The sequence below is a fragment of the Bacillus sp. DE0042 genome, assembly GCF_007680225.1.
In the GTDB taxonomy this organism is placed as follows: Bacteria; Bacillota; Bacilli; order Bacillales; family Bacillaceae_G; genus Bacillus_A; species Bacillus_A wiedmannii.
Genome location: NZ_VEJP01000001.1, coordinates 1,931,805 through 1,988,772, shown reverse-complemented (window position 1 = coordinate 1,988,772; position 56,968 = coordinate 1,931,805). Strand labels below are relative to the sequence as shown.

The window sequence follows — 56,968 nt, the reverse complement described above, 5'->3', positions numbered from 1 at the left end:
TTAGACGGAGCAGGTGTATTTGCACCCATTGTATTGTTATCATTATTAGCTATTTTCTTCGTCATACTTATCTCAGTATTAGAAAAGAAATTTATTAGTTGGAGGAAGTATTCATGAAATTTTTAAAACGCATCTTTGTGTTGACATTATTAGTTGCAATGATCGCTGGATGTTCTAGTAATTCAGCGTCAGATAAGAATAAAAAAGAAAAAGAAATAACGGTCATGCTTGATTGGTACCCAAATGCGGTACATAGCTTTATTTATGCGGCGATTGAAAAAGGATACTTTAAAGAAGAAGGAGTCAAGGTGAATATTAAATTCCCTTCTAATCCGACTGATCCATTAACTTTAGCAGCTGCAGGAAAAGTAACGGTTGGCTTATATTATCAGCCAGATGTTGTCATGGCAAAAGCAAATGAACAAATTCCAGTGAAATCAATTGGAGCTGTCGTACGTTCACCATTAAATCATGTTGTATCGCTGAAATCAGCAGGCATTCAATCGACAAAAGATTTAGAGGGGAAAACAGTTGGATATTCTGGAACACCTTTAAGTGAGATGTATTTAAAAACGATGGTAAAAGAAGCTGGTGGTAATCCAGATACAGTGAAAGTAGTCGATGTTGGCTTTGATCTAGTACCGGCATTAATTATGAAGAAAGTGGATGCGGTAACAGGGGCATACATTAACCATGAAGTACCTGTTATGCGTCATGAAGGTCATGAACCAGCATACTTTAATCCAGCCGATTACGGTGTACCGAATTATCATGAGCTTGTATTTGTAACAGGTGATAAAACGTTGAACAAAGATAAAGAAGCGTTACAAGCCTTCTTACGTGGTACGAAAAAAGGCTATGATTTTATGAAGAAAAATCCAGATGAAGCATTAAATATTTTATTAAATCATCAAGAAAAAGAAAACTTCCCACTTGTACCAGAAGTTGAAAAAGAGAGCATGAAAATTTTATTAGAGAAGATGGAAACGAAAGATGAACCATTCTTATCAGATTCAAAAGAGTCATGGGAGAAACAAAATAAATGGCTGAAAGATAAAGGAATGACGAAAGAAATCGTTCCGGCCGATGAGTTATTCGAAAATATTTTAAAGTAGGCGAATGAATATGAAAAATGAGCTTCATGTAATCTCAAATGGTCACATGTCATTCGAAGAGTTAGTGAATGTAGCGATGCAAATTGAAAGTGAGATTGACTATTTGCATATTCGTGAGCGTGAGAAAAGTACGAAGGATTTGTATGAAGGTGTGGAAAGTCTTTTGAAGAAAGGCTTTCCGGCATCAAAAATAGTGATAAATGATCGAATTGATATCGCTATTTTATTAAACATTCCACGCGTGCAGCTAGGATATCGAAGCGCAAATGTAAGGTCAGTGAAAGAAAAGTTTTCTTATTTGCATGTCGGCTATTCTGTACATTCTTTAGAAGAGGCGATCGATGCATTTAAGAATGGAGCGGATTCACTCGTCTATGGTCATGTATTTCCGACAGATTGTAAAAAAGGTGTACCAGCGAGAGGGCTTGAAGAGCTTTCAGACATTGCAAAGTGTTTATCCATACCGATTACAGCAATTGGCGGAATTACCACGGAAAATATCGGGGATGTTCTTACTAACGGTGTCAGTGGTATTGCTGTTATGTCTGGGATTATAAGTAGTAGTAACCCGTATAGCAAAGCGAAATCTTATAAGGAATCAATAAGAAAGTGGGCGGAAAAACATGTGTAAGAAGTATGATGTAGCGATAATTGGTGGTGGTGTAATCGGTAGTTCAGTTGCACATTTTCTAGCAGAAAGAGGACATAAAGTAGCGATTATAGAGAAGCAAAGAATTGCATCTGAAGCCTCGAAAGCAGCCGCTGGTTTACTTGGGGTTCAGGCAGAATGGGATGCATATGACCCACTATTTGAACTTGCGAGAGAAAGCCGTGCTATATTTCCACAACTTGCAGCAGTTTTACGTGAAAAAACAGGCATCGATATTGGGTATGAAGAGAAAGGCATTTATCGCATTGCCCAAAATGAAGATGAGAAGGAAAGAATTCTTCACATTATGGAGTGGCAGCAGAAAACAGGTGAAGATTCTTACTTTCTAACGGGAGATCGTTTACGAGAGAAAGAGCCGTGTCTATCTGAGTCAATTATAGGTGCTGTATATTATCCAAAAGATGGTCATGTTATTGCCCCGGAGCTTACGAAAGCATTCGCACATTCCGCATCAATTTCGGGTGCTGATATATATGAACAGACAGAAGTGTTTGATATTCGTATTGAAAATAATAAAGTGACTGGGATTGTGACGAGCGAAGGTATTATAGCATGCGAGAAAGTTGTTATTGCGGGTGGTTCATGGAGCACGAAGTTACTAGGGCATTTTCACCGCGAATGGGGTACATATCCAGTTAAAGGAGAAGTAGTAGCGGTAAGAAGTAGAAAACCACTTTTAAAGGCGCCTATTTTCCAAGAAAGATTTTACATTGCACCAAAGCGCGGCGGACGTTACGTAATTGGAGCAACGATGAAGCCTCATACGTTTAATAAAACTGTGCAACCAGAAAGTATTACTTCTATATTAGAGCGCGCGTATACAATATTGCCAGCTTTAAAAGAAGCAGAGTGGGAAAGCGCATGGGCAGGGTTAAGACCACAATCGAATCATGAAGCTCCTTATATGGGAGAGCATGAAGAAATAAAAGGTTTATACGCTTGTGCTGGGCATTATCGAAACGGTATTTTATTAAGTCCTGTTTCTGGTCAGTATATGGCTGATTTAATAGAAGGAAAGCAGGCGAATCATTTGCTAGATTCATTGCTTTCTAAAATAGTTTAGAAAGGGGATGGAAGTTTGAATTTAAAAATTAATGGTAACCAACTTGAAGTGCCAGAGAGTGTGAAAACAGTGGCTGAGCTACTTACGCATTTAGAGTTAGATAACAGAATTGTAGTAGTAGAGCGTAATAAAGATATTTTACAAAAAGATGATCATACAGATACATCTGTTTTTGATGGAGACCAAATTGAGATTGTAACTTTCGTAGGAGGCGGTTGATTATGTTAAACATTGGACCATTTTCATTTCATTCTAGACTTTTATTAGGAACAGGGAAATTCCCTGATTTTGATGTACAGCAAAAGGCAATTGATGTATCTGAGGCTGAGGTTTTAACGTTCGCAGTACGTCGTATGGATATATTTGATGCAAAGCAGCCTAATTTATTAGAGAAACTTGATGTGAAAAAATATAAGTTATTACCGAATACAGCTGGAGCAAAAAATGCTGAAGAAGCTGTTCGTATTGCAAAATTAGCAAAAGCTTCGGGGCTTTGCGATATGATCAAAGTAGAAGTTATCGGTGATGATAGAACGTTATTACCTGATCCAGTAGAAACGTTAAAGGCATCTGAAATGTTACTAGAAGAAGGATTTATCGTACTTCCGTATACATCTGATGATGTTGTATTAGCACGTAAATTACAAGAACTAGGTGTGCATGCAATTATGCCAGGAGCATCACCAATCGGTTCAGGGCTTGGTATTGTAAATCCGTTAAACTTAAGCTTCATTATTGAACAAGCGACAGTACCAGTTATCGTTGACGCTGGTATCGGTAGCCCAGCTGATGCGGCATTTGCAATGGAATTAGGAGCGGATGGCGTGTTATTAAATACTGCTGTATCGGGAGCAAAAGATCCAATAAAAATGGCACAAGCAATGAAATTAAGTATTGAAGCAGGACGATTAGGATTTGAAGCGGGGCGTATTGCACGTAAACGTTGTGCAACAGCAAGTAGTCCTTTAGAAGGAATGAGCGTAGTTGAATAATCGATATTCTCGCCAAGAATTATTTTCTCCAATTGGAGAAGAGGGGCAACGAAAGATAAGAGAAAAGCATGTACTCATTATCGGTGCAGGTGCATTAGGTAGTGCAAATGCAGAGATGTTTGTAAGAGCAGGTGTTGGAACAGTAACGATTGTTGACCGAGATTATGTCGATTGGAGTAATTTACAAAGGCAACAATTGTATGCAGAGAGCGATGTAGAGAATAACCTACCGAAGGCTGTAGCGGCAAAGAAGCGTCTAGAAGAAATTAATAGTGAAGTAAGAGTAGAAGCTCTCGTTCAAGATGTAACAGCTGAGGAATTAGAAGAACTCGTTACAAATGTTGATGTAATTATTGATGCAACTGATAATTTCGAAACGCGTTTTATTGTGAATGATATAGCACAAAAGTATTCCATTCCATGGGTTTACGGAGCATGTGTAGGGAGTTACGGCCTTTCTTACACAATTCTTCCTAGTAAAACGCCATGTTTATCTTGTCTATTACAATCGATTCCGCTTGGCGGGGCGACATGTGATACAGCGGGCATTATATCTCCTGCTGTATCTCTCGTCGTTTCTCATCAAGTAACGGAAGCTCTTAAACTGTTAGTGGAAGATTATGAATTGCTTCGAGATGGACTTGTGTCGTTTGATGTATGGAAGAATGAATATTCATGTATGAATGTGCAAAAGCTTCGTAAGCATAATTGTCCTTCGTGCGGAGAGAATGCGATATACCCGTATTTAAATAAAGAAAATACATCGAAAACAGCAGTTTTGTGCGGGAGAAATACAGTTCAAATTAGACCACCTCATAAAGAAGAAATGGATTTTGAACGATATAAAGAGCTGCTGAAAGATCGTGTGAATAATTTGAATGTAAATCCATATTTAATATCATTTTCTGTGGAGGAAAAGAGATTAGTTGCTTTTAAAGATGGCCGGGTACTTGTACATGGAACGAAAGATATAAGCGAAGCAAAAACAATTTATCATCGCTATTTTGGATAGAAAAGGATGAGTGGGATGAAAGTAAATAAAGCTTTAACAATTGCAGGATCTGATAGTGGAGGTGGTGCCGGCATTCAAGCAGATTTAAAAACCTTCCAAGAGCTTGGTGTGTATGGGATGACGGCAATTACGGCAATTACTGCTCAAAATACGCTTGGCGTTCAAGGGGTATATCCAGTTCCGTTAGAAGGTATTACGGAACAGCTGAATTCAATTGGTACGGATTTAACACCAGATGCTGTGAAACTAGGAATGTTATTTAGCAGTGAAATTATTCAAATTGTCGCAGAACATATTAATAAGTTTGGGTGGAATAATATTGTACTAGATCCTGTTATGATTGCTAAGGGCGGTGCATCATTATTACAACAGGAAGCAGTACAAGCATTAAAAGAATATTTATTACCAGTAGCAACCGTTGTAACACCGAATGTTCCTGAGGCAGAAGTGTTAACCGGGATGGAGATTCATAATGTTGAAGATAGTAAGGAAGCTGCGAAAGTACTGCATGAACTAGGTGCGAAATACGTGCTTATGAAGGGTGGACATGCAGAATATCAAGGTAATGAAGTAATTGACTTACTCTTTGATGGTGAGCAATTTATCGAATTTAGAAGTGAACGGATTCCTTCAAAGCAAACGCACGGAAGCGGGTGCACATTTGCTTCAGCGGTTACAGCAGGACTTGCGAAAGGCTACTCAATTGAAGAGGCAGTTCTAGAAGCGAAACGATTTATTAGTATAGCAATTGAAGAGCCTTTGAATATCGGAAGTGGTCATGGGCCGACGAATCATTTTGCATATAAATTGAATAAAACACAAGCATAAAGAAAGGAAAAGTCAGTTTTATAACTGGCTTTTTTTCTGTTTACTTTTTTCAAATACAGGAGTAATATATCAGCCAGAATACATTTTTTGTAATACGCTGAGTCCAAATATAAGGAGCGGAGGAACCAATTTGTGCAGTGTCACTAGGGGTGAATCTTTCAATTTTGAAAGTAGGGCTACTCTCAAAGCCCGAATCCGACAGCTAACTTCGTAAGCGTCTTGAGAGAGGACGGTGCCATGATGGATACATCACTTCATCAATCTGATTAGTATAAGGGAATATCAATCTATGTTTGAGTTCTTTTATGCTAAGGAGGATGAGGTACATGGAATTAACACTTATTTGTATTGGAGAAGAAAGCAAGGTAAATAGTTTAAGAGATTTAGTAGCATTTCAACATGAGTTAATTATTTTTACAGCAAATGAAGAGATAGCTGCTGAAGTTAGGAATTGTGGGTTTGATTGGACTTATAGCTGTAGTAAGGCACAAGATTTTACTAGTGTTTGTGAGTGTATTAAGAAGGTGATTTTACTAGGGGATGAGCTTCCAATCATTAGTTTCTTCACAGAACACATTCGCTTTTCTTTTCAAGCACCTATTACTGTTGTTACAAGGAATAAACGATATCCAGCGAGGCTCTATGAAAAAATTGGAGCTACATTTGTCGTGTTTACGAATTGTAATAATATTTCTTTTTTATTTTTTGAATAGGGCGGGGGAAAAAAGATGAAGGTGTTGTTACTAGGAGATATAGCGAATCGTTGGGCGGTATCAGTAGAGCGAGTTCAAGAATTGGTGGTGCTTGATCCTATTTTTCCAAGGGCCTATATCATATTGCCATCGAAAGACGCTTTATATTTAAAAACAGATGTTATCGAATATGAGCAGCTACATGCAGAATTGTCACAAGTTTATATTCGCGGGAGAAATTTGCGCGCATTTTTGCGTGGAGAATAAATAGTGAAAAAAAAGAGCGAATGCTAAGTGCAACAAGCTATGCACTTCATGTCATGCGCTCTTTTTATTTCGTATTTAAAAGGTTATTTTTGTGAAAAAGAAAGAAAAGACGAGAAAACAGATGAAATAATATTAATAACACTCAATGTAAGCGTTTAAATAGATGGATATTTTCTTATTTTCAGTAATTTAGCTCTTTACAAGTTAAATATAGAGGAGTATATTTACTCTCATAAATCATTCATAAAATTTCCAAAAAAACCTAAAATCGCTGAGTTCCAGAAATGGAGCGGGGGAACCAATTTTGTGCATCGTCACTTGGGGTGAATCTTTCAGTTTTGAAAGTAGGGCTACTCTTTAGGCCCGAATCCGACAGCTAACCTCGTAAGCGTTTAGAGAGGAGGTTTACTTTGTGTTGTTCATTTCGAACACTAAGTAGAGCTTAGTGTTCTTTTTTTGATAAATTAATGGTAAATTTTTACAGAAAAGAGGAATGGCTATGTTAGATGTTGTAATGATCGGGATTTTTGTTGTGTTAGTCGCATCGATGGTAAGTCTTGCAAGTTGGTCAGATAAAGTTTTGAAAGAAGGGAAGCAATCATGACGGTTGCCTTATCGGTTATTGTTGCAGCAATTACGGTGTACTTAGTGTATGCATTATTAAATCCAGAAAAGTTTTAATTAGGGGGAATCATTCATTATGATTTGGGTCGCAGTTGTTATTACCATGCTGTTGTTTATTCTTGTGGCAAAGCCAATGGGGATTTATTTAGAGAAAGCCTTTCAAGGTAGTAAAAAGTTAGATAAAGTATTCGGGCCTTTTGAAAAACTTATTTTTAAAATTACGGGTGTAAAAGAATACAATCAAACGTGGAAACAGTACGCATTGTCATTAGTTTTATTAAATGGATTTATGATTGTTGTCGTATATTTCATTTTCAGACTACAAGGAGTATTGCCATTAAATCCAGCACACATTGAAGGGATGGAGCCTACGCTTGCTTTTAATACAGCAATTAGTTTTATGGCTGATACAAACTTACAGCATTATAGCGGTGAAAATGGTTTATCTTATTTATCACAATTAATCGGAATTACATTTTTAATGTTTGCAGCACCAGCAACGACTTTAGCACTTGTAATGGCGTTTATAAGAGGGCTCGCTGGGAAGGAACTCGGTAACTTTTTCGTTGATTTTACGAGAGCACTAACGAGAGTATTTCTTCCTATCGCATTTATTGCGGCACTAGTCTTTGTCGCACTTGGCGTACCACAAACGTTAGACAGTGCAGTTACAGCACAAACAATCGATGGGGCAAAGCAAAGTATATTACGTGGGCCTGTTGCATCATTCGTGTCCATTAAGGAACTCGGAAATAACGGCGGTGGATTTTTCGGAGCAAACTCTACGCACCCTTTTGAAAATCCAGGGCAAATGAGTAATATTTTACAAATGATGCTTATGATGTTATTGCCAACAGCACTTCCATTTACGTACGGACGAATGGTAGGAAATAAAAAACAAGGTCGTATCCTTTTCGTATCACTATTCATGGTGTTTTTACTAGGATTTATAACGATTACTACATCTGAATTACATGGGAATCCAGCGTTAAATGGAATGGGCATCGAACATGTACAAGGGAGTACAGAAGGAAAAGAAGTACGATTTGGAACAGTATTTTCTTCCCTATACGCAACAGTGACGACAGCTGCTGAAACAGGAGCCGTTAATACGATGCATGATACGTTAACACCAATTGGCGGGTTAGTACCACTCGTAAATATGATGTTAAATACAGTGTATGGCGGAGTTGGGGCAGGTTTTGTGAACATTATTATGTATGCGATTATCGCAGTCTTTATATCTGGATTGATGGTTGGACGGACACCAGAGTTTTTAGGTAAGAAAATTGAAGGTAAGGAAATGAAATTAATTGCGGTAACGATACTATTTCATCCACTGCTTATTTTAGGGTTTTCAGCATTAGCTCTTTCAACAAGTTTAGGAACGGATGCCATTTCTCATTCTGGTTTCCACGGTTTAACGCAAGTGGTATATGAATATACATCGTCAGCTGCGAATAACGGATCTGGATTTGAAGGGTTAGCGGATAATACACCGTTTTGGAATATTACAACTGGCTTAGTTATGTTTTTAGGGCGCTATTTCAGTTTAATTACGATGCTAGCTGTTGCAGCTTCATTGAAAGAAAAGACGGTAGTACCAGAAACAGTCGGAACGTTCCGTACGGATAATAGTTTATTTGGCGGCATTTTCATCGGAACAATTGTAATTGTCGGTGCATTAACATTCTTCCCGATGTTAGTACTCGGCCCAATTGCAGAATTTCTTACATTGAAGTAATGGAGGGTAAATGATGAGACCGGTAGTAGTAAAAGAAAAGAGAGTAAATGATTCACAAATACATGCTGTAGAAGATGAAGTTAGACAAGCGAAAACGATGGATCGTGATATCGTGAAACATGCGATGAAACAATCCTTTGCGAAATTGAATCCGAAAGTCATGATAAAGAATCCGATTATGTTTGTTGTAGAAATTGGATTTATCATTACGTTCATTTTATCGTTTCTTCCAAGTCGTTCTAGTAGTGTACCAGGATGGTTTAATATAACAGTTTCTCTCATTCTATTATTTACAGTTTTATTTGCTAACTTTGCAGAAGCGTTAGCGGAAGGACGGGGGAAAGCGCAAGCCGATTCTTTAAAACAGTCGAAGAAAGATGTGTTTGCAAATGTTGTAAAAGAAACTGGAGACATTGTTCAAGTTTCAGCAACTGATCTGAGAAAAGATGACATTGTTATTGTAAAACAAGGAGAAATGATTCCGAGTGATGGAGAAGTCATAAAAGGATTAGCGTCTGTTGATGAATCTGCGATTACAGGGGAATCGGCTCCTGTAATAAAAGAAGCGGGCGGTGATTTTTGTTCCGTGACAGGTGGAACGATGGTCGTAAGTGATGAGATTACAATTGTCATTACGAGTAATCCTGGTGAATCATTTATTGATAAAATGATTTCGTTAGTAGAAGGAGCTGCTCGTCAAAAAACGCCGAATGAGATTGCCTTAAATACAGTATTAACGAGTTTAACGCTTATTTTCTTAATCGTTGTTGTGACGTTGCCGATTTTTACAAACTATTTAGGGTTTCAAATTGATACAGCTGTACTTGTAGCGTTGTTAGTTTGTTTAATTCCAACGACAATTGGTGGTTTATTATCAGCAATTGGTATTGCCGGGATGGACCGGGTGACAAAGTTCAATGTGTTAGCGATGTCGGGTAAAGCAGTAGAAGCTGCGGGTGATATTAATACAATCATTTTAGATAAAACAGGTACGATTACTTTCGGGAACCGAATGGCACATACATTGCTTCCTGTAGGAAATGAGACGATTGAGCAAGTAGGGAAATGGGCTGCGATTAGTTCAGTCTTAGATGAAACACCAGAAGGTCGATCAGTTATAGAATATGTAAAAACGAAATCTATATCATATAATCGAGAAATTGCAGAACAAGGTGAATTTGTTCCGTTTAAAGCAGAAACGAGAATGAGTGGTGTTGATTTACAGGACGGAACGAAAGTGAGAAAAGGTGCTGTAGGTAGCGTAATTGAATGGGTTAGGTCACAAGGTGGAACGATTCCGAAAGATGTAAATCAAAAAGCAGATTCCATTTCCAAAGAGGGCGGGACACCACTTGTAGTTGCAGTGAATAATCGTATTTACGGTTTAATTTATTTAAAGGATACAGTAAAGCCAGGTATGCGTGAGCGTTTTGAACAATTGCGCCAAATGGGGATTAAAACGGTTATGTGTACAGGTGATAACCCGTTAACAGCAGCAACGATTGCAAAAGAAGCAGGGGTAGATGAGTTTGTTGCTGAGTGTAAGCCAGAAGATAAAATTGCGGTTATTAAAGCAGAGCAAGATAAAGGGAAACTTGTAGCGATGACGGGTGATGGTACAAATGATGCGCCGGCATTAGCGCAGGCTGACGTTGGATTAGCGATGAATAGTGGTACGACAGCTGCGAAAGAAGCAGCGAATATGATTGATTTAGATTCGAACCCGACAAAAATTATTGAGGTTGTAGGGATTGGTAAGCAATTGTTAATGACGCGTGGTGCGTTAACGACGTTTAGTATTGCGAACGATATTGCAAAATATTTTGCAATCATTCCAGCAATGTTTACACTTGCGATTCCGCAAATGGAAGCATTAAACATTATGAAATTAACATCACCGCTGTCAGCGATTTTATCAGCATTAATATTTAACGCTGTTATTATTCCGTTACTTATTCCATTGGCGATGAAAGGTATCGCATATAAACCGATGGGTTCGAATGCACTATTGGGCCGAAACCTACTTATTTATGGGCTTGGTGGAGTGATTGTACCGTTCATTGGAATTAAAGTAATTGATATAATTGTCGGCTTGTTCATATAAGGAAGAGGGGAAAAAGATGGAGAAGAAACAAAGTATACTATCACCAATCATCCGTATTACTTTTACATTTTTAGTGTTGTGCGGCCTTGTATACCCGCTTATTGTAACTGGTATTGCACAAGCAGTAATGAAGGATAATGCGGATGGAAGTCTAATATATAATGATAAAAACGAAGTGATTGGTTCTACATTAATCGGTCAAAATTTCACAGATCCACGTTATTTTCATGGGCGTGTTTCTAGTATTGAATATAAAGCAGAAGCATCAGGGTCTAATAACTATGCACCATCTAATCCGGATTTAGAGAAACGAGTAGAGAAAAGTGTTGAAGAGTGGAAGAAACAAAACCCAACTGTTCCGGTAACAGAAGTGCCGATTGATCTAGTGACGAATTCAGGTTCAGGGCTAGATCCTGATATTAGTCCGCAGGCAGCTTCTGTGCAGGTGGATCGTATCTCTAAATTAACGAAAATTCCGAAAGAAACATTAGGTCAATTGATTAAAGATCAAACGGAAGGTGCTGCACTTGGCTTATTTGGAGAGAACCGCGTAAACGTTTTAAAGTTAAATTTAGAATTGCAGAAACTACTGAAATAGTAACAGTGCTACCTCAATCTAACGGATTGAGGTAGCGTTGTTTCGAAAGGAAGGTTGTGAGTGTTTTGTATGCGGATGACTATAAACCAACTTTTCAAAGGCGAACACCAGAAGAGTATTTAGAATATATTCGTCAGCAAAACCGCGGGAAGTTAAAGTTATATGTAGGAGCGGCTCCAGGAGTAGGAAAAAGTTATAAAATGCTCTTTGATGCCAGAGAGATGAAAAAGGAAGGTACGGATATTGTAATTGGTTTAATTGAAACGCACGGGAGAAAAGAGACGGAAGACGCAATTGCTGATTTAGAAAAAGTTCCTTTAAAAGAAATAGAGTATAAAGGGAAAGTATTTTATGAACTCGATGTGGAAGGAATTATAAAACGTGCACCGCAAGTCGTTGTTGTGGATGAACTTGCGCATAGCAATATTCCTGGATCTAAAAATAAGAAACGTTATATGGATGTACAGGAATTGCTAGATGCCGGTATATCCGTCTTATCAGCTTTTAATATTCAACATTTAGAAAGCGTTCATGACATTGTAGCTCAAATTACAAATGTAAAAGTAAGAGAACGTATTCCAGATTTTATTTTACAAAAAGCAAATGAAATTCAACTTGTTGATGCAACACCCGAGGTATTAAGGAAGAGATTAATAGACGGGAAGATATATAAAGAAGAAAAAATAGAGCAAAGCTTACAAAATTTCTTCACGCTTAATAATTTAGGGGCACTAAGAGAATTATCACTTCGGGAAGTTGCCGATGATATGGACGAGAAAATTAGTCAAACCGTTATAGAACCGATTGGCGTGAAAGAAAAAATTCTCGTTTGTGTACAATACAGTTCAACAGCAGAGAAGTTAATAAGACGGGGATGGCGCATGGCGGATCGGTTAAACGCTGAATTGTATGTCTTAAACGTAGAAAGGGAAAATATAGAGTCTCTTGCAGCAGGGAAAAAGCAAACGATTGAAGAGTGGAAGTCGCTAACGAATCAATTTGATGCGAGTTTTGTTTTAGAAGAGGCAAAAGGAAGAAAGCCAGCGGATGTTATTATTGAAGTCGCGAAAAGACTACAAGTAACGCAAATTTTACTCGGACAATCAGCAAGAACAAGGTGGGAAGAAATTCGAAAAGGTTCAATTGTAAATGAAATTATGAGAGAAACGAAGTATATTGATATTCATATCGTTGCAGATCAAAGAGTTTAGAATAGAGACCATCTATAGGTCTCTATTTTGCTTTTTGTACAGCCTGAAAACGTAGCATTTTCATTGCGCATAAAATGATAAATAGAAATGTAATTGCACCTAGGAAGAAAATCCAAAAGTAATTTTGATTAAATACAAGAAATCCACCTACAAGTGGCCCTGTGCTCATACCGAGATAGCGTATGAAGTTATACATACCGATGGCTGTTGCGCGTTCTTGTACGAATTCTTCCGTTAATAAAGTAGTGTGAGTTGGCATAGAAAGTCCCATACTAAAACCGTATAAAGATGTAACGATAATGATGAATGAGATATTGATGCTATATGTGAAAGAGAATAAAGTGACACATATAATATTGAAGAAACTAGTGATGAATAAAGCTTGCTTTGTTGTGAGGCATTTTTGCAAAAGCTTGTAGCAATAACTTCCTAACATAATAGAAAGGGACATCGGTACAAATATAAGACCAATTTTACTTGCAGTTAAGTGAAATGAATTTGTTAAAATGTTTGGTAAAAAAACGAGGAAGCAAAAGTAAATACAAAATTGAATGAAGCCAATAAGATTAATAGAAAATCCAGTTTTATTTTTTAAGATAAACCAGTAACTCTTTTTTGCTTGCGGTTGCTTAATTACAGTTGGTTTTGTTTCTGGAAGTAGTGAAATGTTTATAATTAATAAGAGAATGCCAAGTGTAGATAAAAATAAAAATACGTATAAATGGCCATTTATACTGCCGAGATAACCACCTATAAGAGGGCCAATTGCAGGTGCGAGAGCAAGTAACATTTGATACAGGCTCATCGCTTCTCCGCGTTCTTTTCCTTCAAATAAATCACCAATAATCGTTGCTGCAACTACAGGGATAGCTGCTATTCCTATAGCTTGAACAGCCCTGAAAAATAGAAAAAAATAAACGTTCGCCGAAAAAGCACATCCGATTGAACCAATTGTACTAATGATTAAACTAGGGATAAGGACATATTTTCTCCCTTTTGTATCAATTAAAGGTCCGTATATGAGCTGCATAATTGCAAGAACGAATGTGAATAGTGAAACTGTTAAATTTACTAGATAAAGAGAAGTGTGAAAAGAAGCTTGAATCATAGGCAAGATAGGTGTGTAAATATTTTGAGCGAAGGAACCGAGTAAGGCACTCATACAGACAACATATAAAATGAAATGTAGTTTGGATTTTTTCATCATGTTAACCTCCTTGTTATTTGGTTTCCTGGGAAACTAAATTTATTTTAACATGATTTTCTCACTTGTAAATATGAAAAAATGATTTTAAAATGGTATATAGTTAAATTGTTTCTTTGGAAACTTAGGGGGCGAACGGATTGGAACGTACAATGAAACAAATGGAAATACTTTCGGACATTCGTACACTTTTGCATAAAAAAGAAGAACATTCGAAAGGGCAAAATGAGAAGTTTCTTCGTGAGACAGGTATAAGTGGTATGTCTTTATCTGAATTACATGTGATCGAGTGTATCGGAAAAAATGCTCTGATGAATGTAACTGCTATTACGACAGAAATGGGAATGACAAAGGGTGCAATCTCTAAAATTTGTACAAAGTTGTTTCAAAAGCAATTCGTTGAGAAGATGCAAATGTTAGATAATCAAAAAGAAATTTTCTTTCGCTTAACGGAAAGCGGAAATGAAATATATAAAGCTCATGATAAATTGCATAAACAAGCTGAAGAAAAGTGGCTGCTACTGTTAGATGGATATACGGAAGAAGAGCAAAATTTTATTCAAAGGTTTATAAAGGATGTCTCCAAACATCTGGAAATATAATTGGAAGAAAAAACTCCTTTATTTCAAGCCTTTTGAATATAATTTCTAAAAAAACTCATATATAATAGAGAAAGATACTTAACATAGTGAATAATTAAAGAGTCAATATATAAAGAGGAGAGAATAACATGCTTGAAAATACGGGATTAGTATTAGAAGGCGGCGGTATGCGTGGTGTATATACGGGCGGGATATTAGAATATTTTATGGAACAAGATTTATATTTTCCATATGTAATTGGTGTATCAGCCGGTGCTTGTCATGCAGCGTCGTATCTTTCCAGACAAAGAAATAGAAATAAAACAGTAAATATTGATTATGCATCACACCCACAATATTTATCGTATAAAAATTTATGGAGAAAACGCCAATTGTTTGATATGGAGTTCATTTTTCATGAAATTCCAGAAAAACATGTCCCGTTTGACTTTGAAACATATTTTAATAGTCCAGAGCGTTTCCTTGTAGGTACAACAGATTGTGAAACAGGACAGTCTGTTTATTTTGAAAAAGAGGGAACGAATGATGATGCACTAAATTTATTACAAGCATCTAGTTCATTACCTTTCATTGCACCTGTAGTAAATTACCGTGGTAAGCAGTTATTAGATGGCGGGATTTCGGATCCGATTCCAGTTCGTAAAGCGCAAGAAGATGGATTTAAAAAATCAGTCGTTATTTTAACGAGAAATCAAGGTTATGCTAAGAAAAAATCAAAGTTTGGATGGGTGGCAGCGAAAGCTTATAAAAAATATCCGAAACTTGTTAATACGATGTTGAATCGTTATGAAGTATATAATGAAACACTTCACTACATTGAAAAAGAAGAGCAAGCTGGGAACTTATTTGTTATTCGTCCAGAAGTACAGCTTCAAGTAGATCGTATGGAAAAAGATACGGCAAAACTACAAAATCTATATGAGCAAGGCTATGAAGATGCAAAGAGACAGTTTGCAAATTTACAGTCGTTTTTACAAAAATAAGTATTAGGCTGTGGAGAAGAGTTTCTCCGCAGCCTTTTTATATTGCTTTTAAAAAGATGTATAAATGTTTAAGTGTTTAAAGAGTTTGTAAAACATCTGGTTTTCTTATTGAGGAGCATTCGATTGAACGATACTATGACGATGTAGCACCACTAAATTATTCATTTAAGAGGTGATTGTTAATGAAGGGAAAAGTTTTTACAATTACAACTTTCGTGTTATTAGCAACAGTGATCTCAACCAGTGCCTTCTACTCAACTTTAAGCGTTAATAAAAGTGATAATCTATTATCTTATAGAGCCCAAACTACTACGAATCAAAATGCATCCCGCTGTTCAGTAGCGATTTCTTTTATTAATTCAAATGGGATTTATACATATATTGAAAGTGCCTCGGATAAATTAGGATCCCATGAATTTGGGAGAGCTAATGATAGCGGCATTTTTAGGGATTACAGCGATAGTGAACGGTCTTTTACTTCTTGCATTGAAAGTAGCTCGTTTGATTGTTGCAAAAGGAAAGTAGCGCATCGAATTTCGATGCGCTACTTTTTTATGTATAAAAAAATCCCTCTTTATGAGGGATTTTAATGTGGTAAGAAAATTAATTGATAAGCGAACAAGATTCCGAATACATACACAAGTGGGTGAACAGAACGGAATTTACCTTTTGCCACTTTCATAAGTGGGTATGAAATAAATCCAAGTGCGATACCTGTTGCGATACTTGATGTAAGTGGCATGCTTAAGATTACTAAGAATGCTGGGAATGCTTCATCAAATGCGTCCCAATCGATGTGGCGAACTGATCCCATCATAAGACTACCAACGATAATTAATGATGGTGCAGTAATAGCTGATACGCCAGAAACAGCACTTACTAATGGTCCGAAGAATGCTGCTAGTGCGAATAGAACAGCTACTGTAACAGTCGTTAAACCAGTACGACCACCAGCTGCAACACCAGCAGATGATTCAATGTAAGCTGTTGATGGTGTTGTTCCGAACATAGAACCGATTGTTGCTGAGAATGAGTCAGATAGAAGAGCTCGTCCAGCTTTTGGAAGCTTTCCGTCTTTCATAAATCCACCTTGTTGAGCTACGCCAAGTAATGTACCTGTTGTATCGAATAATGTAACAAGGAAGAATGAAAATACAACGCCGTACAATCCGTAGTTAATTACATCAGATACAGCAGTAATTGGATTTGAAACGATAATTCCTTCTGGTAATCCAGGCATTGATGTAACACCGTTTGAGAATGTTAATTGTCCTGTGAAGAAAGCGATAATACCAGTTAATAGCATTCCGATAAATAGTGCACCATTTACATTTAAAGACATAAGGACAATTGTAATTCCAAGTCCAGCTAATGCTAGTAGAACTGGAGCAGAGTGAAGATCACCAAGTCCAACTAAGTTTGCTTCATTTTTTGTAACGATACCTGTTAAACGTAAACCGATAAAGGCAATGAAAAGGCCGATACCAGCAGTAATTGCATGTTTTAAGTTTTCAGGAATTGCTTCCATTAATTTTGTACGGAAAGAAGTGAATGATAACAAAATTAAGATCATACCTGCTACGAATACAGCAGAGAATGCAATTGCGAAAGTCATGCCTTCATGAGCTTTTACAACAGAATAAGAGAAGTAAGCATTTAATCCCATACCTGGTGCAATTGCGATTGGTAAGTTTGTAAAGATCGCCATAAATAATGTTCCGACAACAGCAGCGATAATTGTTGCTGTAAATGCTTGTTCAAATGGAACACCTGCATCCCCAAGGATAACAGGGTTTACCACAATGATATATGCCATTGTTAAGAAGGTAATAATACCTGCCATAATTTCAGTTTTAATAGAAGTTTTATGTTTTGAAAGGTTAAACATATAAACATCCTTTCTGTTTACGAATAATTTTCACAACAGTTATATATAATATTCGTTTTTTAACTATTTTGCAATAGTTTTGCTTAAAAAGTTTACAACAATTCATATTTTGTGTCTTAAATTCGAATATTAATCGTAACATGATGTGTGAATTTCAGTTTTTATTGTGCGCATTATAAGGAAAAGGAGTTGAAAGAAGCTATGCCACAGCAAAAAAACTTTGTAACAATGCCTGCGCAACATCAAAATAAACAGCCTGGTCTTGAATCGTTAATGAATCCACTTCCGCAGTTTGAAGATCCAAATTATAAAGGAAGTGAAAAGTTAAAAGGAAAGAATGTATTAATTACAGGTGGAGATAGCGGAATTGGACGAGCTGTTTCCATTGCTTTTGCAAAAGAAGGTGCAAATATTGCGATTGCGTATTTAGATGAGGAGGGAGATGCAAATGAGACGAAACAATATGTTGAGAAAGAAGGTGTAAAGTGTGTATTGTTGCCAGGTGATTTAAGTAATGAACAGCATTGTAAAGATATTGTACAAGAGACTGTCCGGCAGCTAGGTAGTTTACATGTTTTAGTAAATAATGTCGCGCAGCAATATCCGCAGCAAGGACTAGAATATATTACAGCAGAACAGCTAGAAAAGACTTTTCGTATTAACATTTTTTCTTATTTTCACGTTACGAAAGCAGCACTTTCTCATTTAAAGCAAGGGGATGTCATTATAAATACGGCGTCTATCGTTGCGTATGAAGGAAATGAAACTTTAATTGATTATTCCGCAACGAAAGGAGCAATCGTAGCTTTTACAAGATCACTTTCTCAATCGTTAGTGCAAAAAGGGATTCGTGTAAATGGTGTTGCGCCAGGACCAATTTGGACACCACTTATCCCATCGAGCTTTGATGAGAAGAAAGTCTCTCAGTTCGGGAGCAATGTTCCGATGCAAAGACCTGGTCAACCATATGAACTAGCGCCAGCATACGTATACTTAGCGTCTGGGGATTCATCCTATGTTACCGGGCAAATGATACATGTAAATGGGGGCGTTATTGTAAATGGATAGTTTTCATTTATAAGAGCAAAGTAAAGTTAATTCCACTTATTATAGTGAGCGCTAGGGGGGATTATAGATGAAAAAGTTATGTTTCGTCATACTATTATTTTTCATCCTACCGGTTAGTGCTTTTGCTGATACAGATCATTTAATATTAGTGAATCTTACGACAAACCAGTTGTCTTTTTTTGAAAATGGAAATTATACAAAAACATTCCCCGTAACAACTGGAAGAGATCGTACGCCTACGCCTGAAGGTAATTTTTGTATTATAACTAAATATAAAAATAAAGAATACCATCGGAAAAAAATAGCTGGGGGTGCACCGAATAACCCTCTTGGTACGAGATGGCTTGGGCTAGATAAGAATGAATATGCGATTCATGGGACAAATCGGGAATGGACGATTGGAAGTAGGGAATCAAATGGCTGTATTCGCATGCATGACAGGGATATACAGTGGTTATATGACCGAGTCCAATTACAGACAAAAGTAATCATTTCTCGTTTTCATACGAGTCCCGAATATGAAGCGAATAAGCTTGGTTACCGCGTTGTAAGTTGGAGTGGTCGTAAAATAGAAGAAGAACAAATTGGTATACTTACGTTAGTAGACCGTGCCGATATATATTGGCAAGAACCAAATGGGCAGTTAACGAAAGTGAAAACAGTATTGCCGAACGAAAGATATGCAGTGTACTCAAAACGAAAAGATGGAGTATATTATATAGGAAACAATTTGTATATTGTGGATGAAACAGGAGAAAAAATTCGTTATGAGCAAATTCCTACTTCGACTTTAAGTAATATATATAAACGGAAATATAATATTCCGTAATGGCTACCGTATTATAGACGGTAGCTTATTTCTACTTCGAGTTTAACTGCAACTATTGTATTTTGCTGAATATAATACAGTACAGATAGGGGGGCGGTTACATTATGAAAAGTGAATTTGCTTTTAAAATTTTCTTAGTAACGACCTGTTTATTTATCGTGTATTTGTATGCGTTTCTCGTTTTTTCTTTTTATGTTCCATATGTTGATTTAATATTGTTCTTCGGATTTATTTGGGCATTTGTGAAAGCAAGAGAAGGAGAGAAGAGTATATATCGGCGCATTACCTTATGTGGGACAGTTGTTCTCGTTATTTTGTACTTTTTTATCATGCATGATTTTTGGAGAGGAATGTAAAAAAGCATACGAGTAATCGTATGCTTTTTTTGTTTAATATTTTGGCTTAAAAGTATGACAACAAGTTTCTACACTCGTTGCCACAGAACTTTCTAGCGTCTCGTTTGTTAAAACTGCGCCTGTATATGAATCATTTGTATTCGAACTAGATTCTTGTGCATCTGGTTGAACAATGATTGCACTTGCTTGACAAAAGTTACCTTGTCCCCAAAATGAGCAATTGGAAACAGAACATTTCACTTCTGGCATAAAACCCCCTCCTTATACATTAGTTTGGGATTTTACGCCCATTTCATGTGTAGAAGGAGTTTCCTTTTCTCGTTATTTTTTCGTTTGCTCAAGCCATTCTTTTAATTTGTCTTCCGGTTGTTCACCACTAATACGGCTTACTTCTTTGCCATCTTTAAAGTGAATGATTGTTGGAGTTCCTTTAATTTTATATTCATCCCAAGGAACATCTAGTTTTTCAATATCCATAACTTTCATATCAACGTTCAAGTCTTTAGCCATTGGTACTACGACAGGAGATAGCTTTTGACAATGAACGCAAGATGTTTGATAAAAGTATACTGTTTCTTCTTTGTTCTCTTTTAAATTCTTTTGAAGATCTGAAAGAGAGATTTTGTTTGTATAGTAGTCAGGGCCATTTGTCTTACTATCAGTAGCATTATCAATTTTTTGGCTAGTAGCGTTTTTTTCTTCCATTTGTGTGACAGCGAAAATTGCTGCAAACAAGGCGATAATAATACCACCAAATATAAGCATTTTTTTCATTTTTTCATCTCCTTATTTGTTTTTTATTACAATAAAACTACAAACAGCGATTGTAATAAAGCCGATAAGTGCTAAAAACGGGATTGTAATAAAACCAAACCAGTTTATGAATTCTCCGGTGCAAGGTACACGTCCGCAAGCTGCTCCAGCAGCTGAAAATGCTGCGACTTTTTGAATTGCGTAGTGATATAAAGAAATACAAGCACCAATACTTGCAATTGGTAAAGAATAACTTGCGATGCGATAATCTTTCTTTGCTACAGCTATACCAAGCCATAAAACGAATGGATACATAAAAATACGTTGATACCAACAAAGTACACAAGGCTCAAATTTCATGATTTCAGAAAAATAAAGACTTCCTAGTGTAGCGATAAAAGAAGCTCCCCACGCGGTAAGTAAAGCATATTCTTGCTTTTTTTCTCGTCCCATATTTTATACCTCTCTTATAATAGTTACATACTAAATTATAGTATGAAGTGGCACAGAAAAGAAAGAAAAAATATGTTTATCAATAAAAGTTTTATAAGGAAAAACTTTTATTGATATCGATATTTAAAAAAGCGCCATTCTCCTGAAGAGAATAGCGCTATATTTTACATTTGAATTTGCTCTACTTCTTCTATATGTGACTTTTGGGATGCATGGTCAATATATTGAAATAGGAGCTGCAATTGTTTATCAACTTCTGGCATTTCTTTACTGTATTGATAAGCGTGTAAAAAATGTTCAATACGCTTAGAAAATAGTTGATCGTTCGTTTGAACCATAAGAACGAGTAATTTATCCCAATTACAGCTATACGTGTAATAGAGAGCTTTGTCATAGTCGTTATATGTTTGCACTGTGTACCCTCCTTACTGAGGAGTTATATATAGTGTGTGACAAGTAAGGAGAAATACACTTGAAAGAATTTGTTAAGAAAAAAAGTGAATGAAAAGAAAAAACGAGGTGTATCCTCGTTTTTAAGCTTTTGGCATTGGCGTAGGTGTTGGTTTTCCGTATCCTTCTTTATACTTATTGTCAATATAGTTGCGAATTTCCAGCGTTGATTTTCCTTTTTGTTTCATGGAAGCAGATTCAACTGCGATTTCTAGGCAATTGACACAAGTCGTTGCGTGGGAATCCCAAACAACTTCACCATTCTTTTTAATTTCACGAATAAAGCAGTTTTTATTATTTTTATGTCCTACACTCTCACCACAACCGCAGTAACATGGAATCCAATCTAATAGCTCTGCATTTTGCCCAGCGACAGTGTAGATATCTTTCATTTGTGGATCAAGCTTGTCTAGGAAGGTAGGAAGTGTGTCGACTCCTTTTGTTTTTTCTTGAATGTCAGCTTGCTGAGTATGCGATGCGTGGTCATGCTCTTCTTTTGATTCAGATGATTTCTTTTCATTTGTACTAGTGCTTCCGCAACCAGCAAGAATTAAACTCAGTACTGCAAGTAAAGAAAATACATATTTCTTCATACGCTTGTCCCCTTTACAAATGTATTAATCAAATTGTATCAGACTAAAACACCTAGGGAGAAGCTTTTTTTGAACGATTTTTGAAGTGCCATCGTAGTGAATGAAATAGAAATAAAATTGGGATATAGGCGTATACAATATATAAGCCAGCTTGAGATAGTACTGTATTTAATGTGTTGATACTTTCACGGTTTGTAAAAAATAAGGACGAAATAAAGATAGCTGCGATAAAAAATGGCAGTGTGATTTTAAAAGGTATGTGAAAAGATTTTTTACTAATGCAACAAGAAGACCAAATGGTTAAACAAAGATTAGGTAAAATAATAAGATACCATATGAAAATAATGATGTACTCAAACCTTTGAATAAAAGGCACCTTAATAATTTTTAGCATCGTTAAGGTTGGCCAAATTGTATGATGTAGTTGCCCTTGGCTATAGTACATAAGGGAAACGATGGCTAATATTACGTAGAGGAGCGTCGTAAAAGCAATACCACCATGTGCCCATTTATTTAACGATTTTCCTTTTTTAATAAATGGATAAAAAACAAGGATTGCTTCAAATCCGAGAAATTCTAATGCAGATGCTTTCGCTGCAGTTAAAATGTCTAAAGGTGAATGAGTTAGAATTGGAAAGATGTTACGAACATGCGCATATTTCATTGGGAAAACTAAGAAGAACAGGACGAAAATCGGTATTATGACGCCCCAAAAACATATTCCTGTTACAGAACGAAAGCCGCCTCTAATTATGTAATAAGCTACAAGTAAAAATAGTAAAGTTAATTTCCACGGTTTAATTGTAGGAAAGACCCAAACTTGAATAACTTCAATATATGTACGAAGAACAGTAAGGCAAAATAATAGAAGATATGCCGCAAAGCATACGGAAAAAAATGTTCCAATCCACTTTCCGAAACATGTCGTATGGATATTCATTAAATCATTATCTTTTTCTAACATTTTCAGCATACAAAATAATACGATATGAGTTGCAATACCAGCGATAATAAGAGAAATCCAAGAGTCATAACCGGCAAATTGCGCAATAATCCTTTGGTATCCTAACACCCCTACTCCAATTTGAAGAGAGTGTAATAGAAGGAATGTGAAATACGGGGAAACTGTATGTGTTTTATCTTGTCCAGTCATGATAGCACCTCACTATTCTCCGATACCAGATTGTACGACATTAATCTTTACATTGACAGCAACGTCTACGTTAGGATACATATCTTGAATTTGTTTCATGCTCCATTTTCTTGAATGACTACGAATTTCTTCACGTATACCGATTGGATCGATTTTTTTTTCTTGGAATGTTTGTATTAATTCGTTTAAATCCTTCTCAAGTGTTTTTTCTACATGTCTTTTTACGTAAGTTACATTTTCACTCTTTGATAAATCAAGCCAACTAGGAGCATTTTTTATGAGTCCATTTAATTTTAAGTGTATGTTAACTTTCGGAATATCACCGTTTGGTGAAAGAGAACATACACTTTTTCCAGATAAGTTTTGAGTAGCAATCAATCCTTTATGTTTACCTTGACGTATCGGAACTTCGTAACGCCCATTTTTCGTTGGATTAATGAGTAATTTAAATAAAAAAGACCTTTTCTTATCTGTATACATAGCCACTTTATCCTTTTTTAAAAAAGCTAGTCCTTTAATGGAAGCAGATTTGTCTTCTGATACTTGAATGTAAGGAAGAAATGGATCGCATCCAGATGAATAGAAGTTATATAAAAAAATATTTAAAGCTGTCCGCGGGATTGTCTCGTTTTTTATATTTTGCTCCAGTAAATCAGATAGATAAAGTGATCCATTTGTTCTGACATGTTTAAGTAATTCTTCTGCTGAACCATCTACAAGCGCTAGTTGTACATCTCGTCCAATGTTAGGATCACGTTGTAAGTTGTTAATAACATCTCCAAGTCCATGTTCACCAAATGCTTTTCCAAATAGGACAACACGCATTTGACCTACGGCAATCGTATGTGGAGATTTGGCGTTTAGAAGGGAAGATATAGTTTCAATTGTACCTGCATGGGTTGATTGAGTTTCTGGTTTAGATTGTACGCCTTTTGTGTAATCGGGATATAAAATTGTCCCGCGAAATTTTTTATCTTTTATTATATCGAATCCACCTACGTGAATCATTCGCTGTGTATCAACTATATTTGCTTCTGTACAACCAGATTGAAAAATTAAAATGATAATGAAAAAGCAGAATAAAATATTTTTCATTTTTCCTCACCATCGTGTTTTTCTTTCGCTTTGTTTGGATCATAGCGCCATTTCTTTTTTGGTCTTAGAAAAGAAGCACGTCCTGCAGTTTGACTAAATGGAAGGCGAAGGAGTCCTTCAGCTGTACCTAACCCGCGAAATGGGTATAAAGGTAATAAATAAGGTGATCCAAGTGATTTTAAGCGAATTAAATGAGCTAATATGAGTACGAATCCTACAATAAGACCTAAGCCCCCAAATGCACCAGCTAAAAGAATAAGTGGAAATCGTAGTATCCGGATAGTAGAAGACATTTTTACAGTTGGTGTTGTAAAAGAAGCGAGTGCTGATAAAGCAACTGCAATTAATAAAATGTTACTCGTTAAAGCAGCTTGAACAGATGCTTGGCCAATTACAATCCCGCCAACGATGCCGATTGTTTGTCCAACTTTTGTAGGTAATCGTGCTCCAGCTTCACGGAGCAATTCGATTGTGATTTCTAAAAAAAGTGCTTCTAAAATGGGCGGAAAGGGTACATTAGCTCTTGAAAAAATAATCGGACCTAGTAAATCCACAGGAATCATTTGATAGTGATACGTTAATACAGCTGTATAAATAGCTGATGAAAATAGCGAGAATGCTGCTCCGAAAAAGCGAACCATTCGAAGAAATGAGCCTGCTATCCATGGTAAATAATAATCTTCTGGCGAGACGAAGAAATCAAGTAACGTCGCTGGTCCAGCTAATGCGTAAGGTGAACCGTCTGTTAAAATAACAACGCCTCCATTCAGTAATGCGTACACAGAGCGGTCTAACCGCTCTGTAGGTAGTAAAACAGGGAAGGGTGAGTTACTATTATCGCTAATAAACTGTTCAATCATAGTTGCATCAAAAGGAACATCAAAGTCAACATCTTGTAAGCGCTGCATTGCAGTATTGATGTGTTGTTCATTTGTAATGCCTTCGATGTAAGCAACTATCACCTTTGTTTTTGATATAGAGCCAACTATAACTTCTTTGAAAACCAATTGCTCTGTTACTATATTTCGGCGAAGTAAGTGTGTATTTGTATCAATATTTTCAACAAATCCGACTTTTGGACCGATTACACTATATTCATTTTCGGTATCGTTATATAATCGTGTACCTAAAACTGAACTTTCAGCACGAATAAGTGCATATTCTGCTGCTTGAGAATCGTTTTTTATCTGTATGAGTACATACCCAACTAATAATTTTTCACGAATATCATCAATAGAAGGATTGGTGATGATCCCTTCGAGTGTAACGATATTTGCTATGTCACTTATATTTTCAATGCGATCTAATTCTCTTTTTATAGGTGTTAAAATGAATCGATTAATGAGGAGTGATTCAGCTGTAGATTTATAATAAAACAAACATAGTGTTCCATCTTCTACGATGTTATAGGAAACGAAATCACTAGATTCTTTCATAGTGAGGATAAACTCTGGAATGGAACAGATTGTTTTTTTCTTCTTTTTAGACGATAAACGAAACATTTTCTCACCCCTGACATACATCATTTACTTGTGTTAGTTTTTGGGAAAGACGGGAATTTATACTTGAAAATTGAAAGTTCATAAAGAAAAGGAAGAGTATTAAATATCTCTTCCTTTTTGGCATGTTAATTTGTGTTCTTTTCTTTAATAGACTTCACTAATTTAATCATTTCTGCTCGTATATCTTCTTTTTTCACGTTTAGTTTTTCTGCAATTTGCTTAATGTCCATTCCATCTCTTTTCATTTTTAGTACATCATCGAGAGGGGTATTACTTTTTTGAGAGATGATTGTTAATACTGTGAGTTGACGTAATCCGATATTATATTCTTTCATTTTTTGTTTGAGTCCGTCTGGTGTAGCTTTTTGCATATTTGCTAATTCTTGCAGCAGTGCTTTTTTCGTCTCTTTATTCATATGATGCTTTTTCAACTTACTTGGATCTACACCGAAATGCTGGGCTGTTTTCTCCCAAGATTTATTTTGTTTATAGTAAGCTAAAACGTCTTTTATTTCTTTTTTACTCATTTTTGCAATATGAGCAGCTTTCCAAATTGCATGTTTGTTATAGCCGAGCTTTTCGAGCGACTGCATTTCTTCTTCTGAAATAGGCTTATGATGATGGTGCAATGTTACTTCTTTTGGCGTGGTAGCGGAAGCAGAAGTAGGGAAGGTAGATATCCCACATAATAATGCTGCCATAGTCATACTTACTATGATTTTTTTGTACATATAAATTCCTCCTAGATGGATAATGTGGAAAACTGTACACATATCATTTCCATAAAATGTGAAATACTTGTGAACAAATGAAGTTTTTTTATTCACAGTATAAAATGACGTTTTTGGAAGTTTTCCAACATAAAACATTGATTAATAGTAAAAAACTAAGGTATAATCGAAATTGAAAATCAATATCAATAACAAATGTATACATATAGATGAAAATAAGGGAGAGAAAAATATGACTACATATACTTCCATCGCAAATGTGATTAAAGAAAGACGCTCTGTACGTACATTCGCAGATAAAGCTGTAGATAAAGAGTTATTAATTGAACTATTAAACGACGCAACGTGGGCACCGAATCATAAACACCGTGAACCATGGAATTGTAAATTATACATTGGAGAAGGTCGCAAAAAATTAGTAGATGCAGTATTAAACTCTTTCACAGAAGAAGAAAGAGCGAAACGCGGCAAAATTTTATCAGATCGTTTCTTAAGCACGCCTGCACAAATTGTTGTTTATATTAATGAAGATCCACGTCAAATTCAACGCGACGAAGATTACGCTGCAACATGTGCATTTATGCAAAACTTCCAACTGCTTGCTTGGGAACGCGGATTAGGTTGTGTTTGGAAATCAGGCGGATTAAACTACAATCCATTATTTATAGAAGGACTTGGTTTAACAAGAGGTCAACGCATCGTTGGAATTCTTCACCTTGGCTATTTCGATAAAGCACCAGAAGGAAAAGCTCGTACACCGATTACGGAGAAGATGGAGATTATTGAAGGTTAATAGATGAGACATTCTCGTTTTTATGAGGATGTCTTTTTATTATGCAATCAATCCTCATGAAAGCTTGTTTCCAATCATACACTTTCTTAAGGGAAAGTGTAAGGAGGGAAAATAATGAGAGCAAGTGACGATAAAGCACTGCAATATGCGATTGCGGAAATTACGGAAATTGCGACTGGATTTGGGCTTGATTTTTATCCGATGCGTTATGAAATATGTCCAGCGGAAATTATTTATACATTTGGTGCATATGGGATGCCGACGAGGTTTTCACATTGGAGTTTTGGAAAACAATTTTTCAGAATGAAATTACAATACGATTTAGGTCTTAGTAAAATATACGAACTCGTTATTAACTCTGATCCATGTTACGCCTTTTTATTAGATACGAACTCGTTAATTCAAAATAAATTAATTGTGGCGCACGTTTTAGCACACTGTGACTTCTTTAAAAATAATATTCGTTTTTCAAATACGAAGCGAGATATGGTAGAAAGTATGGCGGCAACGGCTGATCGCGTGAAAGCATATGAGCATAAGTATGGAAAGGCAGAAGTAGAAACATTTTTGGATGCCGTACTTGCCATTCAAGAGCACATTGATCCATCGCTTATGCGTCCAAAACTTGCGTGGAGTATTGAAGATTTAGAAGAGGATGTAGAAAAGAAAAAGATATCACAGTACGATGATTTATGGAATTTAGATGATCGAAACAAAAAGAGAGAACGACCTAATATGCATAAAAAGAAGAAAATTCCGCCGCAACCAGAGAAAGATTTACTACTCTTTATTGAAGAATATAGCCGTGAGCTAGAAGATTGGCAGCGCGATATATTAACGATGATGCGCGAGGAAATGTTATATTTCTGGCCGCAGCTTGAAACGAAGATCATGAACGAAGGTTGGGCTTCTTACTGGCATCAACGCATACTCCGTGAAATGGACTTAACATCTTCTGAAGCGATTGAATTCGCAAAGCTTAATGCAGGTGTAGTTCAACCATCAAAAACAAGCATTAACCCATACTACCTCGGTATTAAAATGTTCGAAGATATTGAAGAACGCTACAATAACCCGACAGAAGAAATGAAACGACGCGGCGTAAAGCCAGGATCTGGTCGGGACAAAATCTTTGAAGTACGCGAAATCGAATGGGATGTATCATTCTTAAGAAACTACTTAAACAAAGATCTCGTAATGAGAGAAGATATGTACTTATTCCAGCGCCAAGGAAAAGAATATAAAGTAATAGATAAAGAGTGGGAACAGGTACGTGATCAGCTCGTAAATATGCGTACAAACGGTGGCTTCCCGTACTTAGTAGTAGAAGATGGAGATTACTTAAAGAACGGAGAATTGTACATTAAACATAGTTACGAAGGAATCGAGCTCGATTTAAAATACTTAGAAAAAGTATTGCCATACATTCATCAATTATGGGGAAGAACGGTGCATATGGAGTCGATTGTGGAAAGTAAGGGCGTTGTGTTTTCTTATGATGGGAAGATGGTGCATCGGAAGTATGTGTGATAAAAAGAACGGACATAGAATGCTATGTCCGTTCTTTTTTATTTGGAACAAGGTCAAATATGCTATTCTTGAAAAAGGGAGTTACATAGAGAAATGGAGCGATTCAAATGAGCAAAATAGGGGTATGCAAGGTGGATATTACGCCGCCTGTAGGTATTGATTTTGTCGGATACCATAGAGAGACAGGAATAAATAATATTGAAGAGTGTATTTATGGGACAGTTTTTGTATTTGAAAAAGATGAGACGAAAACTGTGTTTATAAGTATTGATAATATTGGAATGTTAGTAGAAGATACAAATATGATTCGTGAACAAATAGCGAGAGAGCTTCATATATCATTTGAGCGAATAACTGTTGTTTATACACATACACACTCTGGTCCGGAAACAGTCGGTGATCATCCTTTAATAAAGTCGTATAAAACGATTTTAGTAAATAATGTAGTGCACGGTGCTGTTACTGCGAATAACAACTTGAGGCCATGTGAAATTGGCTGGAGTGTTACGACAGGTTATATTGGGGTAAACCGAAGAGAGAGAACATCTGATGGAAGAGCGAAGATGGGAACAAATATAGAGGGTGTTGTAGATAAACGAATTGGCATGTTAGCCATAAGAAATGCTGAAACGAAGGAGCTATCTGGGATTATAGTATTTTGTACGGCACATCCGAATGTGTTAAAAGGTGATAGCGATGTACTATCGGCGGATTATCCGGGAATGACGAGAGAGATTCTTGAGAAAATCGTAAACTGTCCTGCTATTATTGTGCAAGGTGCTGCTGGCAATGTAAATGCAAAGTATCGCGGTTCAAGGGAAGCATTAACACAAATGGCTTACACGCTTAGTAGACATGTATTAACGATGTTGCCAATAGTTACATATAGCCCAATTGTAAGTTTAAGAACAGTTTCAAGTACGATGCAAATGAAGTTGAAAGATATTCCTGAAATTAATGAAATACGAAGCATGGCTCAATTAGCTGAGAAGCAGTGGGATGTGAATACGGATGAATGGCTTACTATAATTTTAGAGAAATATAAGCAAGGTATTCGGCAGTTACGTATTGATTTAGAAGTTCAACTGTTTCAAATTAATGATGGTATGTTCTTTGGTATACCGATGGAACCTTTTTCAGAAACAGCTTTAGAAGTGAAAGAGCGTCTTCAAAATGAAATAGCTTTTTTAGGTGGATATACGAATGGATATATTGGTTATTTACCGACAAAAGAAGAGTTTGCATATGGTGGGTACGAAGTAGAGCTAAACCCTGTTGTATATGGGCCTGTTACGAATTTATTGATGCCACCGGAGGAGAATACGGCAGAATTAGTCGTGCAGAGAGCTATGGAATTATATAATGCGTAAAATATAGACTCTTGCATATTTGATATGAAATTTAAAAGAAGCAATAATTATTAATAAAACTGTAGAAAACGAATCCATTTTGAAAGGGACTGATCAAAATGGATTCGTTTTTATATGGAGTTTTTGCTTACCAAACAGGTCGTATATTTGATGATAATTTCTCTGTATTTTCTTTAGTAACGAATGTTGTTAAATCTTCCTTGAGCATTTGCATTCGTTCAGTACCTATGTTTTCAATCCATCGTTGCTCTATTTCAGCTACTATTTCTTCTTTCGCTTTCATTACAGCTAAACCTCGTTCGGTTAAAATAATGATTTTACCTCTTTTATCAGTAGGATGCTTTTTGCGCGTGACATAACCACTATTTTCAAGAGAATCGATCATTTTACTTACAGCTTGTTTAGAAACTCCTAAATACTCAGCCAATTCTATACCGGTTGCTCCATTAGGAAGGATACGTTTGAACATAAAGCCGTGTGCTGGCCTAATATCTTCAAATCCCAATTCACTTAATCTGTCATGCAGTTCAGTAATTAATGTACTGAAAGATAATGATAAAAGTGAAGTAAGGTCTAGTTCGTTAAATGTTTGATGATTCATGTATAACCTCCACAATTGTAGTCAATTAAGTTGACTATATATAAAACCTATTGTACTATACAGGATATGGTCAATCAAATTGACTATATCCTGTATAGTACAAATAATGATTTATATAAATAGAATCAACGGAGGTTTCACATGGTTAATATCGTAAAAATTAGAGGGAGTGTATTTGCACCGTATGCGTTGCTGAAGCCTATTAAGGATGCTGCAACAGGAAGAGTTTTTGAATACGCTGGAGATGCACGTGAATTTACACCATTCGCTGTAAATACAAAGCGTTCAAGATTAGAACAAGAAGTGATTGTTGATTTTTATAAAAGAGAAATTTTCACATATGTAGATGCTTGCATCGTTACTGTGAAAATTACAAATTCAGATGGTTCAATTGAGTATCAAAAAGGAGAAACAAGTACAGAAAATATTGTATGTACTAATATCGTATGGGGCGAGGATGAAGTTTCATTTGAAATGAGAGCAAGTGCAAGTAATCCGTTAAATGCAGCGGCACCCGCAGCAGATTATTTTTTGGTTATAAGAGTTAATACAAGTGGCATTGTGCATATTGAAGGTTTACATGATGGTTTCCCTTGCTATGAATTTTATAAACAAATAGACTTTCGTTCATTTGAAAAAATATATACACATGATTTCAGAGAAACGAATGATACCCCAGCAGCACTAGCTGGAGAAATGGAATATAGCTTTAAAACGAAAATCTAGCTATAAATATAGCGTCATTTTTAAGAAGGAAGTAGCCAACGTAAAAGAGAAAGATTTTAATTATGTGGCTGAAATGGTGTTTTTTTATTAAATAATGCAGTATATAAAATTAGAATTATAGAGGTGTTTCTTATGACTAATATCGTAAAAGTTAGAGCCAGCGTATTTATTCCAATGTCTTGGACAGAACCGAGGAAGGATATGGAAACAGGAAAAATAATTCAATTCGAAGGTGATTCACGCGAATTTACACCACATGCGGTAAATACTATGCGCTCTAGAGTGGAGCAAGAGGTAGTAGTGGATTTTTATAAAGAAGAAGTGTTTTCATATGCGAACACGGGTATTACGACAGAGAAGGTTACGAATCCAGATGGTTCTGTGAATAAAAGAACAGGAAAAGCGAGTACTGAAAATATTGTGTGCACTAATATCGTATGGAATCCTGATGGTGTGCAATTTAAAATGAGTGCGAGTGCAAGTAATCCATTAAATATATATGCACCTCCTGTAGATTATGTATTACATGTATGTGTGAACAAGGTTTGTAGTATTGAGATTCAAGGGGAGCATGATGGATTCCCTTGTTTTGAATTTTATAAGCAAGTAGATTTCGGTTCATTCGAAAAAATATATACACATGATTTTAGAGAAACTGGTGATACAGCTGCAGCACTAGGTGGAGAAATGGATTATAGTTTTACAAGGAGTTTATAAGAAGTAAGATAATAATGCAGTGTAGTTGAGAAATGCAAAAGTCAATAAAATCAGTGACTTTTGCATTTTCACTATACGTTAGAAAGTTTCAAAAAAATAAAACGCTTTACAATATACCCTTTAGGGTATATGTTATTATACAAAGTTACAAAGTAATGTATAATATAGTTATAAATACGGAGGTGGTCTACAGTGGAATATAATCAAGATATGAAAAATAGATTGAAACGTATTGAAGGTCAAGTTCGTGGTGTACTTCGTATGATGGAAGAAGGAAAAGATTGCCGAGAGGTTATTACACAGTTAACGGCATCTCGTTCTGCACTTGATCGTACAATTGGACTTGTTGTTGGAACAAATTTAGAGCAATGTTTGCGTGAACAGTTTGAAAGTGGTAATGGTTCAAATGAAGAGTTAATTAAAGAAGCTGTTCAATTACTTGTAAAAAGCCGATAATCTGTCAAACGTAAGTGTTGACAGATTATCAAAAACATTTTAATATACCCATACGGGTATATGTATATAAGTTATGGAGGAATCGACTATGAGTATAAAAGTGAATAGGAGTTTAGACTGTAAGGGATTGGCTTGTCCGATGCCGATTGTGAAGACGAAGAAGGCGATGGAAAGTCTCGCATCAGGGCAAGTGATTGAAGTTCAGGCAACAGATAAAGGGTCTACTGTAGATATACAAAGTTGGGCGAGTAAAGTAGGTCATCAATATATCGGGACGAAACACGAAGGAGATCTATTGATGCATTACGTTAGAAAAGCACACGAGCATGAAGTGAATGAAGTAGTGAAATATCCTCAAACAATTACAAATGCGGAATTGCAAAATATATTATTAAGCGGTGAAGAGTGTATTGTATTAGATGTTCGCGAAGCAGCGGAATTCGCCTTTGGTCATATTCCAGCGGCTATTTCAGTTCCAATAGGCGAACTAGATAGTGCAGCATTAGATCAGATGAAACAAATATATGTTATTTGCCGAACTGGTAACCGTAGTGATGTAGCTTGCCAAATGTTGAAAGAGAAAGGGTATTTAAATGTGAAAAATGTCATTCCAGGTATGTTAGAGTGGCAAGGGGATGTGGAAAAGTAAAATTTTTTAAATGAAAATATACCTACGGGGGTAATTAGATGAGTATTAAACCGTTGCATACAAAAGATGTCGCAGAGAAAGTTTTATTTGGAGAGTTGTTTATTTTAGATGTTCGTAATGAGACGGATTATGAAGAGTGGAAAATTGAAGGGAAACAAATTTCTTCTATAAATAAACCGTATTTTGATTTGTTAGATGGTGTAGATCATATTGCAAGTGAATTACCTAAAGATAAAGATGTTTTAGTAGTATGTGCAAAAGAAGGGTCTTCTATATTTGTGGCAGAGCAATTAACAGAGGCCGGATTAGAAAATATTTATTATTTAGCTGGCGGTATGAAAGCTTGGAGTGAATATGTGAAGCCGTTAAAAGTAGGAGATGTACAGGGCGGAGGAAGTATATATCAATTTAACCGCCTTGGAAAAGGCTGTTTATCTTATATGGTCGTTTCAAATGGTGAGGCAGCAGTTATTGATGCAGTCAGAACAATTGAAGCATACGAAGAGTTTGCGAAAGAGCATGGCGTTACGATTACGAATGTAATGGATACACATTTACATGCAGACCACATTTCTGGAGGACGTAAGTTAGCGGAAAAAGTAGATGGTACGTATTGGTTACCGCCAAAAGATGCGGAGGAAGTTGTTTTCTCATATAAGCCGCTCGTTGAAGGAGCTGTCATTACGATGGGGGGTACTAAAATTGAAATTGACGCATTATACTCACCGGGGCATACGATTGGGAGTACATCATTTATTGTAGATGATTTCTATTTATTATCAGGCGATATTTTATTTGTAGATTCAATTGGGCGTCCAGATCTTGCTGGAAAGGCTGAGGATTGGGTGAGTGATTTGCGAGAAACTTTATATGACCGATATAAAGTATTATCTCAACAATTAATCGTGTTACCAGCTCATTATTCAAAAATAAGTGAAATGGATGAGAATGGTGTTGTGAGCGCAAAGTTAAAAGATTTATTTGCGTATAATGCAGGACTAAATATTGAGGATGAGGGAGAGTTTCGTAACGTTGTAACGGATAATTTACCACCTCAGCCGAATGCTTACGAAGAAATTCGTCAAACGAATATGGGTAAGATTCATCCGAGTGTGGATGAAGAACGTGAAATGGAAATTGGTCCAAATCGTTGTGCAGTTCATGAATAATAAAATAAATAAAAAATGGAGGAATAGATGATGAATGTAAAACAAGTATTAGATGCGAAAGGTTTAGCATGCCCAATGCCGATTATAAGAACGAAGAAAGCGATGGATACTTTACAAACTGGAGAAGTGTTAGAAGTACATGTAACAGATAAAGGGTCAGTTAAGGATATTCCAGCGTGGGCAAATAAAGGTGGTCATGACATCGTAAAGCATGTAGAAGAAGCTGATGTGCTAAAGTTTTGGATTAAGAAGGCGTAGCATGTTTATAAATGTAGAGAGGTTGGTTATATGAATACAATATTAAGTACGCTCTTCATTGTACTTGCTGCAGTGTTTGTTATTTCACGTTTTTTACCGGTAAAAGATGTTCAAAATATAAGTGGAAAAGAATTAAAGAGTATAGCGGGGAAAAAGGAGAAACAATTTATCGATGTTCGCACAGTAGGTGAATATAGAGGAAATCATATGAAAGGATTTCAAAATATCCCGCTAAATGAGCTAGTGAGTAAGGCAAATCAGTTAGATAAAAATAAGGAAGTAATCGTTATTTGTCAGAGCGGGATGAGAAGTAAGCAAGCAGCAAAAGTATTAAAGAAATTAGGATTTCAGCACGTTATCAATGTTTCGAGTGGCATGAATGGTTTGTAAGGAGGCAATTTAAAATGAAAGAAATGACAGTAAAAGAATTAGAAGGAAAATTGTTACGTAAAGAGGCAGTAAATATCGTAGACGTACGTGAAGTAGAAGAAGTAGTCGAGGGGAAAATTCCAGAAGCAAGTAATATTCCACTAGGACTATTAGAATTTCGTATGCATGAGTTGGATAAACATAAAGAATATATTATCGTTTGTCGCTCTGGCGGAAGAAGTGCAAGAGCAGTTCAGTTTTTAGAGAGCTACGGTTTTCAAGCAATCAATATGGTAGGTGGTATGTTAGCGTGGGAAGGGAAAGTCGTATAGTACAGAGATAAATGATTTGAGTCTTTTTATAAATAATAAAATACCCCTATAGGTAATTGGAGGGAGCACAACATGGAGCAACAGAAGAAAACAACAATTGTTTTATTTAGCGGAGATTATGATAAGGCGATGGCTGCTTATATTATTGCAAATGGTGCAGCGGCGTATGATCAAGAGGTGACTATTTTTCATACTTTTTGGGGATTAAATGCTTTAAGGAAAGATGAACATGTGAAAGTAAAGAAAACTTTCATAGAAAAAGTATTTGGAAAAATGATGCCACGTGGTGCAGATAAGATGGGCTTATCAAAAATGAATTTTGCCGGTATGGGACAAAAGATGATTAAAGGTATTATGAAAAAACATAATGCGATGCCTTTACCAGATTTAATGGATTTAGCGAAAGAACAGGGGATTAAACTTGTAGCTTGTCAAATGACGGTAGATTTATTAGGGTTAAAAGAGGAAGAGATTATGGAAGGGGTAGAGTTTGCAGGAGTAGGAGCTTATTTAGCAGATGCTTCGGATGGGAATGTAAACTTATTCATTTAAATCACCTTCTTTTTAGAAGGCGGGGGATATAAGGTGAGTTTAGTCGTATTACTTTTTATAATTGGGTTTATAGGATCGTTTATATCAGGAATGGTTGGAATTGGCGGTGCGATTATTAATTATCCAATGATCCTATACATTCCGGTATTGCTAGGATTTACTGGTTATACGTCACATGAAGTGAGTGGTATTACAGCGGTGCAAGTATTCTTTGCAACTTTTGCAGGTGCATGGGCTTATCGGAAAAGTAATGATATGGATAAAACGCTAGTTGTGTATATGGGAGCTAGTATTTTAATAGGAAGTTTCATAGGGAGTTTTGGTGCTAACGTATTAGAGGAACATACGGTCAATGTTGTTTATGCAGCGTTAGCAACAATTGCTGCTATTATGATGTTCGTACCGAAGCGAAATAATGGTGATAAAGTGAAATATAATAAACGGTTAGCAAGTTTGCTAGCGTTTATTGTAGGCGGAGCATCAGGCATTATAGGTGCTGGCGGTTCTTTCTTATTAGTACCGATTATGTTAGTTATTTTAAAATTGCCGATACGTACAACAATAGCAACATCTATCGCTATTACGTTTATTTCCTCAGTAGGGATTACGACTGGAAAAGTGATAACTGGTCAAGTAGTTGTAATTCCAGCTCTTATTATTGCGGTTGCAAGTATCTTTGCTGCGCCGCTTGGAGCGCGAGTTGGGAAGAGGATCAATCAAAAAGCATTGCAATATATGTTATCGATTTTGATTGTAGGCACTGCTGTTAAGATGTGGATTGATATGATATCGAAATAAAAGGATGGTGCTGCTTGCAGCCCATCCTTTTATTTATGCCCAAATAACTTTCATTAAATTTTTATATTCGTCATTTGCTAATTTATATAGCATTCTCGTATGTTCAAAGACAAGTGCTGGATTAAAGTTTGGTTCTGAGAATGCAAGAGATGCTGAAATATCAATTGCATTTTGCTTGTTTAATGTAAATTTTGCAAATCGATAAGATGTGTTTAATTCATTGATAACATGCAAAATATCATTTGTTGATGTTGCATCAGGTACGTGAGCAACATTGAAGCAGTATATATCTACAGTAGGATGTTCGTTTTGGAAAGCAGCGATAAGTTGAATTTTTGCGCCAGCTTCTGTCTCTAATCCTACTGAAAAATGAACAGAACCATCATTTTCATCTATATTTTCTTCCATGAATATATCGTTTGATTTTAAGTAGTCTTTAAAATCTGAGATGTTGTGTTTTACTGCAGCTTTCATATGTATGAGCCCCCTGATAATTGGAATAGATTGCTACTATTTATTATAATTTAAAAATATTAAAAAAGATAGTTAGAAAGTTCTGATTTTTAATTATGGAGAAATAAAAAGAAGCAGTACTCTACCTCCATAGAGAACTGCTTCTTTTTTATTCATTGTCGTTAGACGATGTTTCTGTTTCTTCACTGCTATTTTTATTCTTATTTTTAGATTCGTTGTTACTTGATTCGCGTTCACTTGAATTTTCCGACTTAGATTCTTTTGTTTTCTTTGAATCAGAGTCTGTTTTTGTATATGCAGGTAATCCAAGGTGAGTACGAAGTTCGTTTGTAACAGTTGCTAATTCTTTTTTATCTGGATTGTAGTAATACGTTCGGCCGCCGCCAGCAGATTTGCTACATGTATCGTCACCTTTTTCCATATAGCAGTCTTCACCTTGAATTTGTAATTTCTCAATTTCCGAGTCCGATCCGTACTTGTAGAATGAAAGCATATCATCGAATGTTAAGTTAGTAACGAATTGTCCGTTAATATCATCAATGATGTTACCAACTTTTGTTACAGATCCAACGCTTGTTAGTTTCTTTAAAATAGCTTCAATAACGAGTTGTTGACGTTGTCCACGCATTGCATCACTATCGATGTGGCGCGTTCTAGCAAGGGCAAGAGCTTCTTCACTATTTAGCTTTTGAACACCTTTCTTCAGGTGAATCGCATCAGCAGTATCATTACTATCTTGTTCAGTAAATTCAACTGGTACATCGACTTCAATACCACCTAAATCGTCGACAATTTTCATAAATGACTTGAAGTTAAACTTTACAAAGTAATCAACGGGAACATTCATTAATTTTTCAACTGCATCAATACTTGCTTGTGGTCCACCATCTTTTCCGTTTTTAGTAGAACCGTATGCATGAGCGTGTGTAATTTTATCTTTTTTCTTTTCCACTGGAATATAAGTATATGTATCTCGTGGAATACTTAATAGTTTTACAGTTTTGCTATCTTTATTAAACGTTGCAAGTAGTAGTGCATCCGTTCTTATAGCTTCTCCATATTCTTTCCCGCGGACATCGCTTTCATCAACACCCATGATTAAGACGGAGACGTTATTTGTGATAGGTTTTACAGCTTTATCACGTAAATCAGATTTATCACCGCGCGCTAAATCGTGTGCGGCATTTCGAACAGCAGAAGATGCTTTATTTACTAAAAACCAAGTATAACCGCCACCTATTATTAAAAAGAATAGAATAACGCTTATAATAATTTTTGTTTTTTTCTTACTTTTTTTCGGTTTACTGCGTGTATTTTCTTGCAAAGATGGGTTTTGCTCCATTTCTTGTACTCCTTCATTTGAATTGAAATACGACACTCATATCCACTTATTATAATGAAATTTAGCGAAAAAAAACATTACAAATCATTTACATTTCGTAAAAATTCAATTTATTTATAAAAAGTCAGATTTCTATATTTTATTTTTCAGATGTAGAATAAGTATAAGTTGTTTTAGTGAAAATGAAAACATGTATTGTGAGAAAGTTATAGAGAAGTAAGATTTGTTGAAATATAGCCAAGAAGAAATGAGTAGGTTTACTTCTTTCTTCTATATAATAAAGAAGAAATTTACGGATAAAGGAGAGAGCATAATGAATCATACATCATTCCGAGCAATCGTTGTGAACGAAACAGAAAGTAAGCAGTTTGTAAGAAACGTTGTAGAGAGAGAAGTAAGTAGTTTACCTGAGGGAGACGTATTAATACAGGTTCATTATTCTTCATTAAATTATAAAGATGCTCTTTCAGCCACGGGTAATAAAGGTGTTACGAGAACATATCCTCATACGCCAGGGATTGATGCAGCAGGAGTGGTTGTGAGTAGTGCAGATGAAACCATTAAGGTAGGAGACCAAGTTATTGTAACGGGATATGATTTAGGTATGAATACTTCTGGTGGTTTCGGAGAGTATATTCGCGTGCCAGCATCTTGGATCATCCCTTTACCAGAGGGAATGTCATTAAAGGAAAGTATGATGTACGGGACAGCAGGTTTTACAGCTGCTTTATCAGTATATAAGCTTATTGGAGCAGGCATAACGTCTAGTATGGGAGATGTTTTAGTAACGGGTGCAACAGGCGGCGTAGGGAGTGTAGCTGTTAGTATTTTAAGTAAGCTAGGATTTAACGTAGTAGGAGCGACAGGGAAAATGGAAGAAGAGATGCTACTACGTCTAGGAGCGAAACAAGTGATTCATCGTACGGAGTTGAATGATGAATCAGGAAGACCAATGTTAAAAGGGATATACGCTGGAGTTATCGATACTGTAGGTGGACATATGCTAGAAACCGCTTTAAAAACGGTAAAGTATGGTGGTTGTGTAACGACATGCGGTAATGTGGCAGGGCAGGAATTACAAACAACGGTATATCCGTTTATTTTGCGAGGCATAAGTCTTTTAGGAATAGATTCTGTGCAATGCCCAGTGGATGTGAGAAGAGATGTGTGGACGCTCTTAGCAAGTGAATGGGAAAATAATGAGTTACTATCTTATACAGAAGAATGTACATTGGAAGAGTTAGATGAAAAGTTTACACTTATATTGCAAGGAAAGTTAAAAGGAAGAACGGTTGTAAATATGAAATAAGAAAAGAGACGCTTAAGTTAGCGTCTCTTTTCTATTATAATGATTGTTTTAAATTGATTTTACCTTGTTCACCTAAAACACCATCAGCAATATTTACAGCGTGATCACCGATACGCTCTAAGTTACTTACCATATCAACGAAGATGATACTTGCATCACCTGAACAGCTACGTTCGTTTAGACGTAATACGTGACGTTTACGAAGAACACGTTCCATTTGGTCGATTTTACGTTCTTTTGCAATAACAGTTTGTGCTAGTTCAGTATCGAAGTTTGTTAAAGCTTCAACTGCGTCTTGTAATGTTGAAATTGTTAATTCAAGCATTTCATTTAGTTCAGCTAGTGCTTCGTCTGATAGGGAAACACGGTTTGAAATTTGGAAATCTACAAGTTCTACTAGGTTTTCTACATGATCACCAACACGTTCAATATCTCCAACAACACCTGCTAAAACGGAATGTTTTTCAGAGTCTGAAGGTGAAAGCGGCTTTTCCGATAGTAAAACTAGATACTCGGTAATTTTTTTATCTAAATTGTTAATAGCTCCTTCTAATTGAGTAGCCATGTTTTCATGCTTTTTGTCTTGTGTATTTAAATATTGATTCGCTTCTTTTAAGCCGTGTAATGAAAATTCAGCCATACGCACAACCTCTTTTTGAGCTTCAGTTAAAGCAATAGCTGGAGATTGCTCAATAAAGATTGGATTTAAATGTTGCGGTTTGAAGTTAATAGATGAATCTTCACCACGAATGATTTTTGTTACGATCCATGCTAATACTGCAATAAATGGGAACTGAATGATTGTATTTGTTACGTTAAATGTTCCATGTGCAAATGCAATTGTCATTTCTGGATTTAAGTTTAATGACGTTTGGAAATATTGGATTAAACTTGTAAATGGTACTAATAAAATTGTAAAGATAATGGTACCGATAATATTAAAGATAACGTGAACTAATGCTGCACGTCTTGCGGCAATTGAAGTACCGATTGCTGCTAATACTGCTGTAATTGTTGTACCGATGTTATCACCGAACAATACAGGAAGAGAAGCTTGTAAATCAATAGCACCTTGACCGAATAGTTCTTGTAAAATACCGATTGTTGCGCTTGAGCTTTGTACAATTAAAGTGAACACTGTACCGACAATAATTCCTAAAATTGGATTGTCACTCATGCTAACCATTAACTCTTGGAATGACTCTAAAGAGCGAAGAGGTTTCATACCTGCGCTCATTAATTCTAAACCGAAGAATAACATACCAAAACCGAATACAACTTGACCTACAGAATGTACTTTTTTATTTTTAAAGAAGAATAGTAAAATCGCTCCAACTGCCATAACTGGGAGCGCATATTCTCCGATTTTAATTCCGATAATAAATGCAGTAACTGTCGTTCCGATATTCGCACCCATAATAACACCGATTGCTTGTCTTAATGTCATAAATCCGGCACTTACAAGTCCGACTGTTAAAGCGGTTGTTCCTGAACTTGATTGGATTAATACAGTAACTAACATACCTGCTAGTACACCCATAAGTGGGTTTGTTGTAAAGCGATCTAAAATATCGCGAAGACGATCACCAGCTGCTTGTTGCAGTCCATCGCCCATGTATTTAATCCCGAATAAGAAAATACCTAATCCACCAATGAACTGGAAGATCATATCTTGAACATTATATTCCACGCATTCCACTCCTTAAATTTCATGTACGCTGTAATTATTAACTAAACCTTGAGGCACTGTAAACGGTTTGCTAGTAAAATTTACACTAAATTTACAAAGTGATAAAAAGTTTACAAATCTTTAAAGAAACACCTGGATTTAATTGGTTTTTTAGATGATATATCTAATCAGTTTGTAAAAAAGTCACAGTTGTCACACTATTCTTGGATAGTAAAAATAGGAGAGGTGAACTATCCAAATTGGATGCGCTAAGTAGAGGATCACCTTATTTATACTAATAGTTCTTTACATATTTTTTGATTAAAGTTAGAAAAATATGTAGGGGAAATGGGGAGGTTTGAAATGGGTTTATTTAATGAAAGTAAAAAACGATTAAATTATTTTAAACTGTTTTCTTTTGAGATGCTCGCAACAATAAAAAAGAGCAATTCGCATATGAATTTGCCCTGTTTTTTTATGTTGAAAAAGTTTGAGTGCTTCGTATTGTAAAACTATGTATAGTGTTCTTCTTTTATTAGGAGTGTTCGTTATGTTTCACATTTATGACGACATTTCCCTTTTTGTGTCCTTTTTCTACATATATATGAGCTTCAACAATTTCCTCAAAAGTATATTGCCTATCAATGATCACTTTTATTTTACCGTTCTCAACAAGTTCTTTAAGGAAATTTAATGCTTCGGAAGTTTCAGGTGCGTTTTGACTTAATATGAGTTTCATGCGACTTGTCAATTTAGTCCAGAGCATTTGGGCACTTGGTAACGGTTCAACGATATTTATATAGGTACCATCTTCCTTTAATATTTTAATACACTCTGAAAAGGAGCTCCTGTTTACCGCTTCAAAAATAACATCATAAGTTTCGTCTGTAGTAGAAAAATTTTTTGTGGTGTAATCAATTACTTCGTCAGCTCCTAGAGATTTGACCAATTCTAAATTGGAGGTACTGCACACACCTGTAACTGTTGCACCGAAATACTTGGAAATTTGTACTGCATAACTTCCGACACTTCCAGAAGCTCCGTAAATAAGAACGTTTTGGCCGCTTCGAACATTAGCTTTCCTCAGGAAAAATAAGGCTGTACGTGCCCCGATTGGAATGGCCGCGGCTTCTTCATAGGTTATATTGGAGGGTTTCATACATACTGGTCCATCTTCAGCTATACAAATGTACTCAGCATAAGAACCGAAATTTGCTTGGGTAGCAGCAAAAACTTGATCTCCTATTTTAAAACGAGTAACGTCTTTTCCTACTGATTCAACTTCACCAGCCAATTCCATTCCAAGTATTTGTTTTTTCGGTTGTTTAATACCAAGTGCAATGCGAGCAGGTAGCCAAACAGAAGAGGGAACTGTAAAACTTCTTGAGCGAATATCTCCTGCTGTTACGGTTGTCGCTTTTATTTTTACAAGTATTTCGTTTTCTTTAGGACTAGGTTTCTCTACCTCTTTCAATTGAAGAACGTCGGGGGGACCATATTTTGTGTACACTATTGCTTTCATCAACATTTCCTCCAATTCGTTGTATATATTAATAGCATACGAACAACATGAATAAATAGAACGGTGGTTCACCTTTCAATACAATGCAAAAAGCAGTGTGATTTTTGGAGAATCCACTGCCTTTTGCATTTTTATATATATGATGTTTTAGTTTAATTACTTTGAAATAGAACGATTTAACACTATCCAACGGCTTTTTCGTTTGTTTTATCGTTCTGCTTTTGTTTTCGTAAGCTTGTAATGTAAATGAACAGAAAAGCAATAAGTAATAGAGAAGAATAACGGTATACAGTCGCATAGTTTGTAAAATGTGCAATGAATCCGAAAATAATCGCTCCCGCACCAATTCCAAGGTCAAATGCTGAGAAGAATGTAGCTGTTGCGACTCCTCGTCGGTGCGGTGCTACTCGGTCGATCATCCATGCTTGTAGTGCAGGTTGAATCGCTCCAAAACCACTTCCGTAGCATGCTGCTGCAATAATTAAACTCGGAATGGTAGTTGTATACGACAATAAAATAATACCTGTAAACGTAATGATAACCCCTGGAATAATAACGAATGCATGACCTTTCGCATCGTATAACTTTCCAGAAAACGGACGAGTGACAGCGATTGCAAGTGCATTAAATAAGAAGAAGAGGCTTATATCAGCAATTCCGACTTCCGTAGCAAATAATGTAATAAAGCTCCCGATTCCGCCGTACATTAATGTAATACATAATATTAATAATGAAGGAAGTAAAGCTTTGCGCTCAATAAATCCATCGAGAAAAGTACCAGATGTTTGCTGTGGTGGTTGCGGCGATTTTTTGATTTGAAGTAGTTTCGTTAATATTAATGAAACAATTGTACATGAAAGTGCACATAAAAAAAGAATCGTGAAGTTATATGTTTGCATGAGCCAAAGTCCGATAAGTGGACCGAGTGCCATTGCAATCGTTCCGGAAAGGCCGAAATATCCCATGCCTTCACCACGGCGAGCTTGCGGAATTAAATCTGAAACGACAGTTCCATATGTAGTCGTTGTAATACCAAAGCCAGCTCCGTGTAAAATTCGCACGGCAAGCAATAGGAAGATGGTTGAAGCGAAAAGATAACTACCCATAGCGAGTAAACAAATAGCAGTACCGATCATTAAAATGATTTTTTTATTAAATTTTTGCAAGGCATTTCCAGTTAGCGGTCTAACAAAAAGTGCCGCCACGGTAAACATGCCTACAACAAATCCGATATTGGAACTTGTGCCGCCAATTTCTTTCACATAAACAGGTAAAGTAGGAATTAACATTTGAAACCCTAAAAACATACATAAGTTTGCAAAAATTAAAGCGACAAACTCTTTCGTCCATAACGATTCTCGTTTTACGAGTATTGCTTCTCCCATATATTCATCCCCTATATAAAATTTTCCCGCTATTAACGGGCAGTAAAACTCCCACCTCAAAATCCGGCTTGAGCAAAGAAGTTAGGTGGGAGATCAACTGCCCGTAAATGCCCGATTGGTTCAACTAATAATCAGTGGGGGATGAACACCCCCCTCACTGATTAAAGTTTCACTTTATCTCTTTTCTTTCGAGTATATGTATTGGTCAATGTAACAGTCAAGGAAGGTGCCTTGAAAACGTATAACAATTTTCGAGGTGGAAAAACTGACAAATTTGTGTAAAAGCTACACAACTATGAAAAAAAGTTGTAAAGTATAGATGTATAGACTTGTAGTTGTTATGAATGATAGAAATTGTTTTTTCTTTAAAGAAAGCGGATTCAAAAAGTAGTGAATGAGAAGGGGATATATACTTTTTCACTACATACATTTGAAAAGGTTTACAAAACAATGAAGAAAGAGGCGTGTACATATGAGACGATTAGGTATTTCTATTTATCCAGAACATTCAACGGTAGAGAAAGATAAGGAATATTTAACATTAGCAAGTAAATACGGATTTACTCGTGTATTCACATGCTTATTGTCTGTAGATGGAGAAAAAGAGAAAATTATAGAAGAGTTTAAAGAGACAGTCTCTCATGCAAATGCATTAGGGTTCCAAGTATTAGTTGATATTAGTCCGTCTGTCTTTACACAATTAGGTATTTCATATAATGATTTATCGTTCTTCCATGAGTTAGGAGCGTACGGCATTCGTTTAGATGTCGGTTTCTCTGGTTTAGAAGAATCGATTATGACGTACAATCCATACGGCTTAAAAATTGAAATTAATATGAGTAACGGTACGAAATATGTAGATAACATTATGAGCCATAGACCAAACCGTGAAAATTTAATTGGTTGCCATAATTTTTATCCGCATCGTTATTCAGGATTATCATACGATCATTTCATTAAATGCTCGAAACAATTTAAAGATTACGGTATGAGAACGGCTGCGTTTATTTCATCCTTTGATGCAACGTACGGACCTTGGCCAGTAACAGAAGGCTTATGTACGTTAGAGCAGCATCGTGAATTACCGATGACAACACAAGCGAAGCATTTATTTGCGACAGAATTAATTGATGATGTTATTATTGCGAACGCGTATGCATCAGAAGAAGAATTACAAGCACTAGGTGCATTAAATAAAGAGAAACAAACATTTGATATAGGATTATATGATACAACAACAGAACTAGAAAAAATTATCGTATTAGACGAGCCTCATTTTTACCGCGGGGATGTATCTGAATATATGATTCGTTCGACACAAAGTCGTGTGAAATATAAGAAAGAAGAGTTCAAACCGCATAATACACGCGAAATTAAACGCGGTGATCTTTTAATTGATAATGAACAGTATGGTCAATATAAAGGTGAATTACAAATTGCTTTAAAAGATATGGTGAATACAGGAAAAACAAATGTAGTTGGCCGAATTGTGGAAGAAGAAATTTTCTTATTAGATTATTTACAAGCATGGGATAAATTCGGATTTACATTAAAGAAATAGATAAAATGAAAAAGGAAAAAACTACTGACCTCAGCAGTTTTTTCCTTTTTATATATAAATTGTGAGAGGAAGAGCTATGACAAAAGTGCATCAGCGATTAATTTCTATTTTAGAGGAGTTTTTAGAAGAGAAATCGATGTTAAATCGAGCTTTTTTAGCGAGCCGTTTACATGTATCAACGAAGACGATTCAAAAAGATATAAAATTATTAAATGATATATTGGAAGAAAACGGAGCGAAAATTGAATCGCAAAGAGGGACTGGATACGAACTAGAAATTATACAAACGAAGAAGTTTGAAGAGTTTTGCGTGGGTCTATTTCAAAAACAGACTGAAAAGATCCCGACTTCTTATGAAGAAAGGATAGCGTACATCCTGCAACGTATTGTAACGACAGAGGGATATGTGAAGCTTTCACAGTTAGCAGAGGAGATTTATGTGAGTAAATCGACTGTAAATTTAATTATGAAAGATGTTACAGATATATGTGGTCGTTATCAATTACAAATCGAAAAGAGACCGTATTATGGTATACGTATTGTGGGAGAGGAGTTTCATATTCGTTCTTGTTTATCACAATATGGTTTACCGCGTTATGACCATACTCCGTTTCATGAGCAATTTGAGCAGAGGGATACATATTTATCGTTACCTCATATCCCACTTATCCGTTCGGTTATATTAAAGTATATCGAGGGAGGAACGATATATTTATCAGATATTGAAATTGATAATTTAGTCATTCATATTGCAATTGCAATAAGGCGTTGTGAAGATCAACATTATATGAAAGGACTGAATACGGAGCAATCAGAACTCATAATAAAGAAAGAATATACAATTGCGAAAGAGATTGTAGGGGATTTAGAGAAAGAGTTGTATCTTTCATTTCCAGAAGAAGAAGTTTTATATGTGACGATGCATTTATTGAGTACTGCTGTTACAGCGAGAGATCGTTATGAAAATGTGGAAGAACTATTAGGGAAAGATCTATATGCATTTATGCAACATATTCTTTTTAAAGTAGCGGAAGAACGGAATCTTATTTTTTATTATGATGAAGAATTATTATTTGGATTTGGTGTTCATTTAAAAACGTTATTAAACCGTTTGAAGTATAAGTTAAATACGAGAAATCCTCTTTTGGCAGAAGTGAAAAAGAATTATCCGTATGCTTTTGAAATTGCGGTTCTCGTTGGAGATATAATTGGTGATTATACGGGAGAATCGATTCCGGAAAGTGAAATTGGTTATATTGCGATTCACTTCGGGGGAGCGATGAGTCGTTTACAGGAACAGAATCAAAAGAAAAGATGTTTACTAGTTTGTGCGACTGGTCAAGGAAGCGCCCAGCTATTGAAATATAAAATTCTATCACAGTTCCGAGATAAATTAGAGATTGTAGGGATTACAGGTTATTATCAATTGAAAGTGGAAGACCTTTATAAAGAGAAAATAGATTGTATTATTAGTACGATTCATATACCGAGTGGTTTGCCTGTGCCTGTTATAAAAGTGAACTCAATATTTGATGATAAAGAGATTAAGTCAATCGGTCAGCAGTTGTTTACGCATGTGAATACTAGTGTGCAGCAGTATATAAAGGAAGATTTGATCTTTTTAAATCATAGCGCTTCTACGAAGGAAGAGGTTATCCAATTTTTATGTGAGAAAGCTGCTGAGAAAAACTATGTACCAGAAAAATTTTATGATTCTGTTAAGGAAAGAGAGAATACATCTCCTACAGCCGTTGGGAATTTAGTTGCAATTCCACATCCGATGCAGTTATTAAGTGAGAAAACATTTTTGATGTTTTGTACACTTAATAAAGCGGTTGACTGGGGAGATAAGAAAGTACAAGTTATTATTTTATTTAGTGTAAAGCGCAATAATAATGAAGATTTACAAAAGCTTTATGATTTTTTATATGATATTATGTCTAGTCAGCATACGATAGAGAAATTAACTCAGGCTGGAATGATTGAAGAATTTCAAGAGATTTTAATATCGTTTTGAAAAAGTATATAAAAACTTCCGTTACACAACGGAAGTTTTTTATGTTTAATTGTATGCGTTTTCATAATAAGATAACAATATAGAAAAAAGATAGCTTGGGGGAATTTAAAATGACTGATATGCAAACTCCATTTGCGTTAATTTTACATGGTGGCAATGCGAGAAGCGCGGCGCTTGAAGCAATTGCTTTTGCAAGACAAGGAGATTTTGAGAATGCGAGTGAAAAGATGACACTTGCTAGTGAAGAGATTTCAGCAGCTCATCGCATTCAAACAGACTTAATTCAAGAAGAAGCAAGAGGAAATCATGCAGAAATCAGTTTACTGTTAGTACATGCACAAGATCATTTAATGAATGCAATTACAGTGAAAGAACTTGCTGAAGAATTTATTACTCTTCATAAACGAGTAGAAGAGAAAGTGACAGTATAAGATGTACATTTTATTATGTTGTGCAGCAGGCATGTCAACGAGTATGGTTGTAAGAAAAATGCAAGAAGAGGCAAAGAAACAAGGGAAGGATTATAAAATTAAAGCAGTTGATTCAGAACTTGTGAAACTGGAAATAAAAAATGCTGATGTTGTTTTAATCGGACCACAAGTGAAGTATTTGTTTACAGCGGTACAGTTTCTTGCGAAGTCATACGATATACCGGTTGCAATAATAGAACAAAGAGATTATGGCATGTGTGACGGTTTAAAAGTACTGAAACAAGCAGAACAATTAGTTTTAGCATAATTATATTTTTTTAAATATAAACATTATAATGTTATAACTTTTTGTTCTTGCGTAGTAAAGAGAAAGAGGAGGGGTATTGATGAATGGTTTTATGAGTTTTATGGAACAAAAGATTATGCCAACAACGCAAAAGATTGCAGGACAACGACATTTATTAGCAATTCGAAACGGAGTTATTTCTACATTGCCGTTAACGATTGTCGGATCATTTTTCGTTATCTTTTTAAATTTACCAATTGATGCATATATGGAATGGATTGCACCATTTCGCCATATTTTAGATATTCCATTCCGGTTTACAGTAGGTTTAATGGCGTTATACGCAGCATTTGGGGTAGGAGCTTCACTCGCAAACTTTTATCAGCTCAATCAGTTAAGTGCAGGGTTGTTATCTGTACTCGCCTTTTTACTAGCATCAGTTGAACCAATTCAAATTACGAAAGCTGTACCAGGTGTTATTGATGCAGGAAGATACATTTCAGTAGGAACATTAAGTGCAACGTCTTTATTCGGCGCAATTGTTACAGCATTAATTGCAGTAGAAATTTATCACTTTATGATTAAGCATAATATCTCGATTAAATTACCAGACAGTGTACCACCAGCAGTTGCAAACTCGTTTGCAGCATTAATCCCAACTTTAGTCGTTATTCTTTTATTCTGGGGTATTCGTTACGGTTTAAAATTCGATGTGAATACAACAATCACATATTTAATCGCACCACTAAAATCAGTATTAGTAGGAAATAATTTATTCGGCGGTTTATTAACAGTATTCTTAATCGTGTTCTTCTGGTCATTCGGTATACATGGCCCTGCGATTTTAGGACCAATTATTCGTCCGATGTGGGATTCAGCAATTCTTGAAAATATGGAAGTATTCACAGCTACAGGAAATGCACATCAATTACCAAACTTATTTACAGAACAATTTATTCAATGGTTCGTATGGATCGGTGGATCAGGCTCAACATTAGCTTTAGTTATTATGTTTATGTTCTCTAAATCTAAATTCCTAAAAGAGTTAGGTAGATTATCATTCGTGCCAGGTTTATTCAATATTAACGAACCGATTATTTTCGGGGCACCAATTGTAATGAACCCAATTTTAATTATTCCATTCGTTATAACACCGTTAGTGACAACGACAGTATCATATTTCGCAGTTGTTTCAGGCATGATTCCGCTCATGATGGCGAAGTTGCCATTTACGATGTTAGCACCAATTGCAGCGATTATTAGTACAGACTGGACAATTATGGCTGGTGTACTTGTACTTATTAACTTTGTTATCTCATTCGTTATTTACTACCCATTCTTCAAAATGTATGAGAAACAACAATTAGCAGGAGAGGAGAAAACAGAATGCTCGGAGCCATTATCATCTTAATTACATTCGTAGCGGGGCAGTGTATTGCACATTATTCAAAATGGGTACAAAGTAAATCTTTATTAGTGTTACTACTCGTATCAATTGTATTTATCGGTAGTTCAATGGGTGCCTATGTAATGTTGGGGTTACAATCACCGTACGTAATCATTGTACCAACGATTTTATGTGCAACATGTTTATCTGCAAAATATAGATTTACGAGCATGGCATTAATACAACGTGTGAAGGAGATGCAAAAGCATGGAGCGTAAATTAGGGATTTCACTTTATTCAGAGCATTCAACGAAAGAAAAAGATATGGTATACATTTCGGCAGCGGCACGCCACGGTTTTTCAAGAATATTCACATGTCTATTATCTGTGAATCGACCGAAAGAAGAGATTGTAGCTGAATTTAAAGAAATTATTAATCATGCAAAAGATAATAATATGGAAGTTATTTTAGATGTAGCTCCGGTAGTATTTGATCAACTTGGTATTAGTTATAGCGACCTATCATTCTTTGCAGAGTTAGGTGCAGATGGTATTCGTTTAGATTTAGGTTTTGACGGATTAACAGAAGCAAAAATGACGAATAATCCGTACGGCTTAAAAATTGAGCTAAACGTAAGTAACGATATTGCATACTTAGAAAATATTCTTTCGCATCAGGCGAATAAACCAGCTTTAATTGGTTGTCATAATTTCTATCCGCAAAAATTTACTGGTCTTCCGTATGATTATTTCATTCGCTGTAGTGAACGCTTTAAAAAACACAGTATTCGTACGGCAGCCTTTATTACGTCACATGCAGCCGACATCGGTCCATGGGATATTAATGACGGATTATGTACGTTAGAACAACATCGAAATTTACCGATTGAAGTACAAGCGAAACATTTATGGGCAACAGGGCTTATTGATGATGTTATTATCGGAAATGCTTATGCGAGTGAAGAAGAGTTAGAGAAACTAGGAAACTTAAATCGTTACATGTTACAGCTAAAGGTACACTTTGTAGAAGAAGCGACTGAAGTAGAGAAGAAAGCGACACTGCAAGAATTACACGTAAGACGCGGCGACATAACAGAATATATGGTACGTTCTACAGAAGTACGTAAAAAGTACAAAGACTATGACTTCCCAGTGCGCGAAAGTGTACGACAGGAAAGAGGGCAAGTTGTAATTGGGAACAACTCATTTGGTAAGTATAAAGGTGAACTGCAAATCATTCTAAAAGAAATGCCGATAGATGAACGGAAAAATATTGTCGGTACAATTGCGGAAGAAGAGTTATTCTTACTAGATTATGTAGGAGCTTGGACGCAGTTTACTTGTGTGGAATAGGGGAGGAGAGGATGCTATGGCATCCTCTTTGTTCTGTTGAAATAGTAATCTATCGTATATAGAATGCAAAGAGATAGATTTAATTTGGACGGGAGAGAAGGAGATTGTCATCGCTCTTCGTTTTTTACATAAGTTTGTTAATCATGAAGAAGTTTTAAAGGCGTTTGATAAAGTATATAACAAACGAGGGAACTTATTTATGTCAGAGCGAAAGTGGATTCGGGATCATATTAGTTACTTTCAAGAGAAAGTTAGAATGTGAGAATCAAAAAAAGAGTCAGCCTCAATGAGACTGACTCTTTTTATACGAACTAGTTTAATACTTTAACTGTAACTGTTTTACGTCCCCAGTTACTTGATGTACCTTTATCAGGCATTAAAACGTCGATTTTATTTCCTTTAATAGCTCCACCAGTATCACCAGCGATTGCTACTCCGTAACCTTCAACCCATACTTTTGAACCTAATGGAATTACACTTGGGTCAACTGCAATAAGTTTCATGTTTGGATTAGCTGTTAAGTTATGACCTAAAGCTGATTTTACTTGGTCGCCTGCTTTATAACCATTTTCAAGTGGGTCTGCTGTGTAAGCTGTTGCTACAACACGTAGTTCACGAGAAGATGATGGTGCACTTGTTTCAGTTTCTTTTGCAACAGGTTGTTGTGTAGCTGGTTTTTGAGCTTTAGCCGTTTCACGAGCTTTAGCTGCCTCTTGAGCTTTAGCCGCTTCACGAGCTTCAGCTGCTTCTTGAGCTTTAGCCGCTTCACGAGCTTCAGCTGCTTCTTGAGCTTTAGCTGCTTCACGAGCTTTAGCTGCCTCTTGAGCTTTAGCCGCTGCTTGAGCTTCAGCTGCTGCCTCGGCTTTAGCCGCTTCACGAGCTTTAGCTGCTTCCCCGGCCTTAGCTTCTGCTTGAGCTTCAGCTGCTGCCTGAGCTTTAGCTTCTGCTTGAGCTTTAGCTGCTTCACGAGCTTTAGTTGCCTCTTGAGCCTTAGCTTCTGCTTGAGCTTCAGCTGCTTCACGAGCTTTAGTTGCCTCTTGAGCCTTAGCTTTTGCTTGCGTTTCAGCTACTTCACGAGCTTTAGTTGCTTCCACAGCTTTAGCTGTATCTTGAACTTTAGTTGTTTTTTCCACTTTAACTGCTGGTTGAACTTTAACTGGAGCTTTACCTGTTAAGTAAGGAACATGAACATAAGCTGTTTTTCCGTTATATTCAAATTGAATCCAGTCATTTTGCACTTGGTGTGTTGTTTCGATTACGTCATCCTGTTTCAACTTACCAATAATTTCTGAGTCTGTGTTTGCACCAGCACGTACGTTTAATACGTTTGCTGTTACGTAGTAAGTGTCTTTTGTATAGTCAGCGCTAATGAAAGCTTCTTTACCGCTATTCAATTTCACTTTTGACCATCCGTTTTCTGTATGTAAAACGTTAACTTTATATCCATCTAATAACTTTCCGACAACTTGTGATTCAGTAGTTGGGTTTTCTCGTACGTTTAGTACGTCAGTTGTTACAATCGTTTCTGCTTTAGCAGATGTTGTGAAAATCCCAAGACCAAAAACCGCTGCTGTTGCTATACCCATAAATTTTTTCATAATAGCCTCCATTGCATTTGTTTTCGTTGACCTCATTATAGCAACCATTATTTTCTTATTTGCGGAAAACACAAAACTACAAAGCATTCGTAACGGGTCATTAATATTCTGTAATAATTCCAGTAATATCCTAAAAGCGCTTTCTTATAGGTGTTAGGGGAGGTTATAGCATGTGATACATAAATATGAGAGTATTTCAATTTCTAATAGATTAATAATGTTTCTGTAGTGTTACATAAGTTTTTCGTATATGTTACAAAAGTGGGGTATTTCAGTATTGTAACGTAGAGATAGTTATGTAATAATAACTATTTTGGTTGTGTAAATATATATATGAGGTGAAAATCAATGAAATATCGCCATAATTGTTACAAAATAAGTCGAGGTATGGAAAAAATTACGCCTTGATTTTAGGTCATCACATATTATTTTTGCAATAATAGGATTCTATAATAGCTTTAGTACGCTAAAATAATTAAAGGTGTTGATAACGTGAAACATATATAATAGTAGAAACACGATTTAATAGATAAATAAAAAACGTAGGAGTTTACACTCCTACGTTTTTTATTTACTCATATCGTAAACATTCAATTGGATCAAGTTTTGCAGCTTTGTTCGCTGGTAGTAAACCGAATGCAATACCGATTAGCATTGAGATACCTACTGAAAGAAGTCCAAGTTCTTTTGAGATAACGAGTGGCCATCCGGCAAAGATTGAGACGATCCAAGCGAAGAATATACCGAGCATGAATCCGATGAAACCACCGAGTCCTGTTAAAATACAAGATTCAATTAAGAATTGTGTTAATACTTTACCGCGCGTTGCACCAAGTGCTTTACGAATACCGATCTCACGTGTACGTTCTGTTACAGATACAAGCATGATGTTCATTACACCGATACCACCAACAAGTAAAGAAATAGCAGCGATACCACCGAATACCATTTTCATCATACCGATGGACTCGTCTAATTGCTTCGTAAATTCACCTAAATCTTGTGCTTCGAATTTATGCTCAAATTTAGGAGCTTTCATTTCGTTTAAAACAGAAGCAGCTTGTTTTTCTACACTTTTACGTTCTGCTGGCGAAGTTAATATTAATCTTACAGAGTCATACTCAGTTACTCCTGAGATTACAGGAGCGTTTTCAAGTGATGTATAACCTTCTGACATAGCCATTCCGAAATCATTTTTTGCTTCATACACACCGACTACTTTATATGGTTTTCCTTTTATATCAGTATATAAATTTGATTCCCAACCATTAAACAATTTGTTGAAAGCTTCTTCATTTAAAATAACAGCAGGAATTGCTTGCTTTAATTCACTATCATTTAATTCACGACCGTGAACTAATTTTATTTTCGCATCTGTCATGAAGGCGCCTGTTCCACCTTTTAAATCAAGAGAGACATCTTTTGAACCAGAAGATGCTTTTACTTTCATACTTACATCTGGATACACATCTTTAACACCAGGAACAGCTTGAAGACGTTTTAACATATCAGCTGTAATTTTGGCACTATCAGTTCCGTAATCAGGGTTGTTGTAGTAAATCGTTACTTCAGTATCTTTTCCTTGGCCTAACTCTTTTTTAAACTTTGCGTTTGTACCATCACCCATTGAGATGATAGTAATAATGGCACTAATACCGATAATAATACCTAACATCGTTAATATAGAACGCATTTTATGGGCAAAGATAGAGGAAAGGGCCATGCGTATATTTTCACTCGTGTTCAAAATTAACCTCTCCAATCTTGGACGATATTTCCGTCACGAATTACAATTTGACGTGCTGCAGCTTCCCCGATTTCACGATCATGGGTAATCATAATGATTGTTGAGCCTTGTTTGTTTAATTCGTAAAAGAGGTCCATAATTTGTGTACTCGTTTTCGTATCAAGTGCACCCGTCGGTTCATCGGCTAAAATGAACTTTGGATTATTTACGATTGCACGTGCGACTGCGACACGCTGTTTTTGTCCACCTGATAATTCGTTCGGTAGGTGAGTAGCACGATCAGCTAAACCTACTTTTGTTAAAGCGGCTAATGAGCGCTCACGTCTTTCTTTTTTATCAACTCCAGCGTAAATAAGAGGTAATTCTACATTTTGAAGTGCTGTAAGTCTCGGTAATAACATGAAGTTTTGGAATACGAATCCGATCTCTTTATTACGAACGCGTGCAAGTTCTGTTTCGGACATGTTTGAAATATTTTGACCAGCTAGTTCATACGCACCTGTCGTTGGTTTATCTAAGCAACCGATAATGTTCATTAATGTTGATTTACCAGAACCAGATGGTCCCATAATAGAAGTGAATTCTCCCTGGTTCAGTGTTACGTCAATGCCATGTAATATTTGAACGGATTCTGCACCATTTTGGAATGATTTCGTGATGCCTTTTAAGTTAATCATTCAACGACAACCTCCATACCATCTTTTAAGTCTTTTTCAGGTTTAGAGATAATTTGTTCTCCTTTTTTCACTCCAGAAACTTTTGCTTCGTTATCAGTCTCGAATTCAACAGTAACTGCTTGTTCTTTCGCTTTACCGTCTTTTACAACGAAGACAACATTTTTGTCACCTTTTTTCACGATGCTGCTTTTCGGAACAATCGTACCAGTTGCTTCGCCAGATTTACTTGTTACGTAAACGTGGAAGCCGTTTTGTAATTCTTCACTATTATCTAATGTGACAGTGAATTGATAGTTAGAAACTGTTTTGTTTTCATCCATGCTCTTTAATGGTGTAGAACCGATTTCTGTTACTTTTCCTGTCCAAGTCTTACCAGCGACAGTTTTTGATGAAACAGTTACTTCTTGCCCAACTTTCATACTAGCAAGCTCATATTCAGAAAGTTGACCTTTTACTTTAAATGGACCAGCATGACGAAGTGTAATGCCGCTCATACCTGTTTTTTCATCAGCAGTTTTTACGATATCATCAATTATGCCATCAGTAGGGCTCGTTACAGAAAGTGTGTTTACTTTTTCTTTTGCTGCTTTAATCATTTCATCAGATTTTTCCACTTCAAACTTTTTCATTTCAATTTGTGATTCTAATTGTTGTACTTCGATTTCTGATGCTTTTAACGCTTCAGCAGGAAGGCCTGCATTTTTCTCTTTTTGTAATTTTTGTTTCGCTGCATCAATTTGTTTTTGGAACAATGTTACTTCTTTTTGTGCGATTTTCTTTTGCATTTCTGCTTCTGTTACACCTTGTTTCGCAGTAGGGTCATTATATTTAAAAAGGAGCTGGCCTTTTTTTACTTCATCACCTTTTTTTACAGCTAATTCATACGTACCTTTTGTTGGATCAAATGAAATTGTTTCGATGCCGTTTGGAATGACTTCACCGCCAAATTTTTGCGCGTTTTCAATTTGTTTTTCTGTTACTTTATATCCGCTATATGCCATTGCTACTTCTGAACTACCGCCAGCAAATGCAAAATATGATCCAGCTGCAATACCGATTGCTACTACACTAGTAATTAACACTTTATTTTTCTTCTTCATCTATTTATCACCTTTTCGTTCGTTTTAGTATCTACATTCAGTATAAAAGAGGTGAAGAATCTGACAAATCGTTTTAGCTTACAATAACCTTACAGTTTTGTAAGGTATGAATATGTAAATGTAAGGTAGAGCTTGTCCAAGTGTAAGCAAATGAATTGACTCGTCGTTTCTTTCTTACAATAATATTGTATGAAGGAGAGGAGGAGGCAA

The 56,968-nt window shown here is 36.1% G+C and carries 64 protein-coding genes, 1 pseudogene and 2 riboswitches (1 of these 67 running past the window's edge); of the genes and pseudogenes, 44 read left to right on the top strand and 21 right to left on the bottom strand.

All coding sequences use genetic code 11. The features are described 5' to 3' along the window. The 16 genes from FS802_RS10180 to kdpDN all read left to right on the top strand — a co-directional run. Positions 1-117 carry the final stretch of an ABC transporter permease gene (locus tag FS802_RS10180; RefSeq protein WP_098707915.1) on the top strand. 636 nt of this gene lie to the left of the window's left edge, so only the last 117 of its 753 coding nucleotides appear in the window; its start codon lies beyond the left edge, outside the window; it ends in the stop codon at positions 115-117. Next, positions 114-1,115, top strand: coding sequence for an ABC transporter substrate-binding protein (locus tag FS802_RS10175; protein ID WP_144524986.1), 1,002 nt, complete (start codon positions 114-116; stop codon positions 1,113-1,115). The genes FS802_RS10180 and FS802_RS10175 overlap by 4 nt, the downstream gene beginning before the upstream one ends. 10 nt (positions 1,116-1,125) lie before the next feature. Next, positions 1,126-1,746, top strand: a complete 621-nt coding sequence (tenI, locus tag FS802_RS10170) for a thiazole tautomerase TenI (protein ID WP_000787175.1) — start codon at positions 1,126-1,128, stop codon at positions 1,744-1,746. Further along, on the top strand, positions 1,739-2,848 hold the full coding sequence (thiO, locus tag FS802_RS10165) for a glycine oxidase ThiO (RefSeq protein ID WP_098654496.1): 1,110 nt from the start codon (positions 1,739-1,741) through the stop codon (positions 2,846-2,848). Before tenI ends, thiO begins: the two co-directional genes overlap by 8 nt. A 15-nt stretch (positions 2,849-2,863) precedes the next feature. Next, positions 2,864-3,067, top strand: coding sequence for a sulfur carrier protein ThiS (thiS, locus tag FS802_RS10160; RefSeq protein ID WP_001049510.1), 204 nt, complete (start codon positions 2,864-2,866; stop codon positions 3,065-3,067). Positions 3,068-3,069: 2 nt separating this feature from the next. Beyond that, a complete protein-coding gene (thiG, locus tag FS802_RS10155; RefSeq protein WP_000931990.1) occupies positions 3,070-3,840 on the top strand; it encodes a thiazole synthase in 771 nt (256 codons plus the stop codon). Beyond that, on the top strand, positions 3,833-4,852 hold the full coding sequence (gene thiF, locus FS802_RS10150; RefSeq protein WP_070168412.1) for a thiazole biosynthesis adenylyltransferase ThiF: 1,020 nt from the start codon (positions 3,833-3,835) through the stop codon (positions 4,850-4,852). Before thiG ends, thiF begins: the two co-directional genes overlap by 8 nt. 6 nt (positions 4,853-4,858) lie before the next feature. After that, complete coding sequence (gene thiD / locus FS802_RS10145; RefSeq protein ID WP_098098299.1) at positions 4,859-5,680, top strand: bifunctional hydroxymethylpyrimidine kinase/phosphomethylpyrimidine kinase; 822 nt, start codon at positions 4,859-4,861, stop codon at positions 5,678-5,680. Positions 5,681-5,765: 85 nt separating this feature from the next. Beyond that, a riboswitch (cyclic di-AMP (ydaO/yuaA leader) is annotated at positions 5,766-5,913 on the top strand. 93 nt (positions 5,914-6,006) lie between these two features. Beyond that, entirely contained in the window at positions 6,007-6,393 is a 387-nt protein-coding gene (locus tag FS802_RS10140; protein WP_141545966.1) for a hypothetical protein, read from the top strand. A 15-nt stretch (positions 6,394-6,408) separates the two neighbouring features. Continuing rightward, on the top strand, positions 6,409-6,639 hold the full coding sequence (locus tag FS802_RS10135) for a hypothetical protein (RefSeq protein ID WP_000866313.1): 231 nt from the start codon (positions 6,409-6,411) through the stop codon (positions 6,637-6,639). Between the two features lie 259 nt (positions 6,640-6,898). Then, positions 6,899-7,044, top strand: a riboswitch (cyclic di-AMP (ydaO/yuaA leader). 94 nt (positions 7,045-7,138) lie between these two features. Next, the gene (locus FS802_RS10130) at positions 7,139-7,243 is read left to right on the top strand and encodes a hypothetical protein (RefSeq protein WP_144524984.1); all 105 of its coding nucleotides are present in this window, start codon (positions 7,139-7,141) and stop codon (positions 7,241-7,243) included. Then, entirely contained in the window at positions 7,240-7,320 is an 81-nt protein-coding gene (gene kdpF, locus FS802_RS10125; RefSeq protein WP_000214976.1) for a K(+)-transporting ATPase subunit F, read from the top strand. The genes FS802_RS10130 and kdpF overlap by 4 nt, the downstream gene beginning before the upstream one ends. Positions 7,321-7,339: 19 nt before the next feature. Continuing rightward, on the top strand, positions 7,340-9,007 hold the full coding sequence (gene kdpA / locus FS802_RS10120) for a potassium-transporting ATPase subunit KdpA (RefSeq protein ID WP_000638334.1): 1,668 nt from the start codon (positions 7,340-7,342) through the stop codon (positions 9,005-9,007). Positions 9,008-9,020: 13 nt separating this feature from the next. Beyond that, positions 9,021-11,111: a potassium-transporting ATPase subunit KdpB gene (gene kdpB / locus FS802_RS10115; protein WP_141545965.1), complete on the top strand. Its 2,091-nt coding sequence runs from the start codon at positions 9,021-9,023 to the stop codon at positions 11,109-11,111. 16 nt (positions 11,112-11,127) lie between these two features. Further along, positions 11,128-11,709 (top strand): K(+)-transporting ATPase subunit C, encoded by a 582-nt coding sequence (gene kdpC / locus FS802_RS10110; RefSeq protein ID WP_000412613.1) that lies wholly within the window; start codon positions 11,128-11,130, stop codon positions 11,707-11,709. A gap of 56 nt (positions 11,710-11,765) precedes the next feature. Next, the gene (gene kdpDN, locus FS802_RS10105) at positions 11,766-12,920 is read left to right on the top strand and encodes a KdpD-like non-kinase potassium sensor (RefSeq protein ID WP_002096843.1); all 1,155 of its coding nucleotides are present in this window, start codon (positions 11,766-11,768) and stop codon (positions 12,918-12,920) included. Between the two features lie 22 nt (positions 12,921-12,942). Here kdpDN and FS802_RS10100 read toward each other — a convergent pair whose 3' ends face one another. After that, positions 12,943-14,124: an MFS transporter gene (locus FS802_RS10100; protein ID WP_000748684.1), complete on the bottom strand. Its 1,182-nt coding sequence runs from the start codon at positions 14,122-14,124 to the stop codon at positions 12,943-12,945. 152 nt (positions 14,125-14,276) lie between these two features. Here FS802_RS10100 and FS802_RS10095 point away from each other — a divergent pair, with 152 nt between their 5' ends. The 3 genes from FS802_RS10095 to FS802_RS10085 all read left to right on the top strand — a co-directional run bounded on the left by FS802_RS10095 (position 14,277) and on the right by FS802_RS10085 (position 16,299). Next, a complete protein-coding gene (locus FS802_RS10095) occupies positions 14,277-14,726 on the top strand; it encodes a MarR family transcriptional regulator (RefSeq protein ID WP_371400099.1) in 450 nt (149 codons plus the stop codon). A gap of 128 nt (positions 14,727-14,854) precedes the next feature. Then, positions 14,855-15,709, top strand: a complete 855-nt coding sequence (locus FS802_RS10090) for a patatin-like phospholipase family protein (protein WP_000892705.1) — start codon at positions 14,855-14,857, stop codon at positions 15,707-15,709. Positions 15,710-15,891: 182 nt separating this feature from the next. Further along, positions 15,892-16,299, top strand: a complete 408-nt coding sequence (locus FS802_RS10085; RefSeq protein ID WP_098654500.1) for a hypothetical protein — start codon at positions 15,892-15,894, stop codon at positions 16,297-16,299. Here the strand turns inward: FS802_RS10085 and FS802_RS10080 are convergent. Further along, positions 16,296-17,597: an NCS2 family permease gene (locus FS802_RS10080; RefSeq protein ID WP_000482729.1), complete on the bottom strand. Its 1,302-nt coding sequence runs from the start codon at positions 17,595-17,597 to the stop codon at positions 16,296-16,298. The genes FS802_RS10085 and FS802_RS10080 overlap by 4 nt on opposite strands. A 201-nt stretch (positions 17,598-17,798) precedes the next feature. Here FS802_RS10080 and FS802_RS10075 point away from each other — a divergent pair, with 201 nt between their 5' ends. From FS802_RS10075 to FS802_RS10065, 3 genes are all read left to right on the top strand, one after another. Continuing rightward, the gene (locus tag FS802_RS10075; protein ID WP_001136293.1) at positions 17,799-18,665 is read left to right on the top strand and encodes an SDR family oxidoreductase; all 867 of its coding nucleotides are present in this window, start codon (positions 17,799-17,801) and stop codon (positions 18,663-18,665) included. A gap of 67 nt (positions 18,666-18,732) precedes the next feature. Beyond that, positions 18,733-19,494 (top strand): L,D-transpeptidase, encoded by a 762-nt coding sequence (locus FS802_RS10070; RefSeq protein ID WP_000732018.1) that lies wholly within the window; start codon positions 18,733-18,735, stop codon positions 19,492-19,494. Between the two features lie 104 nt (positions 19,495-19,598). Beyond that, positions 19,599-19,850 carry a hypothetical protein gene (locus tag FS802_RS10065; protein WP_000834190.1) on the top strand — a complete coding sequence of 84 codons (252 nt, stop codon included), beginning with the start codon at positions 19,599-19,601 and terminating at the stop codon, positions 19,848-19,850. Between the two features lie 33 nt (positions 19,851-19,883). Here the strand turns inward: FS802_RS10065 and FS802_RS10060 are convergent, their stop codons facing one another. The 9 genes from FS802_RS10060 to FS802_RS10020 form a co-directional block, all read right to left on the bottom strand. Further along, positions 19,884-20,099: a DUF1540 domain-containing protein gene (locus FS802_RS10060; protein ID WP_001115397.1), complete on the bottom strand. Its 216-nt coding sequence runs from the start codon at positions 20,097-20,099 to the stop codon at positions 19,884-19,886. A gap of 72 nt (positions 20,100-20,171) precedes the next feature. Then, positions 20,172-20,624: a thioredoxin family protein gene (locus tag FS802_RS10055; RefSeq protein ID WP_000738443.1), complete on the bottom strand. Its 453-nt coding sequence runs from the start codon at positions 20,622-20,624 to the stop codon at positions 20,172-20,174. A gap of 12 nt (positions 20,625-20,636) precedes the next feature. After that, entirely contained in the window at positions 20,637-21,056 is a 420-nt protein-coding gene (locus FS802_RS10050) for a disulfide formation protein C (RefSeq protein WP_000532262.1), read from the bottom strand. Between the two features lie 164 nt (positions 21,057-21,220). Further along, complete coding sequence (locus FS802_RS10045) at positions 21,221-21,469, bottom strand: YhdB family protein (RefSeq protein ID WP_001195461.1); 249 nt, start codon at positions 21,467-21,469, stop codon at positions 21,221-21,223. A gap of 120 nt (positions 21,470-21,589) precedes the next feature. Continuing rightward, positions 21,590-22,099, bottom strand: coding sequence for a PCYCGC domain-containing protein (locus tag FS802_RS10040; RefSeq protein ID WP_000761039.1), 510 nt, complete (start codon positions 22,097-22,099; stop codon positions 21,590-21,592). A gap of 52 nt (positions 22,100-22,151) precedes the next feature. Further along, the gene (locus FS802_RS10035; protein ID WP_000147538.1) at positions 22,152-23,252 is read right to left on the bottom strand and encodes a GerAB/ArcD/ProY family transporter; all 1,101 of its coding nucleotides are present in this window, start codon (positions 23,250-23,252) and stop codon (positions 22,152-22,154) included. Between the two features lie 12 nt (positions 23,253-23,264). Further along, positions 23,265-24,347: a spore germination protein GerYC gene (gene gerYC / locus FS802_RS10030; RefSeq protein ID WP_088047971.1), complete on the bottom strand. Its 1,083-nt coding sequence runs from the start codon at positions 24,345-24,347 to the stop codon at positions 23,265-23,267. Beyond that, a complete protein-coding gene (locus FS802_RS10025) occupies positions 24,344-25,849 on the bottom strand; it encodes a spore germination protein (protein ID WP_098707914.1) in 1,506 nt (501 codons plus the stop codon). Before FS802_RS10025 ends, gerYC begins: the two co-directional genes overlap by 4 nt. A 125-nt stretch (positions 25,850-25,974) precedes the next feature. Further along, positions 25,975-26,580, bottom strand: a complete 606-nt coding sequence (locus FS802_RS10020; RefSeq protein WP_141545964.1) for a hypothetical protein — start codon at positions 26,578-26,580, stop codon at positions 25,975-25,977. Positions 26,581-26,812: 232 nt separating this feature from the next. Here FS802_RS10020 and FS802_RS10015 point away from each other — a divergent pair, with 232 nt between their 5' ends. From FS802_RS10015 to FS802_RS10000, 3 genes are all read left to right on the top strand, one after another. Continuing rightward, positions 26,813-27,373 carry a nitroreductase family protein gene (locus FS802_RS10015; protein ID WP_098707912.1) on the top strand — a complete coding sequence of 187 codons (561 nt, stop codon included), beginning with the start codon at positions 26,813-26,815 and terminating at the stop codon, positions 27,371-27,373. A 114-nt stretch (positions 27,374-27,487) separates the two neighbouring features. Then, positions 27,488-28,903 (top strand): stage V sporulation protein SpoVR, encoded by a 1,416-nt coding sequence (spoVR, locus tag FS802_RS10010; RefSeq protein WP_001202704.1) that lies wholly within the window; start codon positions 27,488-27,490, stop codon positions 28,901-28,903. A 107-nt stretch (positions 28,904-29,010) separates the two neighbouring features. Continuing rightward, the gene (locus FS802_RS10000; protein ID WP_098654504.1) at positions 29,011-30,273 is read left to right on the top strand and encodes a neutral/alkaline non-lysosomal ceramidase N-terminal domain-containing protein; all 1,263 of its coding nucleotides are present in this window, start codon (positions 29,011-29,013) and stop codon (positions 30,271-30,273) included. 127 nt (positions 30,274-30,400) lie between these two features. Here the strand turns inward: FS802_RS10000 and FS802_RS09995 are convergent, their stop codons facing one another. Further along, positions 30,401-30,874 carry a MarR family winged helix-turn-helix transcriptional regulator gene (locus tag FS802_RS09995; RefSeq protein ID WP_001016465.1) on the bottom strand — a complete coding sequence of 158 codons (474 nt, stop codon included), beginning with the start codon at positions 30,872-30,874 and terminating at the stop codon, positions 30,401-30,403. Between the two features lie 141 nt (positions 30,875-31,015). Between FS802_RS09995 and FS802_RS09990 the strand changes: the two genes are divergently transcribed. The 10 genes from FS802_RS09990 to FS802_RS09945 all read left to right on the top strand — a co-directional run bounded on the left by FS802_RS09990 (position 31,016) and on the right by FS802_RS09945 (position 36,900). Further along, a complete protein-coding gene (locus tag FS802_RS09990) occupies positions 31,016-31,600 on the top strand; it encodes a DUF3238 domain-containing protein (protein WP_000247255.1) in 585 nt (194 codons plus the stop codon). Positions 31,601-31,732: 132 nt separating this feature from the next. After that, a complete protein-coding gene (locus FS802_RS09985; protein WP_098707911.1) occupies positions 31,733-32,317 on the top strand; it encodes a DUF3238 domain-containing protein in 585 nt (194 codons plus the stop codon). A 192-nt stretch (positions 32,318-32,509) separates the two neighbouring features. After that, complete coding sequence (locus FS802_RS09980) at positions 32,510-32,773, top strand: metal-sensitive transcriptional regulator (protein ID WP_000456206.1); 264 nt, start codon at positions 32,510-32,512, stop codon at positions 32,771-32,773. 73 nt (positions 32,774-32,846) lie between these two features. Next, a complete protein-coding gene (locus FS802_RS09975) occupies positions 32,847-33,422 on the top strand; it encodes a sulfurtransferase TusA family protein (protein WP_098654506.1) in 576 nt (191 codons plus the stop codon). A 38-nt stretch (positions 33,423-33,460) separates the two neighbouring features. Continuing rightward, the gene (locus FS802_RS09970) at positions 33,461-34,591 is read left to right on the top strand and encodes an MBL fold metallo-hydrolase (RefSeq protein ID WP_098654507.1); all 1,131 of its coding nucleotides are present in this window, start codon (positions 33,461-33,463) and stop codon (positions 34,589-34,591) included. A gap of 27 nt (positions 34,592-34,618) precedes the next feature. Then, positions 34,619-34,849 carry a sulfurtransferase TusA family protein gene (locus FS802_RS09965; RefSeq protein ID WP_098654508.1) on the top strand — a complete coding sequence of 77 codons (231 nt, stop codon included), beginning with the start codon at positions 34,619-34,621 and terminating at the stop codon, positions 34,847-34,849. Positions 34,850-34,879: 30 nt separating this feature from the next. Continuing rightward, the gene (locus tag FS802_RS09960; RefSeq protein ID WP_001092314.1) at positions 34,880-35,239 is read left to right on the top strand and encodes a rhodanese-like domain-containing protein; all 360 of its coding nucleotides are present in this window, start codon (positions 34,880-34,882) and stop codon (positions 35,237-35,239) included. A gap of 14 nt (positions 35,240-35,253) precedes the next feature. Further along, a complete protein-coding gene (locus FS802_RS09955) occupies positions 35,254-35,550 on the top strand; it encodes a rhodanese-like domain-containing protein (RefSeq protein WP_000661820.1) in 297 nt (98 codons plus the stop codon). Positions 35,551-35,622: 72 nt separating this feature from the next. Then, the gene (locus FS802_RS09950; RefSeq protein WP_000437734.1) at positions 35,623-36,102 is read left to right on the top strand and encodes a DsrE/DsrF/DrsH-like family protein; all 480 of its coding nucleotides are present in this window, start codon (positions 35,623-35,625) and stop codon (positions 36,100-36,102) included. A 33-nt stretch (positions 36,103-36,135) separates the two neighbouring features. Continuing rightward, positions 36,136-36,900: a sulfite exporter TauE/SafE family protein gene (locus tag FS802_RS09945; protein ID WP_000060741.1), complete on the top strand. Its 765-nt coding sequence runs from the start codon at positions 36,136-36,138 to the stop codon at positions 36,898-36,900. 33 nt (positions 36,901-36,933) lie between these two features. Here FS802_RS09945 and FS802_RS09940 read toward each other — a convergent pair whose 3' ends face one another. Both FS802_RS09940 and FS802_RS09935 read right to left on the bottom strand, forming a co-directional pair. Beyond that, on the bottom strand, positions 36,934-37,374 hold the full coding sequence (locus tag FS802_RS09940; protein ID WP_000642356.1) for a hypothetical protein: 441 nt from the start codon (positions 37,372-37,374) through the stop codon (positions 36,934-36,936). A gap of 148 nt (positions 37,375-37,522) precedes the next feature. Then, positions 37,523-38,716, bottom strand: coding sequence for an LCP family protein (locus tag FS802_RS09935; RefSeq protein ID WP_000437422.1), 1,194 nt, complete (start codon positions 38,714-38,716; stop codon positions 37,523-37,525). A 313-nt stretch (positions 38,717-39,029) separates the two neighbouring features. Here FS802_RS09935 and FS802_RS09930 point away from each other — a divergent pair, with 313 nt between their 5' ends. After that, entirely contained in the window at positions 39,030-40,025 is a 996-nt protein-coding gene (locus FS802_RS09930; RefSeq protein WP_098654509.1) for a YhdH/YhfP family quinone oxidoreductase, read from the top strand. 34 nt (positions 40,026-40,059) lie between these two features. On the opposite strand, the gene FS802_RS09925 is transcribed toward FS802_RS09930, so the two are convergent. From FS802_RS09925 to FS802_RS09915, 3 genes are all read right to left on the bottom strand, one after another. Then, positions 40,060-41,715: a Na/Pi cotransporter family protein gene (locus FS802_RS09925; protein ID WP_000456277.1), complete on the bottom strand. Its 1,656-nt coding sequence runs from the start codon at positions 41,713-41,715 to the stop codon at positions 40,060-40,062. Between the two features lie 514 nt (positions 41,716-42,229). Further along, positions 42,230-43,216: an NAD(P)-dependent alcohol dehydrogenase gene (locus tag FS802_RS09920; RefSeq protein ID WP_070168422.1), complete on the bottom strand. Its 987-nt coding sequence runs from the start codon at positions 43,214-43,216 to the stop codon at positions 42,230-42,232. A 182-nt stretch (positions 43,217-43,398) separates the two neighbouring features. Then, positions 43,399-44,601, bottom strand: coding sequence for an MFS transporter (locus FS802_RS09915; protein WP_000503277.1), 1,203 nt, complete (start codon positions 44,599-44,601; stop codon positions 43,399-43,401). 472 nt (positions 44,602-45,073) lie between these two features. Between FS802_RS09915 and FS802_RS09905 the strand changes: the two genes are divergently transcribed. The 8 genes and pseudogenes from FS802_RS09905 to FS802_RS09870 form a co-directional block, all read left to right on the top strand. Next, positions 45,074-46,162, top strand: a complete 1,089-nt coding sequence (locus FS802_RS09905; protein WP_088107439.1) for a DUF871 domain-containing protein — start codon at positions 45,074-45,076, stop codon at positions 46,160-46,162. 76 nt (positions 46,163-46,238) lie between these two features. Then, positions 46,239-48,179: a BglG family transcription antiterminator gene (locus tag FS802_RS09900; RefSeq protein WP_098654510.1), complete on the top strand. Its 1,941-nt coding sequence runs from the start codon at positions 46,239-46,241 to the stop codon at positions 48,177-48,179. A gap of 110 nt (positions 48,180-48,289) precedes the next feature. Continuing rightward, positions 48,290-48,610 carry a PTS lactose/cellobiose transporter subunit IIA gene (locus tag FS802_RS09895; protein WP_000131328.1) on the top strand — a complete coding sequence of 107 codons (321 nt, stop codon included), beginning with the start codon at positions 48,290-48,292 and terminating at the stop codon, positions 48,608-48,610. 1 nt (position 48,611) lies between these two features. Continuing rightward, complete coding sequence (locus FS802_RS09890; protein WP_000275639.1) at positions 48,612-48,917, top strand: PTS sugar transporter subunit IIB; 306 nt, start codon at positions 48,612-48,614, stop codon at positions 48,915-48,917. A gap of 79 nt (positions 48,918-48,996) precedes the next feature. Further along, complete coding sequence (locus tag FS802_RS09885; RefSeq protein WP_001013046.1) at positions 48,997-50,307, top strand: PTS sugar transporter subunit IIC; 1,311 nt, start codon at positions 48,997-48,999, stop codon at positions 50,305-50,307. After that, positions 50,283-50,561, top strand: coding sequence for a hypothetical protein (locus tag FS802_RS09880; protein ID WP_000900036.1), 279 nt, complete (start codon positions 50,283-50,285; stop codon positions 50,559-50,561). Before FS802_RS09885 ends, FS802_RS09880 begins: the two co-directional genes overlap by 25 nt. Further along, a complete protein-coding gene (locus FS802_RS09875; protein WP_098654511.1) occupies positions 50,551-51,636 on the top strand; it encodes a DUF871 domain-containing protein in 1,086 nt (361 codons plus the stop codon). Before FS802_RS09880 ends, FS802_RS09875 begins: the two co-directional genes overlap by 11 nt. A gap of 88 nt (positions 51,637-51,724) precedes the next feature. Beyond that, a pseudogene (locus FS802_RS09870) lies at positions 51,725-51,898 on the top strand (HEAT repeat domain-containing protein); the annotation flags it as partial. A gap of 49 nt (positions 51,899-51,947) precedes the next feature. Here the strand turns inward: FS802_RS09870 and entC are convergent. The 4 genes from entC to FS802_RS09850 form a co-directional block, all read right to left on the bottom strand. Further along, positions 51,948-53,357 (bottom strand): cell wall-binding protein EntC, encoded by a 1,410-nt coding sequence (gene entC, locus FS802_RS09865; protein ID WP_098098304.1) that lies wholly within the window; start codon positions 53,355-53,357, stop codon positions 51,948-51,950. Positions 53,358-53,805: 448 nt separating this feature from the next. Beyond that, the gene (locus tag FS802_RS09860) at positions 53,806-54,957 is read right to left on the bottom strand and encodes an ABC transporter permease (RefSeq protein WP_422851220.1); all 1,152 of its coding nucleotides are present in this window, start codon (positions 54,955-54,957) and stop codon (positions 53,806-53,808) included. A 26-nt stretch (positions 54,958-54,983) separates the two neighbouring features. Beyond that, positions 54,984-55,658 carry an ABC transporter ATP-binding protein gene (locus FS802_RS09855; protein WP_000609098.1) on the bottom strand — a complete coding sequence of 225 codons (675 nt, stop codon included), beginning with the start codon at positions 55,656-55,658 and terminating at the stop codon, positions 54,984-54,986. Beyond that, positions 55,655-56,758 carry an efflux RND transporter periplasmic adaptor subunit gene (locus FS802_RS09850; RefSeq protein WP_098654514.1) on the bottom strand — a complete coding sequence of 368 codons (1,104 nt, stop codon included), beginning with the start codon at positions 56,756-56,758 and terminating at the stop codon, positions 55,655-55,657. The genes FS802_RS09855 and FS802_RS09850 overlap by 4 nt, the downstream gene beginning before the upstream one ends. Between the last annotated feature and the right edge of the window lie 210 nt (positions 56,759-56,968).

What these genes read in the sequence shown, in the direction of transcription:
- FS802_RS09990 (WP_000247255.1), top strand. Translation starts at nt 31,016, where the DNA reads ATGGTTAATATCGTAAAAATTAGAGGGAGTGTATTTGCACCGTATGCG.
- FS802_RS10130 (WP_144524984.1), top strand. Translation starts at nt 7,139, where the DNA reads ATGTTAGATGTTGTAATGATCGGGATTTTTGTTGTGTTAGTCGCATCG.
- FS802_RS09875 (WP_098654511.1), top strand. Translation starts at nt 50,551, where the DNA reads ATGGAGCGTAAATTAGGGATTTCACTTTATTCAGAGCATTCAACGAAA.
- FS802_RS09955 (WP_000661820.1), top strand. Translation starts at nt 35,254, where the DNA reads ATGAAAGAAATGACAGTAAAAGAATTAGAAGGAAAATTGTTACGTAAA.
- FS802_RS09940 (WP_000642356.1), bottom strand. Translation starts at nt 37,374, where the DNA reads ATGAAAGCTGCAGTAAAACACAACATCTCAGATTTTAAAGACTACTTA.
- FS802_RS10085 (WP_098654500.1), top strand. Translation starts at nt 15,892, where the DNA reads ATGAAGGGAAAAGTTTTTACAATTACAACTTTCGTGTTATTAGCAACA.
- FS802_RS10100 (WP_000748684.1), bottom strand. Translation starts at nt 14,124, where the DNA reads ATGAAAAAATCCAAACTACATTTCATTTTATATGTTGTCTGTATGAGT.
- FS802_RS10000 (WP_098654504.1), top strand. Translation starts at nt 29,011, where the DNA reads ATGAGCAAAATAGGGGTATGCAAGGTGGATATTACGCCGCCTGTAGGT.
- FS802_RS09950 (WP_000437734.1), top strand. Translation starts at nt 35,623, where the DNA reads ATGGAGCAACAGAAGAAAACAACAATTGTTTTATTTAGCGGAGATTAT.
- spoVR (WP_001202704.1), top strand. Translation starts at nt 27,488, where the DNA reads ATGAGAGCAAGTGACGATAAAGCACTGCAATATGCGATTGCGGAAATT.
- FS802_RS09890 (WP_000275639.1), top strand. Translation starts at nt 48,612, where the DNA reads ATGTACATTTTATTATGTTGTGCAGCAGGCATGTCAACGAGTATGGTT.
- FS802_RS10015 (WP_098707912.1), top strand. Translation starts at nt 26,813, where the DNA reads ATGACTACATATACTTCCATCGCAAATGTGATTAAAGAAAGACGCTCT.
- thiG (WP_000931990.1), top strand. Translation starts at nt 3,070, where the DNA reads ATGTTAAACATTGGACCATTTTCATTTCATTCTAGACTTTTATTAGGA.
- FS802_RS09965 (WP_098654508.1), top strand. Translation starts at nt 34,619, where the DNA reads ATGATGAATGTAAAACAAGTATTAGATGCGAAAGGTTTAGCATGCCCA.
- FS802_RS09960 (WP_001092314.1), top strand. Translation starts at nt 34,880, where the DNA reads ATGAATACAATATTAAGTACGCTCTTCATTGTACTTGCTGCAGTGTTT.
- FS802_RS09885 (WP_001013046.1), top strand. Translation starts at nt 48,997, where the DNA reads ATGAATGGTTTTATGAGTTTTATGGAACAAAAGATTATGCCAACAACG.
- FS802_RS09900 (WP_098654510.1), top strand. Translation starts at nt 46,239, where the DNA reads ATGACAAAAGTGCATCAGCGATTAATTTCTATTTTAGAGGAGTTTTTA.
- FS802_RS09855 (WP_000609098.1), bottom strand. Translation starts at nt 55,658, where the DNA reads ATGATTAACTTAAAAGGCATCACGAAATCATTCCAAAATGGTGCAGAA.
- FS802_RS10140 (WP_141545966.1), top strand. Translation starts at nt 6,007, where the DNA reads ATGGAATTAACACTTATTTGTATTGGAGAAGAAAGCAAGGTAAATAGT.
- FS802_RS09995 (WP_001016465.1), bottom strand. Translation starts at nt 30,874, where the DNA reads ATGAATCATCAAACATTTAACGAACTAGACCTTACTTCACTTTTATCA.
- FS802_RS10095 (WP_371400099.1), top strand. Translation starts at nt 14,277, where the DNA reads ATGAAACAAATGGAAATACTTTCGGACATTCGTACACTTTTGCATAAA.
- FS802_RS10065 (WP_000834190.1), top strand. Translation starts at nt 19,599, where the DNA reads ATGAAAAGTGAATTTGCTTTTAAAATTTTCTTAGTAACGACCTGTTTA.
- FS802_RS10070 (WP_000732018.1), top strand. Translation starts at nt 18,733, where the DNA reads ATGAAAAAGTTATGTTTCGTCATACTATTATTTTTCATCCTACCGGTT.
- FS802_RS10080 (WP_000482729.1), bottom strand. Translation starts at nt 17,597, where the DNA reads ATGTTTAACCTTTCAAAACATAAAACTTCTATTAAAACTGAAATTATG.
- kdpF (WP_000214976.1), top strand. Translation starts at nt 7,240, where the DNA reads ATGACGGTTGCCTTATCGGTTATTGTTGCAGCAATTACGGTGTACTTA.
- tenI (WP_000787175.1), top strand. Translation starts at nt 1,126, where the DNA reads ATGAAAAATGAGCTTCATGTAATCTCAAATGGTCACATGTCATTCGAA.
- FS802_RS10035 (WP_000147538.1), bottom strand. Translation starts at nt 23,252, where the DNA reads ATGACTGGACAAGATAAAACACATACAGTTTCCCCGTATTTCACATTC.
- FS802_RS09975 (WP_098654506.1), top strand. Translation starts at nt 32,847, where the DNA reads ATGGAGGAATCGACTATGAGTATAAAAGTGAATAGGAGTTTAGACTGT.
- FS802_RS10025 (WP_098707914.1), bottom strand. Translation starts at nt 25,849, where the DNA reads ATGTTTCGTTTATCGTCTAAAAAGAAGAAAAAAACAATCTGTTCCATT.
- FS802_RS09920 (WP_070168422.1), bottom strand. Translation starts at nt 43,216, where the DNA reads ATGAAAGCAATAGTGTACACAAAATATGGTCCCCCCGACGTTCTTCAA.
- FS802_RS10040 (WP_000761039.1), bottom strand. Translation starts at nt 22,099, where the DNA reads ATGAAGAAATATGTATTTTCTTTACTTGCAGTACTGAGTTTAATTCTT.
- FS802_RS10090 (WP_000892705.1), top strand. Translation starts at nt 14,855, where the DNA reads ATGCTTGAAAATACGGGATTAGTATTAGAAGGCGGCGGTATGCGTGGT.
- FS802_RS10175 (WP_144524986.1), top strand. Translation starts at nt 114, where the DNA reads ATGAAATTTTTAAAACGCATCTTTGTGTTGACATTATTAGTTGCAATG.
- FS802_RS09935 (WP_000437422.1), bottom strand. Translation starts at nt 38,716, where the DNA reads ATGGAGCAAAACCCATCTTTGCAAGAAAATACACGCAGTAAACCGAAA.
- FS802_RS10060 (WP_001115397.1), bottom strand. Translation starts at nt 20,099, where the DNA reads ATGCCAGAAGTGAAATGTTCTGTTTCCAATTGCTCATTTTGGGGACAA.
- thiD (WP_098098299.1), top strand. Translation starts at nt 4,859, where the DNA reads ATGAGTGGGATGAAAGTAAATAAAGCTTTAACAATTGCAGGATCTGAT.
- FS802_RS09970 (WP_098654507.1), top strand. Translation starts at nt 33,461, where the DNA reads ATGAGTATTAAACCGTTGCATACAAAAGATGTCGCAGAGAAAGTTTTA.
- gerYC (WP_088047971.1), bottom strand. Translation starts at nt 24,347, where the DNA reads ATGAAAAATATTTTATTCTGCTTTTTCATTATCATTTTAATTTTTCAA.
- FS802_RS09985 (WP_098707911.1), top strand. Translation starts at nt 31,733, where the DNA reads ATGACTAATATCGTAAAAGTTAGAGCCAGCGTATTTATTCCAATGTCT.
- FS802_RS10020 (WP_141545964.1), bottom strand. Translation starts at nt 26,580, where the DNA reads ATGTACAAAAAAATCATAGTAAGTATGACTATGGCAGCATTATTATGT.
- FS802_RS09895 (WP_000131328.1), top strand. Translation starts at nt 48,290, where the DNA reads ATGACTGATATGCAAACTCCATTTGCGTTAATTTTACATGGTGGCAAT.
- thiO (WP_098654496.1), top strand. Translation starts at nt 1,739, where the DNA reads ATGTGTAAGAAGTATGATGTAGCGATAATTGGTGGTGGTGTAATCGGT.
- FS802_RS10075 (WP_001136293.1), top strand. Translation starts at nt 17,799, where the DNA reads ATGCCACAGCAAAAAAACTTTGTAACAATGCCTGCGCAACATCAAAAT.
- FS802_RS09880 (WP_000900036.1), top strand. Translation starts at nt 50,283, where the DNA reads ATGCTCGGAGCCATTATCATCTTAATTACATTCGTAGCGGGGCAGTGT.
- FS802_RS09915 (WP_000503277.1), bottom strand. Translation starts at nt 44,601, where the DNA reads ATGGGAGAAGCAATACTCGTAAAACGAGAATCGTTATGGACGAAAGAG.
- FS802_RS09905 (WP_088107439.1), top strand. Translation starts at nt 45,074, where the DNA reads ATGAGACGATTAGGTATTTCTATTTATCCAGAACATTCAACGGTAGAG.
- FS802_RS09850 (WP_098654514.1), bottom strand. Translation starts at nt 56,758, where the DNA reads ATGAAGAAGAAAAATAAAGTGTTAATTACTAGTGTAGTAGCAATCGGT.
- FS802_RS10050 (WP_000532262.1), bottom strand. Translation starts at nt 21,056, where the DNA reads ATGGGACGAGAAAAAAAGCAAGAATATGCTTTACTTACCGCGTGGGGA.
- kdpA (WP_000638334.1), top strand. Translation starts at nt 7,340, where the DNA reads ATGATTTGGGTCGCAGTTGTTATTACCATGCTGTTGTTTATTCTTGTG.
- FS802_RS10055 (WP_000738443.1), bottom strand. Translation starts at nt 20,624, where the DNA reads ATGAAAAAAATGCTTATATTTGGTGGTATTATTATCGCCTTGTTTGCA.
- FS802_RS09860 (WP_422851220.1), bottom strand. Translation starts at nt 54,957, where the DNA reads ATGGCCCTTTCCTCTATCTTTGCCCATAAAATGCGTTCTATATTAACG.
- FS802_RS10135 (WP_000866313.1), top strand. Translation starts at nt 6,409, where the DNA reads ATGAAGGTGTTGTTACTAGGAGATATAGCGAATCGTTGGGCGGTATCA.
- kdpB (WP_141545965.1), top strand. Translation starts at nt 9,021, where the DNA reads ATGAGACCGGTAGTAGTAAAAGAAAAGAGAGTAAATGATTCACAAATA.
- FS802_RS09930 (WP_098654509.1), top strand. Translation starts at nt 39,030, where the DNA reads ATGAATCATACATCATTCCGAGCAATCGTTGTGAACGAAACAGAAAGT.
- kdpC (WP_000412613.1), top strand. Translation starts at nt 11,128, where the DNA reads ATGGAGAAGAAACAAAGTATACTATCACCAATCATCCGTATTACTTTT.